This window comes from Moorena sp., assembly GCF_982860115.1.
On record NZ_CEYLVT010000001.1, the window covers coordinates 68031 to 123948 of the forward strand.

The 55918-nt window shown below is 42.7% G+C and carries 50 protein-coding genes, 2 tRNA genes and 3 pseudogenes (1 of these 55 running past the window's edge); 23 read left to right on the forward strand and 32 right to left on the reverse strand.

What is annotated here, in order from left to right; genetic code table 11:
* A protein-coding gene (gene rpoD / locus AC4II3_RS00265; RefSeq protein ID WP_070390974.1) for an RNA polymerase sigma factor RpoD crosses the window boundary here: on the forward strand, positions 1–734 show its 3' portion. Its footprint begins 388 nt before the window's first position; 734 of the gene's 1122 nt are visible here — the last part of the coding sequence; its start codon lies off the left edge, out of view; it ends in the stop codon at positions 732–734.
* A 427-nt stretch (positions 735–1161) separates the two neighbouring features.
* Here the strand turns inward: rpoD and AC4II3_RS00270 are convergent.
* Positions 1162–1320 (reverse strand): annotated as a pseudogene (locus AC4II3_RS00270) (chlorophyll a/b-binding protein); the annotation flags it as partial.
* A gap of 163 nt (positions 1321–1483) precedes the next feature.
* On the opposite strand from AC4II3_RS00270, the gene AC4II3_RS00275 reads away from it, so the two are divergent.
* The gene (locus tag AC4II3_RS00275) at positions 1484–2071 is read left to right on the forward strand and encodes a peroxiredoxin (protein ID WP_488013092.1); all 588 of its coding nucleotides are present in this window, start codon (positions 1484–1486) and stop codon (positions 2069–2071) included.
* Between the two features lie 131 nt (positions 2072–2202).
* Here the strand turns inward: AC4II3_RS00275 and AC4II3_RS00280 are convergent, their stop codons facing one another.
* Positions 2203–2988, reverse strand: coding sequence for a hypothetical protein (locus AC4II3_RS00280; RefSeq protein WP_488013090.1), 786 nt, complete (start codon positions 2986–2988; stop codon positions 2203–2205).
* 431 nt (positions 2989–3419) lie between these two features.
* Positions 3420–4463, reverse strand: a complete 1044-nt coding sequence (lpxD, locus tag AC4II3_RS00285) for a UDP-3-O-(3-hydroxymyristoyl)glucosamine N-acyltransferase (RefSeq protein WP_488013106.1) — start codon at positions 4461–4463, stop codon at positions 3420–3422.
* Positions 4464–5639: 1176 nt separating this feature from the next.
* On the opposite strand from lpxD, the gene clpP reads away from it, so the two are divergent.
* Both clpP and AC4II3_RS00295 read left to right on the forward strand, forming a co-directional pair.
* The gene (gene clpP, locus AC4II3_RS00290) at positions 5640–6242 is read left to right on the forward strand and encodes an ATP-dependent Clp endopeptidase proteolytic subunit ClpP (protein WP_008182028.1); all 603 of its coding nucleotides are present in this window, start codon (positions 5640–5642) and stop codon (positions 6240–6242) included.
* 575 nt (positions 6243–6817) lie between these two features.
* Positions 6818–7282, forward strand: a complete 465-nt coding sequence (locus AC4II3_RS00295) for an NUDIX domain-containing protein (protein WP_488014183.1) — start codon at positions 6818–6820, stop codon at positions 7280–7282.
* Between the two features lie 48 nt (positions 7283–7330).
* On the opposite strand, the pseudogene AC4II3_RS00300 reads toward AC4II3_RS00295, so the two are convergent.
* From AC4II3_RS00300 to AC4II3_RS00320, 5 genes and pseudogenes are all read right to left on the reverse strand, one after another.
* Positions 7331–7555, reverse strand: a pseudogene (locus AC4II3_RS00300) (2-amino-4-hydroxy-6-hydroxymethyldihydropteridine diphosphokinase); the annotation flags it as partial.
* Positions 7556–7613: 58 nt separating this feature from the next.
* A pseudogene (locus tag AC4II3_RS00305) lies at positions 7614–8776 on the reverse strand (IS4 family transposase); the annotation flags it as partial.
* Between the two features lie 255 nt (positions 8777–9031).
* The gene (locus tag AC4II3_RS00310; RefSeq protein WP_488014185.1) at positions 9032–9862 is read right to left on the reverse strand and encodes an ABC transporter permease; all 831 of its coding nucleotides are present in this window, start codon (positions 9860–9862) and stop codon (positions 9032–9034) included.
* 99 nt (positions 9863–9961) lie between these two features.
* On the reverse strand, positions 9962–10720 hold the full coding sequence (locus AC4II3_RS00315; protein WP_488014187.1) for an ABC transporter ATP-binding protein: 759 nt from the start codon (positions 10718–10720) through the stop codon (positions 9962–9964).
* Between the two features lie 328 nt (positions 10721–11048).
* Positions 11049–12101 (reverse strand): ABC transporter substrate-binding protein, encoded by a 1053-nt coding sequence (locus AC4II3_RS00320; protein WP_488014188.1) that lies wholly within the window; start codon positions 12099–12101, stop codon positions 11049–11051.
* Positions 12102–12599: 498 nt separating this feature from the next.
* Here AC4II3_RS00320 and AC4II3_RS00325 point away from each other — a divergent pair, with 498 nt between their 5' ends.
* The 3 genes from AC4II3_RS00325 to AC4II3_RS00335 all read left to right on the forward strand — a co-directional run bounded on the left by AC4II3_RS00325 (position 12600) and on the right by AC4II3_RS00335 (position 15016).
* A complete protein-coding gene (locus AC4II3_RS00325; RefSeq protein ID WP_044492584.1) occupies positions 12600–12722 on the forward strand; it encodes a DUF8629 family protein in 123 nt (40 codons plus the stop codon).
* A 487-nt stretch (positions 12723–13209) separates the two neighbouring features.
* The gene (locus AC4II3_RS00330; RefSeq protein WP_287247583.1) at positions 13210–13371 is read left to right on the forward strand and encodes a hypothetical protein; all 162 of its coding nucleotides are present in this window, start codon (positions 13210–13212) and stop codon (positions 13369–13371) included.
* A 10-nt stretch (positions 13372–13381) separates the two neighbouring features.
* Complete coding sequence (locus AC4II3_RS00335) at positions 13382–15016, forward strand: MBL fold metallo-hydrolase (RefSeq protein WP_488014191.1); 1635 nt, start codon at positions 13382–13384, stop codon at positions 15014–15016.
* Between the two features lie 79 nt (positions 15017–15095).
* Here AC4II3_RS00335 and AC4II3_RS00340 read toward each other — a convergent pair whose 3' ends face one another.
* Complete coding sequence (locus AC4II3_RS00340; RefSeq protein WP_070390959.1) at positions 15096–15407, reverse strand: DUF6679 family protein; 312 nt, start codon at positions 15405–15407, stop codon at positions 15096–15098.
* 34 nt (positions 15408–15441) lie between these two features.
* Positions 15442–15681, reverse strand: coding sequence for a hypothetical protein (locus tag AC4II3_RS00345; RefSeq protein WP_488014193.1), 240 nt, complete (start codon positions 15679–15681; stop codon positions 15442–15444).
* 1001 nt (positions 15682–16682) lie between these two features.
* Here AC4II3_RS00345 and AC4II3_RS00350 point away from each other — a divergent pair.
* From AC4II3_RS00350 to fba, 3 genes are all read left to right on the forward strand, one after another.
* Positions 16683–17552 carry an aldose epimerase family protein gene (locus AC4II3_RS00350; RefSeq protein WP_488029091.1) on the forward strand — a complete coding sequence of 290 codons (870 nt, stop codon included), beginning with the start codon at positions 16683–16685 and terminating at the stop codon, positions 17550–17552.
* Positions 17553–17618: 66 nt separating this feature from the next.
* Positions 17619–17690 (forward strand) — tRNA-Lys (locus AC4II3_RS00355).
* Between the two features lie 604 nt (positions 17691–18294).
* Positions 18295–19374 carry a class II fructose-bisphosphate aldolase gene (gene fba / locus AC4II3_RS00360; RefSeq protein ID WP_070390956.1) on the forward strand — a complete coding sequence of 360 codons (1080 nt, stop codon included), beginning with the start codon at positions 18295–18297 and terminating at the stop codon, positions 19372–19374.
* Between the two features lie 136 nt (positions 19375–19510).
* Here the strand turns inward: fba and AC4II3_RS00365 are convergent, their stop codons facing one another.
* A complete protein-coding gene (locus tag AC4II3_RS00365) occupies positions 19511–19825 on the reverse strand; it encodes a DUF3181 family protein (RefSeq protein WP_488017123.1) in 315 nt (104 codons plus the stop codon).
* Positions 19826–20077: 252 nt separating this feature from the next.
* On the reverse strand, positions 20078–20356 hold the full coding sequence (locus AC4II3_RS00370) for a 2TM domain-containing protein (protein WP_008182041.1): 279 nt from the start codon (positions 20354–20356) through the stop codon (positions 20078–20080).
* A gap of 92 nt (positions 20357–20448) precedes the next feature.
* On the opposite strand from AC4II3_RS00370, the gene moaB reads away from it, so the two are divergent.
* Entirely contained in the window at positions 20449–20970 is a 522-nt protein-coding gene (gene moaB, locus AC4II3_RS00375) for a molybdenum cofactor biosynthesis protein B (protein WP_488016663.1), read from the forward strand.
* Between the two features lie 103 nt (positions 20971–21073).
* On the opposite strand, the gene moaC is transcribed toward moaB, so the two are convergent.
* Complete coding sequence (moaC, locus tag AC4II3_RS00380) at positions 21074–21568, reverse strand: cyclic pyranopterin monophosphate synthase MoaC (protein WP_488016665.1); 495 nt, start codon at positions 21566–21568, stop codon at positions 21074–21076.
* Positions 21569–21643: 75 nt separating this feature from the next.
* Here moaC and AC4II3_RS00385 point away from each other — a divergent pair.
* A tRNA-Arg gene (locus AC4II3_RS00385) sits at positions 21644–21717 on the forward strand.
* A 9-nt stretch (positions 21718–21726) separates the two neighbouring features.
* On the opposite strand, the gene AC4II3_RS00390 is transcribed toward AC4II3_RS00385, so the two are convergent.
* The 3 genes from AC4II3_RS00390 to AC4II3_RS00400 all read right to left on the reverse strand — a co-directional run bounded on the left by AC4II3_RS00390 (position 21727) and on the right by AC4II3_RS00400 (position 25740).
* The gene (locus tag AC4II3_RS00390) at positions 21727–23031 is read right to left on the reverse strand and encodes an MFS transporter (protein WP_488016667.1); all 1305 of its coding nucleotides are present in this window, start codon (positions 23029–23031) and stop codon (positions 21727–21729) included.
* Positions 23032–23619: 588 nt separating this feature from the next.
* Positions 23620–23964, reverse strand: coding sequence for a hypothetical protein (locus tag AC4II3_RS00395; protein WP_293073756.1), 345 nt, complete (start codon positions 23962–23964; stop codon positions 23620–23622).
* A gap of 591 nt (positions 23965–24555) precedes the next feature.
* Positions 24556–25740: an NAD(P)H-quinone oxidoreductase subunit H gene (locus AC4II3_RS00400; RefSeq protein ID WP_070390949.1), complete on the reverse strand. Its 1185-nt coding sequence runs from the start codon at positions 25738–25740 to the stop codon at positions 24556–24558.
* 284 nt (positions 25741–26024) lie between these two features.
* Here AC4II3_RS00400 and AC4II3_RS00405 point away from each other — a divergent pair, with 284 nt between their 5' ends.
* Positions 26025–27773: a sensor histidine kinase gene (locus AC4II3_RS00405; protein WP_488008924.1), complete on the forward strand. Its 1749-nt coding sequence runs from the start codon at positions 26025–26027 to the stop codon at positions 27771–27773.
* Between the two features lie 19 nt (positions 27774–27792).
* On the opposite strand, the gene AC4II3_RS00410 is transcribed toward AC4II3_RS00405, so the two are convergent.
* The 3 genes from AC4II3_RS00410 to AC4II3_RS00420 all read right to left on the reverse strand — a co-directional run bounded on the left by AC4II3_RS00410 (position 27793) and on the right by AC4II3_RS00420 (position 31227).
* Positions 27793–29229 carry a DICT sensory domain-containing protein gene (locus AC4II3_RS00410; protein WP_488008926.1) on the reverse strand — a complete coding sequence of 479 codons (1437 nt, stop codon included), beginning with the start codon at positions 29227–29229 and terminating at the stop codon, positions 27793–27795.
* A 104-nt stretch (positions 29230–29333) separates the two neighbouring features.
* Positions 29334–30854 carry a UDP-N-acetylmuramoyl-L-alanyl-D-glutamate--2,6-diaminopimelate ligase gene (locus AC4II3_RS00415; protein WP_488008928.1) on the reverse strand — a complete coding sequence of 507 codons (1521 nt, stop codon included), beginning with the start codon at positions 30852–30854 and terminating at the stop codon, positions 29334–29336.
* A gap of 100 nt (positions 30855–30954) precedes the next feature.
* On the reverse strand, positions 30955–31227 hold the full coding sequence (locus AC4II3_RS00420) for a glutaredoxin family protein (protein WP_488008930.1): 273 nt from the start codon (positions 31225–31227) through the stop codon (positions 30955–30957).
* Between the two features lie 140 nt (positions 31228–31367).
* On the opposite strand from AC4II3_RS00420, the gene fghA reads away from it, so the two are divergent.
* The 3 genes from fghA to clpB all read left to right on the forward strand — a co-directional run bounded on the left by fghA (position 31368) and on the right by clpB (position 36423).
* On the forward strand, positions 31368–32219 hold the full coding sequence (fghA, locus tag AC4II3_RS00425) for an S-formylglutathione hydrolase (protein WP_488008932.1): 852 nt from the start codon (positions 31368–31370) through the stop codon (positions 32217–32219).
* Between the two features lie 352 nt (positions 32220–32571).
* The gene (locus tag AC4II3_RS00430; protein ID WP_488008934.1) at positions 32572–33318 is read left to right on the forward strand and encodes a rubredoxin-like domain-containing protein; all 747 of its coding nucleotides are present in this window, start codon (positions 32572–32574) and stop codon (positions 33316–33318) included.
* A 477-nt stretch (positions 33319–33795) separates the two neighbouring features.
* Positions 33796–36423, forward strand: coding sequence for an ATP-dependent chaperone ClpB (gene clpB, locus AC4II3_RS00435; protein WP_488008936.1), 2628 nt, complete (start codon positions 33796–33798; stop codon positions 36421–36423).
* Between the two features lie 87 nt (positions 36424–36510).
* Here clpB and AC4II3_RS00440 read toward each other — a convergent pair whose 3' ends face one another.
* The 5 genes from AC4II3_RS00440 to AC4II3_RS00460 all read right to left on the reverse strand — a co-directional run bounded on the left by AC4II3_RS00440 (position 36511) and on the right by AC4II3_RS00460 (position 41287).
* Positions 36511–37101, reverse strand: coding sequence for a hypothetical protein (locus tag AC4II3_RS00440; protein ID WP_488008938.1), 591 nt, complete (start codon positions 37099–37101; stop codon positions 36511–36513).
* Between the two features lie 97 nt (positions 37102–37198).
* Complete coding sequence (locus tag AC4II3_RS00445; RefSeq protein WP_488008940.1) at positions 37199–39355, reverse strand: AAA family ATPase; 2157 nt, start codon at positions 39353–39355, stop codon at positions 37199–37201.
* A gap of 191 nt (positions 39356–39546) precedes the next feature.
* Positions 39547–39762, reverse strand: coding sequence for a hypothetical protein (locus tag AC4II3_RS00450; protein WP_488008942.1), 216 nt, complete (start codon positions 39760–39762; stop codon positions 39547–39549).
* A 270-nt stretch (positions 39763–40032) separates the two neighbouring features.
* The gene (locus AC4II3_RS00455) at positions 40033–40221 is read right to left on the reverse strand and encodes a hypothetical protein (protein WP_075896118.1); all 189 of its coding nucleotides are present in this window, start codon (positions 40219–40221) and stop codon (positions 40033–40035) included.
* Positions 40222–40489: 268 nt separating this feature from the next.
* Positions 40490–41287, reverse strand: a complete 798-nt coding sequence (locus AC4II3_RS00460) for a PD-(D/E)XK nuclease family protein (protein ID WP_488008944.1) — start codon at positions 41285–41287, stop codon at positions 40490–40492.
* A gap of 766 nt (positions 41288–42053) precedes the next feature.
* On the opposite strand from AC4II3_RS00460, the gene AC4II3_RS00465 reads away from it, so the two are divergent.
* The 4 genes from AC4II3_RS00465 to AC4II3_RS00480 all read left to right on the forward strand — a co-directional run bounded on the left by AC4II3_RS00465 (position 42054) and on the right by AC4II3_RS00480 (position 45102).
* Positions 42054–42416: a Nif11-like leader peptide family natural product precursor gene (locus AC4II3_RS00465; RefSeq protein WP_488008946.1), complete on the forward strand. Its 363-nt coding sequence runs from the start codon at positions 42054–42056 to the stop codon at positions 42414–42416.
* Positions 42417–42846: 430 nt separating this feature from the next.
* Entirely contained in the window at positions 42847–44118 is a 1272-nt protein-coding gene (locus AC4II3_RS00470) for a nif11-class peptide radical SAM maturase 3 (protein ID WP_488008948.1), read from the forward strand.
* Between the two features lie 152 nt (positions 44119–44270).
* The gene (locus AC4II3_RS00475) at positions 44271–44516 is read left to right on the forward strand and encodes a hypothetical protein (RefSeq protein ID WP_488008950.1); all 246 of its coding nucleotides are present in this window, start codon (positions 44271–44273) and stop codon (positions 44514–44516) included.
* 439 nt (positions 44517–44955) lie between these two features.
* Positions 44956–45102 carry a hypothetical protein gene (locus tag AC4II3_RS00480; protein WP_488008952.1) on the forward strand — a complete coding sequence of 49 codons (147 nt, stop codon included), beginning with the start codon at positions 44956–44958 and terminating at the stop codon, positions 45100–45102.
* Between the two features lie 229 nt (positions 45103–45331).
* On the opposite strand, the gene AC4II3_RS00485 is transcribed toward AC4II3_RS00480, so the two are convergent.
* Positions 45332–46087, reverse strand: a complete 756-nt coding sequence (locus AC4II3_RS00485; RefSeq protein ID WP_488008954.1) for a peptidylprolyl isomerase — start codon at positions 46085–46087, stop codon at positions 45332–45334.
* An 81-nt stretch (positions 46088–46168) separates the two neighbouring features.
* On the opposite strand from AC4II3_RS00485, the gene AC4II3_RS00490 reads away from it, so the two are divergent.
* The gene (locus tag AC4II3_RS00490; RefSeq protein WP_488008956.1) at positions 46169–46306 is read left to right on the forward strand and encodes a hypothetical protein; all 138 of its coding nucleotides are present in this window, start codon (positions 46169–46171) and stop codon (positions 46304–46306) included.
* A gap of 56 nt (positions 46307–46362) precedes the next feature.
* Here the strand turns inward: AC4II3_RS00490 and AC4II3_RS00495 are convergent, their stop codons facing one another.
* Genes AC4II3_RS00495 through AC4II3_RS00505 form a run of 3 tightly spaced genes read right to left on the reverse strand, consistent with a single transcriptional unit; the run spans position 46363 to position 48474 of the window.
* A complete protein-coding gene (locus AC4II3_RS00495) occupies positions 46363–47934 on the reverse strand; it encodes a beta-barrel domain-containing protein (RefSeq protein WP_488008958.1) in 1572 nt (523 codons plus the stop codon).
* A 24-nt stretch (positions 47935–47958) separates the two neighbouring features.
* The gene (locus AC4II3_RS00500) at positions 47959–48090 is read right to left on the reverse strand and encodes a hypothetical protein (RefSeq protein ID WP_488029090.1); all 132 of its coding nucleotides are present in this window, start codon (positions 48088–48090) and stop codon (positions 47959–47961) included.
* A gap of 24 nt (positions 48091–48114) precedes the next feature.
* A complete protein-coding gene (locus tag AC4II3_RS00505) occupies positions 48115–48474 on the reverse strand; it encodes a four helix bundle protein (protein WP_488008962.1) in 360 nt (119 codons plus the stop codon).
* A 38-nt stretch (positions 48475–48512) separates the two neighbouring features.
* Between AC4II3_RS00505 and AC4II3_RS00510 the strand changes: the two genes are divergently transcribed.
* Positions 48513–48632: an alpha/beta hydrolase gene (locus tag AC4II3_RS00510; protein WP_488008964.1), complete on the forward strand. Its 120-nt coding sequence runs from the start codon at positions 48513–48515 to the stop codon at positions 48630–48632.
* On the opposite strand, the gene AC4II3_RS00515 is transcribed toward AC4II3_RS00510, so the two are convergent.
* Entirely contained in the window at positions 48622–51342 is a 2721-nt protein-coding gene (locus AC4II3_RS00515) for an ABC transporter transmembrane domain-containing protein (RefSeq protein ID WP_488008972.1), read from the reverse strand. The genes AC4II3_RS00510 and AC4II3_RS00515 overlap by 11 nt on opposite strands.
* On the reverse strand, positions 51236–52057 hold the full coding sequence (locus AC4II3_RS00520) for a helix-turn-helix domain-containing protein (RefSeq protein WP_488008966.1): 822 nt from the start codon (positions 52055–52057) through the stop codon (positions 51236–51238). The genes AC4II3_RS00515 and AC4II3_RS00520 overlap by 107 nt, the downstream gene beginning before the upstream one ends.
* 1068 nt (positions 52058–53125) lie before the next feature.
* Here AC4II3_RS00520 and AC4II3_RS00525 point away from each other — a divergent pair.
* A complete protein-coding gene (locus AC4II3_RS00525; RefSeq protein ID WP_488016102.1) occupies positions 53126–53359 on the forward strand; it encodes a hypothetical protein in 234 nt (77 codons plus the stop codon).
* Positions 53360–53440: 81 nt separating this feature from the next.
* Here AC4II3_RS00525 and AC4II3_RS00530 read toward each other — a convergent pair whose 3' ends face one another.
* Both AC4II3_RS00530 and AC4II3_RS00535 read right to left on the reverse strand, forming a co-directional pair.
* Positions 53441–54211, reverse strand: coding sequence for a peptidylprolyl isomerase (locus AC4II3_RS00530; protein ID WP_490722755.1), 771 nt, complete (start codon positions 54209–54211; stop codon positions 53441–53443).
* A gap of 98 nt (positions 54212–54309) precedes the next feature.
* Entirely contained in the window at positions 54310–55830 is a 1521-nt protein-coding gene (locus tag AC4II3_RS00535; protein WP_488016105.1) for a beta-barrel domain-containing protein, read from the reverse strand.
* Positions 55831–55918: the final 88 nt, after the last annotated feature.

The window sequence follows — 55918 nt, forward strand, 5'->3', positions numbered from 1 at the left end:
GCTTACACGTCGGTCGGCGGGCTAAGGAAAAAATGGTGCAGTCTAACCTCCGTTTGGTGGTTTCCATCGCCAAGAAATACATGAATCGAGGACTCTCATTCCAAGACTTGATTCAAGAAGGTTCTCTAGGTTTAATCCGGGCTGCGGAAAAATTTGACCACGAAAAAGGCTACAAGTTTTCCACCTATGCTACCTGGTGGATTCGTCAAGCTATTACTCGTGCTATTGCTGACCAGTCCCGGACTATCCGCTTACCCGTTCACCTTTATGAAACCATCTCGCGGATCAAGAAAACTACTAAACTCCTTTCTCAAGAAATGGGTCGCAAGCCCACAGAAGAGGAAATTGCAGATCGGATGGAAATGACGATCGAGAAGTTGCGATTCATTGCCAAATCAGCTCAACTTCCCATCTCCTTAGAAACACCTATTGGTAAAGAAGAAGACTCCCGCTTGGGAGACTTTATTGAAGCCGATGGTGAAACCCCAGAAGATCAGGTTTCCAAAAATCTACTCCGGGAAGATCTAGAAAGTGTCCTTGATACCCTGAGTCCCCGGGAACGTGACGTACTGCGTCTACGCTATGGATTAGATGATGGACGGATGAAGACTTTGGAAGAAATTGGCCAAATCTTTAACGTGACGCGGGAACGGATTCGACAAATTGAAGCTAAAGCCCTTCGCAAACTACGCCATCCAAATCGCAATAGCATTCTCAAGGAATATATCCGATAGAAAACCCTGCTTGCTGCTTGATAGCAATCAGGGTTTTCTGTTATCGCTGTATCTACTGGGTGGGGAATAGGGAGTCACTATGAAGTCTGGTTAATCACATATAATACGGTTGGTGCCATGCATGTTAATTGTCAATTGACACCTAACAACTTTTAATTTTCAATTTTCACTTGGCTATCAACCAAACATGATAAGTATTCAAACAGGCATTGTATCACATTCCTTACCCCAATTCCTATCCAGAAATCAGTTCCGGTGCGCTTGACCTTTGAAGAATTAAATTACGGGGTCGCACCGTTTTGATATTTTAGCTGACATTCCGTAGAACAAACTATGGAATCAGCTAAAAACACATAAGAAAGCTGGAGTTCTAGTGTTGAACTCCAGCTATTTATTGAGATTGACAAATTTAACTAACTATTGGGAACTACATTAAGCCCAAAAAGTGTAGTACACCTTGACCAGTAATATATTCTGTGACTAAAGCAGCGATGAAACCGATCATAGCTAGACGACCATTTAAGTTTTCTGCTTTAGAGGTGAAACCGAATTTGGCTTCGTTAGACTCTTGATTGGACATTGTTCTTTGCTCCGCGAATTTACTCTGTGTAGCCCGTTTATATTAAAAAATGTAACAAATTATTGGCTAAATGTCAATTATCTGCATAGCCAACCGGGATGAATTGTTTATAAAGTCTTAGTTCATCAATGATGTAAACTTATGTGAAGAATAATTTCCTGTTTTCATCATGATCTCTCGTCGCGCATTTCTCAGCAGTCTGTTGGCTAGCTTTATCGTTTTGCTAGCTTGGATAAATTTTCCCAACCCTGCCCATGCTCTCGGTGGCAAACAACCTCCTCTCGATAAACCCGCACCCGAGTTCACCCTACCAACCAATACTGGTAAGGGTCAGGTGTCCCTCTCGGATTATAAAGGTAAGTGGGTGGTACTCTATTTCTATCCCAAAGACTTTACTAGTGGTTGCACCTTGGAAGCTCAGCGATTTCAGCAAGATTTGGGCAAATATATAAAGAGAAATGTGCAGATCCTAGGGGTGAGCGTGGATGATGTCGATTCTCACGCCGAGTTTTGTGACTCAGAGGGTTTAAAGTTCCCACTTTTAGCTGACACCGATGGCTCTGTCAGCAAGGCTTATGGTTCTTGGTTAGGTATTATGTCCCTACGCCATACCTATATCATTGATCCAGAAGGCATTCTACGGAAAAAATTCCTTGGTGTAAGACCAGCAATTCATAGCACCGAAGTACTGGCTAGCCTGGATGAGTTAATTTCTACTCCTTGGTGGGTTGATTTCCCACTAAGGATTAAGCTTTAACAAGATTTATGCATTGATCAGGTCTAATCTCTGGTCTAATATCTCTGGTCTAATATCTATAGATAGAGTTTAAGCAAATCAACTCATTTCTAGATATAGCTCTACATATAGCTTGAGTGCCTAAGTCCTATTTAAGCTTCCTTAAAGGAGGCTACTGAAAGCAAGCTGAGTAGCGAAGCCGGATCATCAACAGTAGCGCTGGTTAGCTGAACATTGTCAATGATTAGTCCAGACTGAGTTTGATTACTCAATTCATTCACAAGACCAAAGCCTAGGCTGTAGGTTCCAGGTGTAGTGAAGGTATGAGTAAATGTTTGAAATCCGGTTTGGTGGTAAAAGTTGTTCGGTGCTTGACTAAAAACTCCTAGGATGGGGTTAGCTAATTCATAGACAATTTGGGACTTGGGAGAACTAAGGCAAACGAAAGCGAAGTCGGCAACAATAGCCTCATCTCCCACGTCTTCATTGGTGAGAAAATTCCAATCAAAGGTTAAGGTATCACCAAGACCAGGGGTAATAATTTGTTGGATAGCAGCACCTCTGACTACCTTGCTAGAAGTACCACATATGCCAACGGTGTCTAAAATTTTCTGGGCAATACAATCGAGAGTTCCTGTGGACAGGTATAAAAACTCTTCCAGTTTAGAGGCTGATGGGGCTTTTGGCTGACCTGTTCTGGTGACTTCGGTATTGCTAGTTCTGAGTAAAAGTTGCTTTTCTCCCTCTGTTGGAGTAATGCCAAAACTAGCTCTTTTGATCCCACCTGGTCCTAGCTTTTGCCACCCTTTGAGTCCTTCTTCAAAGCCACCATTAACTAGTTTAACTGGTTGCTCAGTACTAGAAAAACTAGACGAATCAACCAGATAGTTGATTTCTTTTCTCAAGGTGGACTGTTTTGGCATTTGAGACGTGGACATAAAATTAATTTTTCTAGAACGCTAAAAGTTGAAACGACGATGATTCCAGAAAAATCAGAGGCAATCTTAAATTTTGACATGAGCACCAACCGTATTAACACCCTGATTAATCTGATCAGTTTGATGATCGTCTAATGAATCATCAACGTATTGTGTAAATTTTTACACGGTTGTTTCATTAAAAGTCAATGTATCTAGGTGATCTTTACAAACTATTTATATTTGGATATTTATTCATTAAGTTTCCGAGAAGAAACGATTAACTATAACCTTGACAAATTCAGGTTTTTATCTCTCCCTAAGCTAATCTCCAATATGAAGATTTTGGAAAGGGGTCTGTTCAAGTCAGCTTAATTACTTACTATTCCGAAATCAGAGCAAAAGGAATAGCAAAGATTGGTCAGTTTTTTGACTTTTATTATTTATTTTTTCTATTTGAGGTTTCGTTGAAGTTGCTTCAATATTTTATACATTTCTGGAAGCCGATTGTAGATGGCAGATATTTTTAGCCAGAGTTTGTTGGAAATAGCAGGATAGCCAGACACTACACTTCCGGGTTCTACATCTTTGTGGATTCCGGATTTAGCGGTCACAATTGCTCCATCCCCAACTTTCACTTGATTCGCAATTCCTACCTGACCTGCCAGCAGCACTTGATTACCCACTTTCACTCCTCCAGATAATCCGACTTGGGCTGCCAAGGCACAGTTTTGTCCCACCTCGGAGCCGTGACCAATATGTACCAAATTATCTAATTTAGTGTTGCGTCCAATCCGAGTTTCCCCAACCGCTGGACGGTCAATAGTGCTGTTACAGCCAACTTCCACCCCATCTTCTAAGACCGTGTAGCCAGACTGTTGCATTTTATACCACCCTTGGGGGGTTGGCACAAAGCCAAACCCTTCAGCACCAATGACTGCACCACTATGAATTACACAATCGTTACCAATGCGGCTCCGTTCATGAATAGTGCAGTTGGCATGTAAGACAGTGCGATCGCCTATGTCTACTTCAGGATATAGTACTACATTAGGATGGATACAAACCTGATTGCCAATCTTTACCCCTGCTAAAATTACGACGTTGGGTCCAATATAGACATCTGTTCCTAACTGAGCATCTGGGTCAATCACTGCACTGGGGTGGATGACTGGTGCTGGTTGAAAGGCTTGATAGAAACATGCGATCGCATGAGCAAATAGTAATCTCGGTTCAGATGTCCCTACCCAAGCTATACCTCTTTCTGTCGCTTTTGCCTGTAATGCTTCATCCAGGGACAAAATTAAGGCACTCGCCTGGGTTTTTTCTACCATGTGGGCAAACTTGGGTCCCTCAATATAACTGAGAGTGCCTGGGGTTGCTTTATCGATGGGAGCAACTCCGGTAATTTCAGGGTTAAGCTCTGTAGCGCTATTCAGGCTATGGCACAAAGACCCTGTACTACCCAGGTGTTCTATTAAAAGACTAAATTTCATGGCTCGGCAATGGGTGGGTGTGGAATTTGACATCTGGAATCATAAGACAAATTGGTGACTAACCGCCATTGCTCCGCGAGTTAGTTACATGGGATTCCAAGCGTGAGATTGGGTTGTCCTGGGGATTAACTTATTCAATGACTCCGATTGCCCTTTAATGATTGAGTCATTAGTATACAAGTTTCTTAGTTCCATCCATAGATGGAACTAATTAAGACCTCGAAAGTTTAATGACTAATGACTAATCAATCATGTCTGGTGGTGCTATAGTAAACTTGATAAAACTTTTGGGGTTTCCTGTAAATGTGGTACACCATCAGACTGTTGAGGATCTGGTGGACTAATATAGACTAGTAAGTTGAGCAATATTGTAATAGTAAGCGCCTGAAAAACTTTCTTAAACACGAGCCACACTCCTCATTCCTGATATATAGTCTTGGTGAAACAATCGAAAGCGATGCAGCGCCGCCAAAGGGGGTTTCCCCCATGAGCGACTGCATCAAGACAGCGATGCTACTTGACTGAGATACGAACTTTCTAAAAATTGATACACCCGTGAAGCTAATTAACTCTACCAGTTTATTTAAGCAACCATATAAGTGCCAAGTTATATGTTCCGCCTCAGTGACTGGCACAGTGCAAAGGGTTGCTCCTAAATCATTCTGTGTAATTTAATAGATTAGGGGTAGCCGAGATTAGAATCAAAGCAAGAGTTTGGTAGTCGCTACAATGTAAAGAAAAACCAATCTAGCAGCCACCTTGGGTCAGCACCCCACTCTTGCCTAGACAGGACTCCCTAGCCTAGTCATGGAAGATAGCTGAGCACCCTAAGACCTGCTGTATGTTATGGGAAGTCTACGTTATCGGCAAGGGTGAAAGTTCCTACCTTAGGATGGGATGCCAGTCCGAAGCTGATTAACCAGATCGTTAAACAGTCCTACAAGGGGTAAAACAGTGCCATTCTTTATTCTGACAGGATAGTACCTACTGATAACAAGCCGCGAGGCAAACATGAGGTTCTGCTTCGATAGGCGTTTGAAGGCTGTTAACAGGAACGGGTATGAACTGCATCTGTTCTCCCCACATTGATCCAAGACGGTTTTAACCGCCCTTTTCCTTTGTTTTTCCTCCCCAGTCGCCCATACACGGGGTTTACAAATTTCACGCTTATTTTTTATGATTCCTACAGTTATCGAGCAATCCGGTCGTGGCGAACGTGCCTTTGACATTTACTCTCGTTTGTTGCGAGAGCGCATTGTATTCCTCGGACAACAGGTTGATTCTGACTTAGCTAACTTAGTGGTTGCCCAATTACTCTTTCTAGAAGCCGATGACCAGGAAAAAGATATTTACCTGTACATCAACTCTCCCGGCGGTTCAGTGACTGCGGGCATGGGCATTTTCGATACGATGAATCAAGTTGCTCCGGACGTATGCACTATCTGTGTTGGACTAGCAGCTAGTATGGGGGCTTTCTTACTCAGTGCTGGTGCTAAGGGTAAACGCATGAGCTTGCCTCACTCCCGGATTATGATTCATCAGCCACTGGGAGGAGCACAGGGACAGGCAAGCGATATAGAAATCCAAGCAAAAGAAATCCTGTACCACAAGCAGCAGCTAAACAATTATTTAGCAGAACATACCGGTCAGCCACTGGAAAAGATTCAGGAGGATACCGAGCGGGATTTCTTTATGTCAGCGACTGAGGCTAAGGACTATGGTTTAATCGACCAGGTCATTGAGCGACGTCCCATAGCAACCCCTCTCCCAACAAACTAATGTTTTAGTTGACACTCCCTGCTCGCCCATAGACGGGGAGTGTCAACTAAGACGTTAGTTTAGGGAGATGCTAAAGCGATCGCTAACCAAGTCCGGAGTATTACTGAAGTGACTCCCGAAATTAACAATCGGCAGTTAATCACCTACCGTAAGCGCTTATGTTGTCAGGGATTTCTGTTATTTCCCTAGTAGTTGGCGGTATTGGTGTGATGGATATGATCTTAACCTGAGTTCGATGACAGAAATTCAGAAGTTTTGACTCCAATCCATGAGACAGTAGTCAGGAGTCAGGATAAGAATTCATAATTATTGGTTAGAATACAGAATTTAACGTCGTTAAATAGCTTATTATATTATCCTAAAAAATTGATTTTATTAATGATAATGACTCATGGCTTATGGATCGAAGCTCCTTAAAGCTACCGACACCTGAGTTCGATAGAACTCAAGTTGAACAGTTAAAAGTATGAGACAATTTTAGCCATAAGCAATCGTGGTTTTCTGGTAATAGGAAACTAATTTAAAATCTATCGATGTGTTACATAAGACTGGGGAAGGATCAGCTAAGCAAAGCAATGCCCAATAAAACCACACCAAATAAAACCACAATCAAACCAGTATCCGTGCAGAAACAGTTTCCCTTGACTACTGTAGGGGCACTTGTTGTGAATCCTAGTAGAAGAGTCTTAATTGTAAAAACTACTAAGTGGAAGGGTTTATGGGGTGTACCGGGAGGTAAAGTAGAATGGGGCGAAACCCTAGAATCGGCACTTCTAAGGGAGTTTCGAGAAGAAGTTGGTCTAGAGTTAACCCAAGTGAGCTTTGCGTTGTTACAAGAAGCGGTGCTAGACTCTAACTTTGTCCGAGAAGCCCATTTCATTATGGTCAACTACTATGCATTCTCTGCTAGCGAAACGATAACGCCCAACGAAGAAATTGAGGAATGGGTATGGGTTACTCCCCAACAGGCAATGGAGTATCCCCTCAATACCTATACTCGCGTGTTGATTGAGGATTATCTGCAAAGGCAAATTGATTAAGTCTGCCACATATAGAATTTTTATTTGGCAATATTGCCTCAATTAATCCTAGATAGATTTTACTGATTTTTGTAGGTTTCTCAGAGCAGCAATTACTTGGTAATACCTACTAGCGAAGTATTCAGACAACAACTTAAGTCCAGAACAGTCTAGCTTTTGAAGGAGTTGGAAAATACTCTGTTCGGAGACTGGTTCTACCCAATCAGGAGCAATTTCTACCAATGGAACTAGCACAAAAGCTCTCTGTATCATACGCGGGTGAGGGATTTGGAGCTGGGAAAAATAGGTCTGTCCTATAAGGCTTTTGATAGCTTATGCAATTGTATTTTCGCTGGAGGGGCGACATGAGAGCTAAAAAGTAGACTCTATAAGCTTCATAGCTCTCATACCTCGTAAATAATTATCGAGCTTATGGCGACTTAAGCGCATCAAATCATAAACTAATTCCCAACATTTATCAAAAAAGTTAATCCAATTTTGAGCATATAGTCCAATATAAAAACTGCTATGTCTTTTAGTTGAACGCCCATATTCTTTGACTCTAGCTACATATTTTTGAACTCCTTGTTTAGTAATTTTTTCTCCTTGTATTGTGGAAGCAAGATAAGCGAAAGATATTATAATAACTAAAGATATAAAGCGTTTTCCGATCACATTGCTGCCTTCCATATTATATCCACCGCTCTTATAATCTCGGAACATCTCTTCAATATTAAAACGTTTTTTATAGGCAGAAATTGCTTCCGGAGCACTGCTCATATTTGTTAGAATAAACCAACCTTCTTTGGTCACGGATTTTCGATAACTTTTTTTCCATTTACAGGCGATACTAAATCCAGTAATTTGTTTAGTTTTGGTAACTTTGACATTTTCAAAAAATAATGAAGTTCCTGGTTTTAATCCACAATTTTTTAAGGAAGTCCAACCCGAATTTTTAAGTTGAATTTGTTCCGATTTTTTTAGTCTTAAACAAAAGATAAAGCCTTGTGTATCTAACCATTTAGCCAATTTGACGGAACAAAATTCTCGGTCTCCCAAAATTATAACTTGATAGCCATTAAATAGCTCTATAATATTTGATATAATTTTTGTTTGTTCTGAAAAATTACTTGAGCCAAGTTTTGAAATAAGTTCAAAATAAACTGGAATTGCTCGGTTATTATAAATCAGACTAATCATAAATAAATTTTTATATTTCCAATTAGTTCTATCGATAGCTAAATAGATTTTTGACTCTTTAGTAAATGTTTGTTCCAGCCATTTTTCAAGAATTGGAAACCACAATAATTTGAGCTCAAATATTGGTAATGATAAAAATCTCTGTAGTTTTTTACGTCTTGAATTTACCTGAATAGGTAAAGGTAATGACTCGGCAATTTTTTCTAGTTTAATATTTTTGATATCTTGTATAATAATTAGTACAATAGAAAAAAACAATAATTGAGATTCAGAAAGTAGATTTTTTAGATGTTTTTGATATAATTCTGGTATCATTTTCAATTGGTAGGTCGTATTGACAATTTATGACCTATCTTTTTTTACCATAATTCGCTCAATTTAATATATATCAAGGGTTACAGGCCGCTTGTCGCCCCCCCAGGTATTTTCGGCTTGGTATGCTGGAATGATAATGCTGACTAGGGGTTTATTTTTCTCAGGCATAGTTCTCTGACTCTATCGAAATCGAATCACTGAAAAGATTAAGGTTTATAGCTGGTTCCTTATTAATTATCACTATTAATTATCATATCAATTATCTCTTGTCAGAGAACTTTCATGCCATTGCCCAAGAACCAAGTTGGATAAGGTGGTCAAGAGTACAAAAATCAAGATACCTAGACTACTAATCATAAACAAAGCAGCAAACATTCGGGGAATTTCGAGATTGTAGCCAGCAATTAGCATTTGATAAGCAATTCCTGAATTAACACCGCCTGTACCGGCAACAAACTCAGCTACTATTGCTCCGATTAAGGCTAATCCACCACTGATACGTAATGCAGCTAAAAAATAGGGTAAAGCACTTGGTAGTCGCAGATACAGCATTGTCTGCCAGCGAGATGCTTTGTAAAGCCGGAACAGGTCACTTAAGTTGGAATCGATGCTATTTAAACCAAACGTCGTATTAGAAATAATCGGGAAGAATGCTACAATCCAAGCACAAATTACCAAAGCAGCGAAGGTATTGTTCCTCAGCCAAATAATAATTAAAGGCGCGATCGCAGCAATAGGCATTGTTTGCAGAACGACTGCATAGGGATATAAGCTTTTTTCAATCCACTTACTCTGAGCCATTAACATGGCAATTAGCAATCCTGAAACTGCTGCTATTATAAAAGCAGCTACAGTGATTTTTATGGTGATCAGCAATGGCTGAAATAAACTGTTCCAGTCCCTAATTAATACCTTGATAATCAGCAAAGGACCTGGTAATATATAGGAGGGCGTACTAGTCACTCGAACAGAGATATCCCACACCATCAACACCAGGATTCCCACTACCACAGGGGCTATAATATCGATAGATACCAAACGTTTCAATTTTAGCTTTGCCAGAACGAAGGCTTGATTTTTTGTCATAAAATTATTAGATACCGTTTAATATAGCTGTCAAATTTATAGTCATATTTTTGATAATGATAATTGATCAGTTATGTCTAAATAATAATTTATAAATTATCACTCATAATTCATCCCTTTTGACAACTGCTCAGCCACCTTCTGACAATATTTGGTATAAACTAAGGATGTACGAAACTGTTCGTTACGTGGTGATGGTTCATCAATAGTTATATCCGCCACTACTCGACCTGGACGAGCCGCCATTACTACCACCCGATTGGATAGATATACGGCTTCATAAATATTGTGAGTCACAAAAACCACAGTCCAGTGTTTTTTACTCCACAAATCAAGTAACTCCAGGTTAAGCTTAGTACGAGTGATATCATCCAAGGCTCCAAACGGCTCATCCATCAGCAATACCTTGGGAGAAGTAACAAGAGCTCTGGCAATAGAGACTCGCATTTTCATGCCACCGGATAGTTGACGGGGATAGGATTGGGCAAAACTTTCCAGTCCAACTAATTGGAGCGCTTCTTTAATAGCATTATCAGCCACTTTTTTAGAGACCCTAGCCAATTTAAGAGGCAATCGCACATTTCCCATTACCGTTGCCCAAGGCATTAGTGCTGCTTCTTGGAAGACAAAAGCTATCTCCTTTTGGTGGGCGCGATCGCTCCATTCTATGTTTCCCGAACTCATAGTGCTTAGTCCAGCAATGATGCGTAGCAGGGTACTCTTACCACATCCCGATGGTCCAACCAGACTGATGAATTCAGAGTTATTGATGTTGAGATTTAGATCTTTTAGGGCTACAGTACCATTGTCAAAAGTTTTATTGACATGGGTAAGAGAAATAGCTGGTTTTTGGTTCATCTATTGTCAGTTATTAGCAATAGACTTCTTGCAGAAGTCGGAAGTAACAGGTAACAGCGGAAAAAAAATTTATAAAAACAGTATCATAAAACTACTTTTGCAAGAGGTCTAATCAGTGATTAGCAATCCGTTAATAGTTTAAATTATTTATCAATCTGACTTGGCAAGACTAGATATAAATTAATGTCTAATAACAATAGTTAATAACTTTGATGTTAATATGTCTATAAAGAATCTCTTATATTCGGCATTTTACTTTTTTTTATAAGCTGTTATTTCGGGACTTAATTAAAGCAAATAATAAGTAACTAATAAACTAAAATTTTAACTAACTTTTGGTATTAAAATTTACTCCTTTACTGACAAATGCCAAGGTGTAGGCTTGTTTGTAATCAGTCTTGGCATCAACTACCCCAACGGTAACTAACTCATTGAACAAACTTTCCCAGCGTTCATCGGTCATTGCCCCAATGCCAAGTTTTTCAGCATCACCAGAGATGATAATACCATACTCTTTAAGCTTATCCAGACCATAGGCAATTAGGTCATCACTCATCTCTGGATTATCTTTTTTGATCAGCTCATTGGCTGGTTCGGGATTCTCTAGATAGCTATACCATCCTTTGATTGAGGCATCAACAAATCGCTGAACCAGGTCGGGGTTAGTTTCAACGAGTTTCTTCGTGGTTTCAATGGTGAAACTATAGGGATTATAACCAGCATCTGCTAAGGGTAATATATTGGGCTTAAAGCCTCCTTGTGTTTCTATAATGTAAGGTTCAGAGGTCAAAATTCCCTGTTGGGCTGAATTTTTATCTACTAAGAAAGGGCTAACATTAAAGTTATAGGGGCGTTTCTGGTCATCTGTAAAACCGTATTTTGCCTTGAGTAGGGGCCAATAGGTTGTGATGGCTCCAGGAGCAATAAAAATCGGTTTACCTTTTAATTGTGCCAGAGAGTCATTGCCTACCCCTGGATGAGCCAATAGAATTCGTATTCCTTTTTGGAAGATACTTGCTACAGTAATTTTGGGAATACCTTGTTGCACTGCTTTAATAGCATCAACAGCCTGTCCCATAATTAAATCAACTACTCCTCCCATTAATAATTGGGTGGTATTGCTCTGAGGACCTGTTGGTTGTATAGTAACATCTAGGTTATAATTTTGATAAATGCCAGTAGCAACAGCCTGATAAAAACCACCGTACTCTGCTTCAGCTTTCCAGCCCAGAGCAAATTTTATTTTATCTAATGTACCTTTTTTTTCTGTAGTTAATGCTGTAGAGGTTTGATTAGTACAAGCTGCCAAAACACTACTACCAAGAGTTATCGAGCTAAGTTTAAGTAATTGGCGACGCTTAATTTTATAGATTTCTTTCATATAAAACTTCAACCGGCTAGAGCAGTAATTGAGATGATCTGGTTGTGGTGGTTTGAAATGGTGGGGCTTTAGGCCAACTAGAACGCTCTGTAGGGAAAAAGCTTGAGTTTGGTATAGGTTCGTGATTAGCAGCTTCTAAGATAGTGCGTAATTTACCTAAGTTACTACCGATAGCGATCGCACTAAGCTGGTACTCCCTATGCTGTACTACCTATGCTGGTACTTTGTACTTGCCATTTTTTCTAAGCTGACTATTATTTTGGCGTTTAAACCCCAACAAACACACCGATAGAAATAATACCATACTCGCTCTATATAATTAAAAGATAATTATATAGTAATATAATGCTATTAAACTAGTAATGGCTTTTAAGCTAACACGCATCTAAATTGAATCTGTTCATCTTAGGCAGGGGATTGAGGCAGGTTCTGGACGAAAGAGGGAGTTACAATGAACGTGACGGTTTTTTCTCACAGCCATGAGGAGTTATTAAGAAAATGGAAGTAAAACTGGTTTTAGTGGTACTAACAATTGCTTTTACTGCTTTGTGCTTGTTTTTTGGGACTAAGAACGGATTTTATGATTCAGACGATTATCACGGCAACGGCTCTGCACACTAAGCTTCCAGTATTTACTTTAGTTGTCAGCTGCTGAGCTTTCAAAAAGCCTTCATGGTTTAGCCTTGGAAAAACCCAGGCATCTGCTATTACAGCAGATGCCAAAGGCTAGAAGCTGACCGATCGCGAAGCGTGGCCAAAGGCCTTAGAGCGGGGAGTGTAAGGGGGCTCACGGGGGTTTTCCCAAGCCCCTGCCTTCTAGGCATGGGGAGTGTCAAAAAATAAAAATCCTCACTTAGAGGGACTTCGCCAGTCCATCCCTACTTAACTCCCTACTGTGGTGATGTTGTTGACAGCCGTATCCCCTCTTGACTCTGACCTCGAAAGAAGGGAAACTAGTTGAGAACTCGCCACACCCACCCTTAGGGGTAGGGTGTGGGATTTTCATAGACTCCAGAGTGACCTATAGGGTATATCCAGCATACAAACCACTCTAAATTGGTACGGAGTGACAACTCTACCACGTTTGTTTTGACTGGGGAAGAATCCGTTGAATTTTCCGTTCAAGGAAGATGCAGCCTTAGTAAAAATAGTTCCACCTTATTTTCCGTTGGCGATCGCCGATTCTGTCTGCCTCTTCCAAGGCTTAATCATTCACCCTTCCCTGATTAGTAAGACGTGGGTTAACGGAGCCGGATTAGCTAAAATTTAAGTTGAAGCTCATGAGCAATCAACGCCCAGTAGCATCCTCTGATCAGGATGACCGATTAACCTGCTTTCCTTACGGTGTTGGTCATGGTGCAGAAGGGGTTTGTTTGTTGGTGCAGATGGGGCCACACCGCATTCTCCTTGATTGTGGATTAGAAGACATTTCCCCCCTACAGATCGATGGGATACCACCAGCAGATTTAGTCCTGTGTAGCCACGCTCACTCAGACCATAGTCAGGGATTGCTGGCTCTTCACCAAACTTTTCCACAATTACCAATCTACGCCAGTGAGGTAACGACTCAACTATTACTACTCAACTGGCCGGAACTGCCTCCTGAGGATATTCTCCCATTTTGTCAAGCTCTTCCGTGGGTTACCCCTGTAGAATTCTGTGAGGGACTCACTGCTCAATTGTTCCCAGCTGGACACTTGCCAGGAGCAGCAGCATTTTTACTCACTTACACAAGTCGCCATCGAACTTACCGACTGCTTTACACTGGTGACTTTTTCCTGTCTAACTCACGGCTGGTGGAGGGATTATCCCTTGAATCCCTCAGGGGGACACAGCCGGATGTGGTAATTGTAGAAGGCAGTTATGGCACTGCTCGACATCCCCATCGGCGGCAACAAGAAAATCAACTAGTAGAGCGTATTGAGCACGCCATTGCTACCAATAACTCAGTTGTGTTGCCAGTGCCTACCTTAGGCTTAGGTCAAGAAATCCTGATGCTCCTGCGCTCTCATCACAACTTTACAGGACGCGACCTTGATATTTGGGTCAATGGAAACGTGGCTGCTGGTTGTAATGCTTACTTAGAACTGCTGTCTCACTTTCCCAGCTCAGTACAAAATTTTGCCCGACATCAAGCCTTGTTTTGGGATGAGCGGGTACGTCCTCGGGTGCGGCGGTTAGATCCCCAGCAGCGAGATGCTATCGGTAAATCTCCCTGTATTATCCTCACTGACTTAAACATGGATTGGAGGGAGTACTCGCAGCAAGAGAACCGTTCTTGGGTTGTCCTGCAACCGGAACATCTTAAATCTTTGGAGGATCTAACGGATGACTACGGATGGCTTAAGGTTGAAACTTATCTGCTGGCTCAACATGGGGATTGTCTGGGCACCACCCAGTTGATTCATAATCTTCGACCTCAACATGTGATTTTTGTTCACGGTTCTCCTACCTACCTAGCTGATCTTGCTGGTTTGGAAGAGTTACAAAATCGATATCACCTCCATACGCCAGCAGCAGGAACACTGGTAGAACTTCCCATTGGTGAGACCTTTATCAGACCAGCTCTACCAACGGAAACAAACTATGAAGGAGAGTTGCATGAATTAGATACACTTGTCTATATCACTCTTTCAAGAGCGATCGCAACGGATCCTCGTTGGCAAAATTTCGCTGATACTGGTTTAGTAGAAGCCCGCTGGCAAGGAGAAGAACTGGTCTTGCGGGGATTGTCACAACGAGAACTACTCAAACAAGGGGGCAGAGCCAAGATACCAATTAATATCGAGTGTTGTGGTAATTGTCTGTACCAAAGAGGGCAGCGCTGCTGGAATCCAGCCTCAGCTCTCTATGGTTTTAAAGTAACACTGGAGGGGTACTGTCCAGTTTTTGAACGGATAGAACCCCTTGAGTAACGAATAGTTAAGGGAAAATTGCTAGCTAGTTGTTAGTTATCAATTTTCCCTTAACAGTTGTCCATTAACAATGAACAATCTAGTCCTGATTTAAGTCTTGGGAGCGGGGGTGAATTTGTTCAGCCTCCGGACAATCATCAGAGACTATCGGATCAACATTACCTCGGAAAACAGAAGCTAGCTTGTGACTCACAGAGCCTATGCTTTCCAAGCGGACCATTTCTTCCCAGGAACTGATCTCATCCTCTTCGTCTGTTTCATAACGAATTGTGACTAAATCTCCCTCGATATCAACAATGCGGGCCTGTTCAATCCAACGTTGCTGATCCCGCAAGAAAACGCAGACCTCACGACCATCGCAGCAGAGTTGATAAATCTTGCGGTGTAGCATATTCGGCTTCTCCTGTTGCAGATAACTCTTGGTTTTACTGGTGAAGTAAGCGGTTGGGTTTCTCTAGAAACAACTTTATTTTGACATACTTCCCACGAATATAATTGGCGGGTTTCTCTCCATCCGGAACGATGATGAGATACAATCTAAGGCTAAAATAAACCTGAGCCACCAGAGTAGGAATACTCCAGATCCTTTTTTTGTTGGCTCTGGCGACTAAAATACCATTTACTTGAGTAGTCAAGCCGCCATCAGCAGCAAAAATAGATTCCAAGATTTTAAAGGATTAGCAATAATTGTAGCTCACTCCTCGTATCCCCAGCCCTAAAGGGTAGGGGTTGGCTTGAAATCATTTTTGGTTAACTTAACATGGAATCAAGCGGGTTTGTCTATTCCTTGTTAAATATTAAATTAGCTTAATAGTCTTTTATGTTCATTGCTTGAGAGTAAGGCATGTATTAAAAGCGAGCTTGAGTTTGAGTTGATCAACGCTGCTCGTGTGATTGATTACTTTTTTTATGCATTGTTTTTATGCATTGTCTTGATGCAGAACGCGAATTTGGGAAACCCCGTCAGGTCGGCCCTACATCCCTTAATTGATTTAATTCAGTATCCTATATCTCCCTAACCCATTTCTCCTGCTTGCCAGCAATGGTGCTGTAGTCTTTCAGAGATGGTGTTTGGGGGTATGGTTACTCTATAGTTATTTGTAAACTTAGATTCCACTAGTATTGCTATCGACGGCAATGGAGTAAGAATCCGAAAACTCCCCGAAGTTAAAAATAGGGGATTGTGAGCGAATGTTGCTCATGGGGTTAAAAACCGGGTACTAGCAACGTTGACAGTAGGATTTTACTCACACGCTTTGTGGCGCTTTAAACACACTACTAACGAATTTGGCTCAAAAAGAGCTGTTCCGTTCCCCTTAGTCTTCTTAGCTGTCAGTTTTGTCACCGACTTGGCTATTTATAGGATACAGCAGGAGAGACCCTACTGCTTAGTATAAACGTCGGCGTGGCTAAAGCCTTCTGGTTCAAGAAGCAAGCATTTTGGTAGGTAGGTGTCTACAGGTTCCACATACCCATCATTGTGACATACTAATCCCTGTACGTGCTTGGCACTAAGCATGAATTTGGGAAAAAAAACTGCCAACCTGCCAACCTGCCATCGGTCGCAGTCAGAGTAACTCAAAAATAGGCTCTTGCTGTTACCAAAAGTGGTAAGACACTCAATAAACTGATAAAGCTGATTTTAAATCGTAAGGGAGAAAAGCCAGTGTTTGAGATCCTACGCACTCAAGACCAATACGAAACTTACATTCTCACTGACCACAATGCCCAGTCTCGATTAGAAGTGGTTCCTGAACGGGGTGGCATTGTCACTCGGTGGAATATCCAAGGTCAGGAGATTTTTTATCTTGATGCGGAACGCTTTAAAGATCCCAATCTGAGTGTACGGGGTGGCATTCCCATCCTCTTCCCCATCTGTGGAAACTTAGTTAATGATACTTATACATACCTTGGCCAAGACTATACTCTCAAACAACACGGCTTTGCCCGTAATTTGCCTTGGCAGGTGACTGATAGTGCAACGAGTGACATGGCAGTGTTGACTCTCACCCTCAAGAGTAATGATCAAACTCGCTCTGTCTATCCGTTCGAGTTTGAAGTTACCTTTACCTATCGATTAAAGGGCAACACCCTAGACATTGATCAGCGCTATACTAATCATTCTGCTGAACCGATGCCCTTTTCCACAGGTTTCCATCCCTACTTCTTGACGTCTGACAAAACTAAACTGGAGTTTGATATTCCTGGATCGGAGTATCAGGAGAAGCAAACTCAAGCAGTACATCCTTTCACTGGCAGTTTTGATTTTAGCTGTGATGAAATTGATGTAGCGTTTGGGCAACTGAGTAATAATACTGCCAGTGTTACTGATCCCGAACGGGGATTAGCGATCGCATTGACCTACACTGACGCTTACTCGACCTTGGTATTTTGGACAGTTAAAGGCAAGGACTTTTATTGCCTTGAACCTTGGAGTGCTCCCCGTAACGCTCTTAACACTGGGGAAAATTTAACTCACTTAGCTCCCGGAGAGAGTAGTGAGACATCGGTGAGGCTAACGGCGAAATTTTTCTAAATTTCCCTAGACATTTCCTTATCAATGTGATATTCTTAGTAAAGGTATGTTTGAAAGAAGCTTACCGGGTCGCTAACTCAATGGTAGAGTACTCGGCTTTTAACCGATTAGTTCCGGGTTCGAGTCCCGGGCGACCCATTTTTAGCTAACTTTTAGTTAGCCACATGTGTCTATCGATACGAATTTTAGGTAATAGGTAAGTATTATGTACTAGGTATAAGATGAACAGTTGACCACCTCTGTGCTTTAAAAGGTATACTGCCTGGGCTTGCTAGACCCCGCTCGCGCCAACAAACATTAAATTATTGGTCCAATGAGAAAGGTTAGGAGCTGTTCTCAAAACTTTTAGGAAAACTACCTATACTTTACTGTTTATCCAGATTTTTCCCTGGGGTAGTTGGGTATTATTTTATAGATTTGGTAAGTTTTGTCAAGTTTTATAGACTCAGCTTTGTCTAGATGATCTAATTAAGAAATTTGAATAAAAGCTGCAAAATATCTTAAGATTATCTAAAGAATTAACCTGTCTTGATGCAGTCGCTCATGGGGGTTCCCCCCATGACCGCACTGGTAGTGGCTCATGGGGGGAACCCCAAGACCGCGCTACCTCGCTGCATCGCTGTCTAGAAGCAACTAGATTGACATGTCTGGACTGGCGATTCTGTTCACGAGTCACTAGGGAGTGTCAGACGTGAGGCTTCTCGCCGGAATAGCTAACAAACAAAGTTAGGAGGAATATAATATGGCACTTGTACCCATGCGGCTACTGTTGGATCACGCAGCTGAGAACGGCTACGGGATTCCAGCATACAACGTTAACAACATGGAACAAATCCTGTCTATCATGCAGGCTGCTGAAGAAGCGGATAGTCCGGTAATCTTACAAGCTTCTCGTGGTGCCCGCAAATATGCAGGTGAGAACTTCCTCCGCCATCTGGTCACAGCAGCGGTGGAATCCTACCCTCATATTCCCATTGCCATGCACCAAGACCATGGCAATAGCCCAGCCACCTGCTATTCGGCAATTCGTAACGGCTTCACCAGTGTGATGATGGATGGCTCCTTGGAAGCTGATGCTAAGACTCCAGCCAGCTTCGATTACAACGTCAGTGTTACTGCCGAAGTAGTAAAAGTTGCCCATGCTATCGGTGTTAGTGTTGAAGGGGAACTGGGTTGCCTAGGTTCACTGGAAACCGGTAAAGGTGACAAAGAAGATGGTCACGGATTTGAAGGAACTCTGAGTCGCGACCAACTATTGACCGACCCCGACGAAGCAGTTGAATTTGTTGAGCGCACCCAAGTTGATGCTCTAGCTGTGGCTATTGGTACTAGCCACGGTGCTTATAAGTTCACCCGCAAGCCGACTGGAGAAATTCTTGCCATTAGTCGCATTGAAGAAATTCATAAGCGTCTGCCTAACACTCACTTAGTGATGCACGGTTCTTCCTCTGTGCCTCAAGAGTGGCTTGACATGATCAACCAGTACGGTGGTTCTATTCCTGAAACCTATGGTGTACCCCTTGAAGAAATTCAAAAGGGTATTAAGAGCGGTGTCCGTAAGGTTAACATCGACACCGACAACCGCTTAGCTATCACTGCTGCTATCCGAGAAGCTGCTGCCAAAGATCCTTCTAACTTTGACCCCCGTCACTTCCTCAAGCCTTCTATCAAATATATGAAGCAGGTTTGCTTGAAGCGTTACGAAGCCTTTGGTACTGCTGGTAATGCTAGCAAGATCAAGCAAGCGACTATCGATGTTTTTGCAACTAAGTATGCCAACGGTGAGTTAAGTGCTGTGGCGAAAAAAGCTGTAACTGCCTAGTTTTTAACGCTTCACAGGAAAACCTTTGCTGTTTTGGTGAACCAAGAACAAGCAGAATTATTTGGGTAGCTGTTAAAGTTACCCAATTTTTTGTTATTAGTGATTAGTTATTTGAAAATTGCCTATTTTCAGATACTTAAAGCTGTCTTTGATACTCTTCGAGAATATCGATTAGATCCATCTGACACTGCATGGGTAGCAAATCTGCTAGGGGAACTTGCCGTTTACCACCACCTAGCTTCACAGAAATGCTTTGCAGGATTGGCATCATCTGGTCTTCTGTGATTGTATTAGTGTTATCGATTAGTAGGGGATAAAATTGTTCAGCCAAAGTGGTATGTAGATGGGCATCCCTGAGGTAAAGATGCCATTTGGCTACATCAATATATACTTTGTCGCCAATTTCAGCAGCGAGAGTTTCGATTGCTTCTGTAGAAGTTGGATTAGCCATGGTAATTAGCTGTTTCTAATTAATTACATGTTGGGATATCTAAGGAATATTTAAAGTTAAAGGTTTAAAGTTAAAGGGTTAGAATTGAAGGTGTAAAGTTTAACCTTTACCTCAAAACAGTTTGCTCATCACCTTGAATTAAAAGAGCCGAGTTTATTTGCTGGCTTTCTGTTAACCGTCAACAGTTAACCGTCAACAGTTAACCGTCAACAGTCAACAAAAAATCAATTACTACAATTATCTTGGGTGATTTCATCCCTGAGGGGATTCGGTTGGAGGTTCTTGAGTAGGCAGGGGGGTATAGTTTGCGATCGCAAATATATAAACCCCATGCCCTACTAAAATCAATCCCCACAGACCAGTAAACCAGTATGCCCAAGTCCATTGAGCATACTGTATAGTTTTGAAGAACCACACTCCGGAATTACAAGCAGCAAAAATTGCCACATGTACAGCAAAGTTCATGCGGTCATCTAGACGACGGTAGGCTGGATCACGTCGATCAGGTTTACGAGGCCAACGAGGAGGCATAGATATTTGTCAGTTTTGAGTTGTTTAGGGGCTTGGTCTGATACCAACCCTAGTCAGTTAATTTTATTTTAGAACCTAATGTTGGATTGAACATGATCCTAACCAAACAGTTTGTTCCTTTAAATATTGCAGTGATGACGGTGTCCGATTCCCGTACCGAAGCCACGGATAAGTCCGGTAAGCTGCTGGTTGAGAGTTTAACCCAGGCGGGGCATCACTTAGCGGAAAAGGTTCTTGTTCCAGACAACATCTACAAAATCCGTGAGGTGGTTTCCCGATGGATTGCTGATGAATCGGTACAGGTAGTGTTGACTACAGGAGGAACTGGTGTTACAGGTCGAGATGGTACACCAGAAGCGATTCAACCTCTGCTGGATAAGGAAATCCAGGGCTTTGGTGAAATTTTCCGCATGATTTCCTACCAAGAGATTAAGACTTCTACTATCCAATCTCGTGCCCTGGCTGGTGTGGCTAACGGAACATACATCTTTTGTCTGCCTGGGTCTTCTGGAGCTTGTCGGACAGGTTGGGAGCAGATTATCAAAGACCAGCTCGATTTGGGCAATTCCCCCTGTAATCTCGTGGAACTGATGCCACGTTTGCGAGAAATCTAATCTTAGCCATAGATTTCCTGTTCAAACGGTAATTGGCAACTGAGTGCCGAGCGTGGATCAGTGCTAAGTGCTGACCCAACTTGACTTGAGCTGATTCCTTAACTTAGCAATCGCCTGAGATTTGGTAATCCCCCGATTTACCTCCGGTCTTACTCAACAGGCGAATCGATTCAATCGCGATAGACTTTTCCAACGCTTTGGCCATATCGTAAAGGGTCAAAGCCGCAACAGAAACTGCTGTTAGTGCTTCCATTTCGACACCAGTTTCAGCTTTAGTAGTCACAGATGCCTGAATCTGGTATCCCGGTAGTTGGGGGTCAGGTTCCACTTGAACTTCGATCTTGTGTAGGGGCAAGGGATGACACAGAGGAATCAGTTGGGAAGTTTGCTTTGCTGCCATAATCCCAGCCAGCCTAGCGGTTCCTAAGACATCACCCTTGGGGGCATTACCAGCTTGGATGGTGTTGAAGGTTGCGGTTTTCATCCGTACCTGAGCAGCGGCTACTGCCTGACGTTTGGTAAGCTTTTTGCCAGAAACATCGACCATCTGAGCTTGACCTTGACTATCGAGATGGGATAGCGAGCGATTGATTTCCACAAGAGTGTTGCAAAATTTTTGATCTATGTGTTATGATAAATAACTGTTGACCCACAGAAAAGTGGCAGCAGTTAAGGGCTTGTAGCTCAGTGGACTAGAGCACGTGGCTACGGACCACGGTGTCGGGGGTTCGAATCCCTCCTAGCCCGTTTGTTAAGCTAAGGCATTCTAGTGTCTATAGCATATAAATCCCGTTCACGACCGATGGCAAATCTGAGGGAACGGGATAAATTTTTGTTGGACTGGGTCATAAAGATAATCAGTGCCAAAAATGCTATACCAGCACCACAGGAGAAAATTCCTCGATATCCTAACAGGTCGGCGAAATAACCAAAGATCGGCCCAGCTAGGCCAATCCCTAAATCAAACCCACTAATGCAGACAGCGAATACCTGACCCCGTTCGTCAGCAGAGGAGCGGTCAGTCATCAAAGCAGTCATCATCGGTATGAATAGTCCAGCGCCAACTCCTTCTAATAAACCAGCTAGTAAAAATCCGACTCCCGTTACAGCCTGGGAAATCATCAACATTGAGATGATATAGCAAACCACACTAGCGGTGATAAAAACTCCTCGTCCATACCGATCAGATGCCTGACCAGTTAATGCACGAATCACAAAACTAGCGATCGCAGCAGCTGTGAAAAACAATCCTGGATTGAGATTAATACCAGTCTCTCGAATAAACAGAGAGACAAAGCTAACTTTTGTTCCAAATACTATACCGAACAACAGCATTACCAAAGCTGGAATTCCAAGAGGAGGGCTGGTTAACAACTGCCATAGTTTGACCAATAGCTGCCAAATCGAGTTTAACCAAGATTCTGATTGTTCCTGCTCAGGTCTAGCATGCCTGATTGGTTCACGAATCTGACTCCCTAAGAGCACACCCAGCCCACCTAGAGCTGCAGACACTAAGAATAAAACGGTGTAGCTAACCTCTTGTTGTAGAAAACCCCCCAGCGCTGGTCCGAGACCTAAACCAATCGGTGTTGCCAAACTCATGTAACCAATTAACTCACCCCGCTTGTCAACAGGGGACAAATCGGTGACTAGAGCCAAATAACCGATGGTAAAGGCTGCAATACTGATGCCATGAAACATTCGCACCAGCATCAACAGGCTAATCGACTGGGTAAATAGATAGCCCAAAGGTGCTAGAGCTACAGCGCTAGTACCAATAATTACTACCAACTTGCGACTGCGCAGGTCTGCCATACGCCCCAGTGGGTTTCTAAACAGCAACAGACCAATGGCAAAGCAACCCATTACTAGCCCGACCTGTTGCTTAGTCCCACCCAAGTCTTCAATATATTGCGGCAGGGTTGGCAACAAAGACGTTAAGCTTGACCAAAATAGCAGAGCAACAGTAAATAAAATCAGCAAACTTTGGCGTTGCTGCCGTTCCAGCGTCTGAAAAACTTTCACGCGCTCTATAATCCTGAGAAAACTGGCACTTGAGATAGTTAGATAAAATCCGGTTGACTAATCATCATAGTCCTGATCGGGTAATGACTATTTGCGCTTTGGCTTACAGGTAATTGACAATTACCCATCAGCCAAAGCGCGAACAGCCAAAAATCCGGGGATTATTTAGGAAGTAATTAACTGGACTTTATACTACTTCTCTAGTTTACTCTTCTTAACATTTTGCCCAGAGGCTTAGACAGGGTGATCGGGTGATGGTGTGATCAAGGTTGAGGGAAGAATCTCACGACCTATTATTCTTCACAAATTAATTAGGATTGCGATGCGCGAGGATTGAGCCGCTAAGCGATTGGCCGTAGGCCACGCTAAAAGCGATTGACATGCAGGCCACGCTACGCGAACGCAGCAACAACTAAGGTCAAGCTTGGCTACTGGTAGCGCATAATGGAGCGCTCAGTATTATCAGAAAAGTATATTATCAGAAAAGTATTCCCGAAAGCGTTTGTAGAAGGGATAGGCGTCTTACTGTGATTAACTTTACAGGTTTTACTTTATCAGAGATATTTTTAATAAAGCCTGTGGCTTACCGGAATCGTCACTATTTTCACTGTTTTATTTAACGGTTCACGAGCCTCTAATAATCGATTTTCTAGCCCAGTCTTTAGTATTCTCCAGGTAAGTCACCAACATTTTCCATTCCCTAGCTTCTTTTATCAAATCCTTAACATTGCTCAGATAGACTAGAGTAATGCGGCGCTCTTCGTTATCAGAACAAACCTCCAGAATGGTTTTGTATAGCTTTTGCCAATGCTCTAACCAGTTATCTTCAATGGGATCAAAAATTGCCTCGAACAAATTACTCCATAATAACTCAATAGTTTTAATAGTTTTGAGATTTTCCTCGGTAGGCTTATCCCAGCCTACATGGCGCTGACGTAATACTTTAATAGGTGGGGGATTTTCACTCATAGACAGCAAATTTACTCTTCAGTCTTTGGAGCTACATTCCTAGAATTCCGTGACATACTCCCACACTGAACCTGTAAGGTCAGTATGGGCTTCTTGCCAACTCCACCCAACGGTTCGGATACTCGGCAAGCTTTATTGACGACACGGGATGCCCCTCCGCGCCGGAACAATACAAAAATTCGATTTTTCCGCTAGTTAAATAGCTGACAAACCAGCATTTAAGGCCTTTGGCCACGCTTCGCGAACGGCTTTGTTTATCAGTACATATATTATAGCAATTCCATACATACTCTGTGCAAAATTTATCCCACACCTATGCTGCGAATTAGGTGTGGGATGAATTTTGCCGGACAGCTAAATGCTGTCTTAACATCACAGTCTTACAACAGGTGTGAGCTGTGGCGAATTTAATTCTTAATGGTAAGAGCGCACCTAAAATCAAAAATTCCTCCTACCTTAGCAAAGAATAGGAGGAATACTCGATTAGTTGAGAGCTTCCGTGTTTGAGGCGGAGCTAATCAACGTTGCCAAAACCCGCTTAGTCTAAAACCTAGAGCCATTGAGCCTATTACCTAGAACCATTAACCTACTTTAACGGTCTACTGACCCCATAATGATGTCAATACTACCGAGAATGGCCATAATATCGGCAACTTTGACTCCTGTGAGGATATGGGGCAGAATCTGTAAGTTATTGAAATCGGCTGGACGAATCTTCCAACGCCAAGGAAAGACATTATCATCACCAATAATGAAAATTCCTAGTTCTCCTTTACCAGACTCAAGACGGACATAGTGTTCGCCCTTGGGAATCTTGAAAGTAGGGGCAATTTTCTTGCCCATGAACTGATAATCGAAGTCGTTCCACTGGGATTTGCGACCCTCTGCCATCCGCTTGGCTTCTAGGTTTTCGTAAGGACCACCAGGAAGTCCTTTTAAGGCTTGACGGATAATCTTAACGGACTCCCGCATTTCCCTAATCCGCACCACATAGCGGGCAAAGCAATCACCCCCGGTTTCCCAGTGTACTTCCCAATCGAAGTCGTCGTAGCATTCGTAGTGGTCAACTTTGCGTAAGTCCCACTTGACTCCAGAACCTCGTAGCATCGGGCCAGAAAGTCCCCAGTTAATCGCTTCTTCCCGACTAATGGTACCGATACCTTCAACTCGGCGGCGGAAGATAGGGTTGTTGGTGATTAACCGTTCGTACTCATCAACTTTAGGGTCAAAGTAGTCACAGAAGTCTTCGCACTTATCTATCCATCCATAGGGTAGGTCAACAGCAACTCCACCAATACGGAAGTAGTTGTTGTTAATTAACCGTTGTCCACTGGCAGCTTCCCATAGGTCATAAATCATCTCCCGTTCTCGGAAGATGTAGAAGAATGGGGTTTGGGCACCCACATCTGCTAGGAATGGTCCAAGCCACAGCAGGTGATTCGCAATCCGATTCAACTCCAGCATAATCACGCGGATGTAGCTGGCACGTTTGGGTACCGGAATATCTGCTAATTTCTCTGGGGCATTGACTGTAATTGCCTCGTTGAACATCCCTGCTGCATAGTCCCATCGGCTCACGTAAGGGACATACATAATGTTAGTGCGATTCTCAGCAATTTTCTCCATGCCTCGGTGCAGGTAGCCAATCACCGGCTCGCAATCTATCACATCCTCCCCATCCAGGGTGACAATTAAGCGGAGAACGCCATGCATGGAGGGATGGTGGGGACCCATGTTGATCACCATGGGTTCGGTTCTGGTCTCGATCTTTGCCATATTTTGATTAATTGCCCCAACTGTTAGCTGCTAGCTGTTAGCCGCTAGCTATTAGCTTACCAAAACAGAGGCAGATAGGTAGTGTATCTTGTTAACTCTAACAATGCCAGAAAAATTTGATATTCTTAATTCAAACTGTTAATTTCTGTTTAAGCTCCTTGTTTCCAATGGCTAGGTTAACGGGAATTTCTACGTAGAAGTTCGGTTCTACGATCTTTAAACTATCAGCAATCACATTACCATCTTTATTAAAGGAGTTGATAGTTTGAATTACTGCACTAGCTGTGCATCGGGGGTGGATTGTGGTGCAATGGCGGTTATTACCAAGTATACGTGAAATTTTATCCCAAAAGGAACTAATTGGAAGCGATGACAAGGTGGCTGTTTCAGTAGAGCAAGCAACTGTGATTGAAAGTTGTTCAATAGGTGCTAGCAGTCACAGGACAAGAGAAGGTGCTAGCCCTAAGCATAGGGCAGCAGCAGCTAAAGCTCAACGGGAATGGCAAAGTGCGATCGCTACCTTGGAACAGTTGCTGTTGCCAGGGGTTTCAGACAACCCGTCAACAAGCCATAATCTCGAACACTCCTCGAAGCAAGGATTAATTCTAGCTGGTCCTGCTCCAGTCTTAAGTGATCAAGAGCTACTGGCAAGTTTCGAGACTGGGATTTTTACGAACGACGCCTTGAATCCCTGGGCTTTTATGCCCTTCCAGCTACCTCCGGCTCAACCTGAGACTACTCCATTTGTAGAAAATACGACGCACAGGTTACCCCTGTTTCCAGGAGACCCCTTAGCTAACGAGCAGTTTTGTTTAGTTTTTACCAAAGACTTTAGCTTAGTCATGGTCTCTGGGGAAGACCACTTTGGCGTTCCAGGCTTTCAATTCTCCTTTGACCCAGAGGATATCCAACTTGTTTGGGCATCACTGCGCCGTAGACTATTACTGAGCAGTTCTCATCATCTAAAGCAGTTGGAAGCTTTAATGGAAAAATTTGTGCCAAAACCCCCCGATTACCGCATTGTAATGAACTTTGGTCGTGGGCTTCTGAAAAATTTACCAGAACTGCCTTCAGTAGAACTGAGCCAGACTATACCGGTGACAATATCGGAGTCAACAATGGTTCAGCCAAGACAACATCAGGATCACAGGGATACGGTCAAAACTGGTAGTAACTCACAAAATGGGTCTTCTAGTACACCCAATGCCCTGAAACACAAAGGAAGCGAGCCTAACTGGCAAAGATTGGTGAAAAATGAAGCGCGAGGCTTTCCTAGAATCTCTGCTGTTAACCCAAAAGAAAATTCTGAAGCTACACCTGACCTTGAGCTGCTCCGAGCTCTGACCCATGAAATCCGGACACCCCTAACTACAATTCACACGCTGACTAAACTACTGCTTAGACGTCGTGACTTACCTCCAGAAGTCATGCGGCGTATAGAAATTATTGACCATGAGTGTAGCGAACAAATCAACCGTATGGAGTTGATTTTCCGGGCAGTAGAATTAGAAACCACCGCAGCCAAGCAAACCCCTGTTAGCCTGACCTCTATATCTTTGGCTAGAGTTTTTCACAACAGCATACCCCGCTGGCAAAAACAAGCACAGCGACGTAATTTAACCCTAGATGTAGTCTTACCGCAACAGTTGCCAACAGTGGTCAGTCATCCCGCCTTGCTAGATCAGGTGCTAACTGGCTTGATGGAAAATTTCACCCGGTCTATTCCAACAGGGGGTCATATCCAGTTACAGGTTACACCTGCTGGAAACCAGCTGAAGTTACAATTCCAGTCTCAGAGTGATCACGAAACAATCGGTGACGACCCTTGCCCGACATTGAAGTCCCTTGGTCAGCTGCTGACATTCCAGCCAGAAACCGGTAGTATCAGTTTGAATTTGAATGTGACCAAAAATCTATTCCAGGCGTTGGGGGGCAAACTAATTGTTAAGCAACGACCCCAACAGGGTGAGGTTATGACAGTATTTTTACCGTTAGCTGACCTGGCTAAGACACCCTTGCCTGGGATTGGTTAACCATTACCTCGACGATTTTTTAGGTTTCAGAGGCAATTGGTAGCAAGACTTTAAATTGGGAGCCTTGCCCGAATCGACTAACTACTGAAATCGAACCACCACCCCGTTGTAATAATTGTTGCACAATGGTTAAACCTATGCCTGCACCAAGGTCTTCCCTAGGTGTTGACCTACCCCGATAAAAACTGTCAAAAATCTTAGGTATGTCACTTTCAGCAATGCCAATACCTGTATCACTAAATATCAGCTGAACATACTTTCCCTTACGAGTTGCCTGTACTCTAACCTTACCGCCAGCGGTCGTAAACTTTAAACTATTGTGCAACAGATTAATCACGATATGCCTCAATCCCACCTCTGAAAACAAGACTGAGGGGAGATTGGCGGGAATTGTGTAGCCGAGCTGGATGTCTTTTTCTTGGGCAAGGGGTTGATAGGTGCTGACAATACCAGGAACAATCTCTGCTAGCTGCAACGGCAAGGTTTGATCGCTTTGGGGGTCACCCTCTAGCTGAACTAGTTCTAGTAATCCAGCAACTAAGGAATTTAAGCGATCGCATTCTTTATAAAGAAGCCCAATATAGCGTTGGCGTTGGGCGAGCTTCATTTGTGAGGCATCGAGCAGCTTCAGGGCAGTTTTCATGTTCGTTATGGGTGTCCGTAATTCCTGAGCCACTCGCTGGAGTATCTCATCACTCATATAAGGCTCCACCCTTGATAAGGAATTTTTCCCTACCACAACCGACTCAGGAACTGCTGGGGATGATGGGGGTGATGAGTTAGTCTCCCCGATTGGCTGTGTTGCCAGGGTATCCTGAACAATTTCTTCTGTACGTTGTACTTGTTTAACCAACAACTGGGTTAATAGTGTATTATTAGGTGTTTGAGGGGTAGCTAAAAGGGTTTCCCAATGGCTGCGTTGCTCTTCTGTCGTGCTTCCAATAACTGTACTTAACCCCTCTAAAAACTGCCGAATTACTGATTGCTCAAGGGTAAAAACAGCTAACAATGGTTGACTGAGTTCACTATCAGCTAAATTTTCTGATTCCGATAGCTCAGGTTGGCAAGCCACAATTAAACTACTATAGTTCTCACAGAGAATGAGTAAGAAATACTCATGTTTTAGTTGAGTTTCAGTCTCCAATGGTAGGGAAAACAGTTGAGAATCTCTGTTGAGGTTAACGACCTCTTCCCACCCATCTTCTAAACCGTGGCACAGATAAATCGTTTTGGGTAAATCAACATGTTGTTGATACCGTTGTATTTCTCTGTGCCAGCCCTCACCCTGTGGCTTGACCCAAATTGTGGCTGAGATGTTTTGAGAAATTAGCAGGTCAAAGGTTGCTCTGACTAGGGATTTCAGGGTGACAGGAGTGATTGTTATAGACTCGGGAGAGGCAGGAGTCTGTAAAACCAGCTGGTAGAGAGACAATTCTGGATTAGGTGGCAGGTTCATTTAGGCTTAGAGGTGGTTTAGTTAAAGGTGGTTTGGTTCAAGATTAAAGGTTTAGCTTCAATGTGATAATCTACAACCTGCCCGCTGAAATAGCTTTCAACTTGCTAACCTAGAACCTGTAGCCTACTCATCAAAGCATCTCGGGCTTGCTCTCGGTCATCGAAGTGGATTTTTTCAGTACCCAGAATTTGATAATCTTCGTGACCCTTACCAGCAATTAAAACTCCATCCCCCGGTTTTGCTTGCAAGATGGCAGTCCGAATGGCGGTAGCGCGATCGCAAATTACCATTGGTTCCACTGATTGAGGAATCCCCTCTAAAACATCCTCTAAGATGCTTTCTGGGTTTTCGGTGCGAGGGTTATCCGAAGTTACTACAGCAACATCAGCTAACTCAGCCGCTATTTTCCCCATCTTAGGACGCTTGGTGCGATCGCGATCACCACCACAGCCAAATACACAAATCATCTTGCCCTCAATAAAGGGTCGTGATGCCCTGAGTAAGTTTTCTAAACTATCTGGGGTGTGGGCATAATCGACAATCACACTAATATCCTGTTCCGGTTGAATTTGCACCCGTTCCATCCGCCCTGGCACTCCTGGAAATTGAGCCAAGGCTACTGCTACTGATTCTAAATCCAAACCCAGCTCTAACACTGTTCCTACTGCTGCGAGCAAGTTAGACAGATTGTATTGACCCACTAGGGGTGAATTGAAGCTAACCTCTCCTACGGGAGTATGCATAATTCCTCTAACCCCTGTTGGCTCATAGCTTAAGTCTCTCGAAAAGAAGTCAGCCGATGGGTTTTGGATACTATAGCTCCAGACTTGCTCAGTTGGTAACTGTTGGATTAACCGCTCTCCATAGGAGTCATCAGCATTAATAATTGCCCTGCCTTTGAGATAGTCGGAACTAAAGAGCTTAGCTTTAGCGCTGAAGTAATCATCCATGTTCTGGTGGTAGTCCAAATGGTCTTGGGTGAGATTGGTAAACACCGCCACCTCAAACGGACAGCCCTGGATTCGACCTTGGGCTAAGGCGTGAGAACTAACTTCCATCACTGCCATTTGGGCTCCTGCTTTGACCGCTAAGTGGAGCTGTTGTTGCAATTCTACTGCAAATGGTGTAGTGTAGCTTGCTGTTTGCTCAAAACCTGGCCAACGGGCATAGAGGGTACCCAAAAGTGCTGTGGGGATAGGACTAGAGCTATGAGCGAGCAGAAATTCAATCAGATGGGTAGTGGTAGTTTTGCCATTGGTACCCGTGACTCCAATCAGCCTGAGCTGCTGTGCTGGGTAGTCGTAGAAGGCTGCTGCGGTTTGAGCAGACACGGTGGTCATGTCATCGGCAGCAATTACACAAACTCCTGTTTCCGGTGAAAGTTCCTGGGGGGGATGTTTGGCAGCCGCTTGGGGAGAAATTATCGCTGCTACTGCCCCAGATGCGATCGCACTTTCCCAGAACTCTCCACCATCTACCCTAGTGCCTGGCATTCCGATAAATAAATCCCCCGATTGACAGGCGTGGGAATTGGTACAGATGCCTGTAACCGTTACATCAAGACCCTCGGGGCTAGGCATTTCGACAATATTGGCAATTTTCCCTAATAATTCCCTTAGCTTCATAGTCTATTGCACCAAACGACACTATAATATCTACCGAATCATCACAGCCACCAGTCAACCGTCAACCGTCAAACCGTCAACGGTCAATCTGATGTATCGCCTATTTTGGCTCACTAACAGGGAAATATTTCCGTAACATTCGCTGCAATTGTGCAACGCTAGCACGAGGAGAGGGGCGAGGCAGGAGCTTTTCCTGACCAAAGTAGTTGATACATAGTACTGGCACCTCATACTGATAGGATTGGAACCAATCGTCTCGACTGGTAATGTCTCGAACCTCTAGTTGAAAGGTTAACCCTTCAATCATCTCTAGCTTTTCAAGCAATCCCTCACAAAGATGACAACCGGGTTTACTGTAAAGAATTAATTCCATCAGGCAAGTTAGTTGAAAATTGTTTATTTAGAAGGTAGTTTAGTAAAGTTAAGTGCAGCTTCGGCAAACACACCTGAAGAAACGTTAAAATGCTGGACAGCTACATTCGCCTTCATGGTACGTCCATTTGAACCAGCCCCATGTCCACAGACCTTCGCCTCGTCTCAGAAAACCGTTGCTTCGGCGGTACAGTAGGTTTTTACACTCATCACTCTCAGACTTGTAGGAGCGAGATGGGGTTTTCCGTATACCAACCCCCTCAGGCGAAAGTCCAATCCGTTCCAGTTCTATATTACCTGTCAGGTCTGACTTGTACAGAAGAGAACTTTATGGTAAAATCAGGTGCTCAGCGATTTGCTGCCAAGCATGGATTGATGCTGGTCGCTCCAGATACCAGCCCTCGGAATACAGGAATTGCAGGTGAGGACGATGAGTGGGACTTGGGCTCTGGTGCCGGTTTTTACGTAGATGCCACCCTTGAACCTTGGTCAGCTCACTATCAAATGTATAGCTACGTTGTCCACGAGTTACCGGAGGTAATTGCCCAAAATTTCCCCGCGCAAGTGGAGAAACAAGGTATATTTGGTCATTCTATGGGCGGTCATGGTGCGTTGATTTGTGCTTTAAGGAATCCCAAGCAGTACCTATCCGTTTCTGCCTTTGCTCCCATTGCTGCTCCCATGCGCAGCCCCTGGGGTCAGAAGGCATTCACCAATTACCTCGGGACAGACCAAGAGCAATGGCGAGCTTACGATGCCAGCGAACTGGTGCTGACAGCCAACTATAACCATACAATTTTGATTGACCAAGGCACCGCTGACCCCTTTTACGAGAAGCAGCAGTTGCTCCCTGAGGTGTTTGAGAAGGCTTGTGAAAAAGCAGATCAGCCCCTGACTTTCCGTCTCCAGGTCGGCTATAACCATGGTTACTATTTTATCGCCACCTTTATAAAAGACCATATCAGCCATCATGCTGAGGCTTTGTTGGATTGAACAGAATTCAGACAATCTCTTGATGCAGCGCGGTCATGGGAGTTTCCCCCATGACCGCGCTGCATCGCTCCCAAGGTTGCTGAAAAAGTCGAGGTTGGAAGTTTGAACAATACTTTCAAGCATAAGTGTGGACAACACTTATGCTATTCAGGTTCATCAAAAACTCTAAAAAAACTGGTAATTTATCACTATTAAACCCAGTTTTATTTAAGCATAAACTATAATAATATACAGATTTGATAATAATCTGTTGTCAAAAAAATCATCATTAACTAAGCGCATAAATAATAGTGTAAATACTAGTAAAATAAAAAAAAATTAATGTCAACATCAGTACATTGAGGTTCTGAATATGGCTAATGAAGGTGAAATGTTGGCTTCAACTGTGAACCATCAGCAATGGGTTTGTACCGTTTGTGGCTATAACATGATTGGTGAAATGCCTGATGTCTGTCCGTTGTGTAGAGCACGCCATGACAAATTCGTTACTTGGGATGAGGCAGAGCAAACCTATCGAGTGACCCCACACCAGATAAATAACTACGTTACACAATTGATTTCTGTGCCTCGTCTTGGTATGGAGCATGCTGCTTATCGCATTGAAACCGATAGTGGTGCGGTCTGGATTGATTGTCCATCAGCATTCAATCGAGACTTGGAGCCAGTAGAAGCTATTTACTTTACCCATAAGGATTTTATGGGTGCATCCAACCAGTATCGTGATTTATGGGATGCTAAAGTTTATCTCCACGTTAACGATGCTGAGCATCCACTTGCCGAGCAATTTCCGATTGACAACAAAATTTATGGTGACTTCACCGAGCATGGCATTGAAGCTTTCTATATTGGTGGGCATACACCGGGCTTCATGATATATATCTATGACAAGGTCTTGTTTATTTGTGACTACACCTTCCCTCCAGGGTCTAATATGCAATTAAACCCCTTTGGACCAAAAGACAAAACCCGTAAACGTGCATCACGGATACTAGATCTTGTTTCCGAGAGATCCCTTGAGGTTGTATGTGGCTTCAACTTTTTTACTGACTTCGATAGCTGGCGTGAGGATTTCAAGCACCTACTTGATACAGCTAGATAAATTCAATAAGTGGCGTTGCTTAATCATTCCATTATTAAGCAACGCCGAAATTAAAACCATTAACTATCTAGGATTAATAGCAGCAATTATCGATTTTTATCTGTTATTACACATTGGAAACAGCATGTTGTAACTAGCAACTTGGGTTATTAAGCTGTTGCGCATTTAAATTGGTTATTATTCAGTCTCTTGATGCAATAGCGAGTGGGGTTTCCCCCAAGACCGTAATGGTGCGTTTTCCGTAGGCGAATTAAATTCGCTACGGGTCGCACCTCTGCATCGCTTTGAAAAAAAACCGTCAAACCCTCTCCCCTCCTGTCCTGCTCCCCTGCTGTCAAAACAATAGAATTTAAATGAAAACCAGCTTAGCTGGCTTTGAGGACGGCAATATCCCAAACAGAAGACGTGAAGACCGATCTATGGGATCCCACTGGGTTTTTTAGAATTGTGAATAGTTAGAGGAATGAGTGATTAGAGATGCAACCAAGTAACCCTAACCAGTTTACCGAAAAAGCCTGGGAAGCGATCGCACACACCCAAGATGTTGCTAAAACCGCACGCCAACAACAAATCGAAACGGAACACTTGATGAAGGCGATGCTGGATCAAGATCGACTCGCTACCAGTATTCTTAACAAAGCGGAAGTGTCTGTGCCAGGGGTAAGGGAAGCAACGGAATCTTTTATCAAAAAACAACCTCAGGTTTCTGGTAATAGCGACTCCGTTTACCTAGGACGCAGCATGAATAGCTTGCTAGACCGAGCAGAATCCTATCGTAAAGAATACCAAGACGATTATATCTCCATTGAGCATCTGATCCTCGCTTATCTGAAAGATGACCGCTTTGGTAAGTCATTATTCCAGAAGTTTAAACTAGATGAAAATAGGCTTAAACTTACCATTGCTGACATTCGAGGGAATCAGAAAGTGACCGACCAAAATCCAGAGGGCAAATACCAAGCACTGGAAAAATATGGACGTGATCTGACAGAGGCGGCGCGGGAGGGAAAGCTTGACCCAGTTATTGGGCGAGATGATGAAATTCGGCGCACAATTCAAATTCTCTCGCGCCGTACTAAAAATAACCCAGTGCTGATGGGGGAGCCTGGTGTTGGGAAAACTGCTATTGCTGAAGGCTTGGCACAACGGATTATAGCTGGTGATGTGCCTCAATCCCTCAAAGACCGACAATTGATTGCTCTGGATATGGGCGCATTGATTGCTGGGGCTAAGTTTCGGGGAGAGTTTGAAGAACGCCTGAAAGCAGTACTAAAAGAAGTTACCGATTCCCAAGGCAAAATTATCCTGTTCATTGATGAAATCCATACCGTTGTCGGTGCTGGTGCTTCTCAAGGAGCAATGGATGCGGGAAATTTGCTCAAGCCAATGTTATCACGGGGTGAATTGCGCTGTATCGGTGCTACTACTCTCGATGAGTACCGCAAGTACATTGAAAAAGATGCAGCACTCGAAAGACGCTTCCAGCAGGTCTATGTTGACCAGCCTAGTGTAGCTGATACTATCTCGATTCTACGAGGTCTTAAAGAACGGTATGAAGTTCACCATGGGGTTAAAATTGCCGATAGTGCTTTAGTGGCAGCAGCTACTTTGTCTACTCGGTATATTAGCGATCGCTTTTTACCAGACAAAGCCATTGACTTAATGGATGAAGCGGCAGCACGGCTAAAAATGGAAATTACTTCCAAGCCAGAAGAACTCGATGAAATTGACCGCAAAATTATCCAGCTGGAAATGGAACGGTTGTCTTTACAAAAAGAAACTGATCTCGCCTCCATCGAAAGGCTCGAAAGACTGGAAAAAGAACTGGCTGATCTAAAAGAAGAACAGCGTACGTTGAATGCCCAGTGGCAATCAGAAAAAGATGTGATTGACCGGATTCAGGGGATTAAGGAAGAGATTGATCGAGTTAACGTAGAAATTCAACAAGCAGAACGGGATTATGACCTCAACCGAGCCGCTAAGTTAAAATACGGCAAGTTAGCCGAATTGCAAAAATCCCTGGAAACCGTTGAGCAACAGCTAGCCGAGAACCAAACCAGTAGTAAATCCCTGCTGCGGGAAGAAGTTACAGAAGCTGATATTGCGGAAATTATCTCTAAGTGGACTGGAATTCCAATTAGTAAGCTGGTTGAGTCTCAGAAAGAGAAGCTACTGCACCTGGAAGAAGAACTACACAAGCGGGTGATTGGCCAAGAGGAAGCCGTTACTGCTGTTGCCGATGCTATTCAGCGATCGCGTGCTGGATTAGCTGACCCAAATCGTCCCACCGCTAGCTTTATTTTCCTCGGTCCTACCGGTGTCGGTAAGACAGAATTGGCAAAAGCCTTAGCAGCCTATCTGTTTGACACCGAGGAGGCTATGGTGCGCATCGATATGTCTGAGTATATGGAAAAGCATACCGTTTCCCGACTGATTGGTGCTCCTCCAGGCTATGTGGGTTACGAAGAAGGAGGTCAGTTAACCGAAGCTATCCGTAGACGTCCCTATGCGGTAATTCTATTTGACGAAATCGAAAAAGCACACCCGGATGTCTTTAATGTCATGCTGCAAATCCTTGATGATGGTCGAGTTACTGATGCTCAAGGGCATACCGTAGATTTCAAGAATAGCGTTATTATCATGACCAGCAATATTGGCTCCCAGTATATTCTGGATGTAGCTGGGGATGACTCCAAGTATGAGGAAATGCGGAGTCGGGTCATGGAAGCAATGCGCTCTAGTTTCCGCCCTGAATTCCTCAATCGGATTGATGAAGTGATTATTTTCCATACCTTGCAAAAACATCAGTTGCGCAATATTGTCCAGCTGCAAACCCTGCGCTTAGAGCAACGGTTAGCAGAGCGCAAGATGTCCCTAAAACTCTCCGATGCAGCTCTTGACTTTTTGGCAGAATTAGGGTACGATCCAGTGTTCGGAGCACGACCCCTGAAGCGAGCTATTCAGCGGGAGTTGGAAACTCCTATTGCTAAGGGAATTCTCAGGAGTGAATTTAATGATGGGGACACTATCTTTGTGGATGTGAACAATGAACGGCTTTCCTTTCAGCGATTGCCTGCTCAGTTGTTGCTCAGTGAGTCCAATTGAAGGGTAGAAAGGTTGAAGGCTATTGTGTGCTACACCCCTAAGGATTCAGCTATAAGCTGAATCCTTAGGAAAAAAAATACCCTAACCCTAAAACCTATTCCCTGCCCGCAGTGCCATACCACTTTCTTTTGGTACTACTTTTAGTTTCTCCCTATCCAAATACTTATCCAAATCAGTGAGAACGTCCTGAGCTGGAATATCTAATACTCTAGCGCCATAGTCATTTACAACCCTAGAGAATATCTGATTCACCTGATCTTGCAGTTTCGGCATTGCCCTTACTGAGGTTTGTAGTCTCCCTACAGGATGATTACCTGCCTTAATTCCCTTGGCTTTGGCGATAATCCAATTTGACAATAACTCTAATCTCAAAACTGCAAAAATAGGTTCATATCCTTCTCTCGCTTTTTTCTTCAGGCCATCCACATCCTTCTGTCCTAGTGTCACCGTATGTTTAATGGTGGTCTTCACTTCAATGGAAAGATTAGGAAAGTAGGGGTGATTCCAACTATCGATATCTACACCTTGAGAGGAATAATTTTCTACCTGAAAACCCAAGCGACAGAAGGTAATCGCTAGGAAAATCTGGGAAGTTTTGCCAAACCCATTATCTTTTCTAGAGCGACTATTCAAGTGTTGTTGAATCTTCGTTAAATGATTGAATGTTGATGCATCCATATGAAGAATTAAGAATTAAGAATTAAGAATTAAGAATTAAGAATTAAGAAGGCAGAATGGTCAATTCTAAATTCTACATTCTTAATTCTACATTCTATTACCCATTACCCTCGATAGTTGGTCCACGAGTTGGTGTCCACTGTCCCAATCGGTAGAGTTGGTTGGGCTTAGTTAGCTTGAAACTCAGCTGCTCGACGAAATCATCTTCTGAAGTGGCAATAATCAATTGCTTTTTATCCAATACCTGATCCAAAACCTCAGCCAAGCGTTCTTTATGGACTGGGTCTAGATTTTGCGACGGGTCATCTAGCACCATGAAACCGATATTATGAGTCAATTGCTCTGAAGTTGCTAGGGCTAGAAATATACTCAAAGCAGCACAATTAATATCACCCTTATTCAACAGTCGTAAGGCAACTTCTGACTCTCCATATCCCACCGCCATCACTTCATATTTGTCTGGGTCAATCTCAATATCTGGAAAGTCACTGCGATGGGCAAGCTGACGATATATACTAGAAATTGCTGCTCTGGTAGCATCGATTTTCTCTTTAGCTGAGTTTCCTAGCACGTCCTGTACAGCTTCACCAATAGTCAACAATCGGTCACAAAAAGCTTCCAAGTCAGCTTTTGCTGCTTCAACTTCTTTATATTCAGGGGAATCTTGAATGGAAAACAAATTATCTACCTCTTGGCGATAACGCAGGACAGTAATAATCCGTTTAATATTTTCCAAGTCTTGATCAATGCTATCGATACGCTGATTACTTTGCTCAACTGCAGTGCGAATCCTGGCTAATTCCTGATCTACTTCAGTAATGGCTTGATTGAGCAGAGCCAGAGCGTGAGCAGAGTCATTAATTTCTGTTTCTAAAGCTACTGCGATCGCATTTTTTGCTTGTTGTAATCTCTTATCCTTATCTAACCGTTCCCGTTGCAACCGCTCCCAGGTTTTAATCAGTCTCTGGAACTCCTCTACTGCTGTTTCTAATTCCCGAATCTCCTTCTGAATCGGTTTTAGCTGTAACTTCATGTCTTGCTGCCAGGATTCTAATTCCTGACGCAACTTAACTGGATTAATTGGTGTAGAGCAAACGGGACAATTCTGGGCTTGATCTGGCTGTACTGACTTCAGAAATTTCAGGGTTTCGATAATGATACCGGCACGATTGTTGATAGTGTTTATACTCCCTTGCTTTGCCGGTAACTCTTCTTGTTCAATTTGATTTTTTTTTGCCAAAATTTCTGGTAGCGTGCCGTATTGATCTTCCAGTTGCTGAATCTCGTTTTCTTTTTGATTCAGTTCCCTCACCTTGGTCTCAACATTAGCTTTCAAACGATTTAATTCACTTTGCTGATTCAGCAATTCTTTCTGCCGTTCCCAGTCGGGCTGCGCATTACGTAATTCCTTAATCGCCTCCTTACCACCATCTACAAATCGTTCCAAATCATCAGTAGTTTGGTATTTTGGTAAAGACGGCACCAGCAATCCATAGTCTTTGGCAAAATTCTCAACTGCATTTTCAACCCCTTGGCAAATCGCTTTTGCTCCATTGAGGGATAGTTTGCTCAGGGGAATATCATGAAAAATGGCTTCTTCTTCTGCTAGACCTAAGTCATTTTCCTTAATCGCTTTTGCCGTCTCAATTTTGCTGATAATCTGACTAAACTCTTGATCAATTTTCTTAAATTCTTCCTGGGCTTTAGCTCGCTTAATTCCATCCAATAGATTGCGCCAATCCGTCAAACCCATGAGGCGATCCAGAGCATTTTTGCGCTCTTTTGGTTCCTGAATCAGTAGCGCACTGATAGTTTCTTGATGTAGGTACACACAACTCATGTAGTCAGACAATTCTACACCCAGTAGCACCCGCAAATCAGCTTCCTTTACCTGATACTCGCCATTATTAATCTGATAGTAAAATTTGGGATTATCACCACGTTTGCGGTCACTCCGATATACCTTTAGGATTTCCTCATTCCCTTCAAAGATAACTTCGACAGTAGTCTCCTTTGAGGATTGATTTTTCACTAACCAATTCTTGCGCTCTTCAATTTTAGTAGCACTTTTATTAGCGACATCTTTGCCAAATAGGCACCACTCAATGGCATTCAGGGTACTACTTTTGCCTCCCCCCTGAGCTCCTACAATTAATGTGCAGGCTTGATCAAAGCGAAATTCCCGTTCTCCGGCTTGTTCAGGAAAGCCTCGAAACCCCTTGATTTTGACTGATACCAGTCGATAGTTTTCCATAGACACTCTTCATATAGCCTTGACAAAGGAATTGTTAAAATATCTTATATTACAGTTTTTTATATTCCCAAAAATTCCTATACAATGATTGATTAACTATTGCCTCTTGCCTTCCCCTCCTGGGAGGGGTTAGGGGTGGGTTCCTCTTGCCTTTCCCAAGCGCTAGTATTTTCACAACTCAAAGGTAAATGCTATAGACCAATGGTAGCCATCAGTTTTGTGTAAGCTTTTTTGTAAGCACTTCGATGTTTTTCCAAGCGATAACGAGCCATATCAGTGACCGCTTGTGATGAACCGCTATCAAACTCTTTGAGCAATTCTTCACCAAGGGCTGTCAACCCTTGCTCATGGTCTGAATCAATGGCTTGATTCTTCAGTTCTTCAAATAATTTAGAATCGTCTTTCATTATTGTCTTTTATTAGCGTTCGCGTAGCGGCTCGTACCGAGCATCGCGTAGCGTGGCCTACGGCCAATCGCATTAATTATTCCTGTAACCATATGCGCTACGCCCATAGGCTGATAGCTGAACGCGCACGCGTGCGCGTAGCGCATATGCTTAGGGTATGACCCTCAGGAAGAGCAGCCCTCTGATAATAGACTATGAGCTGGTTACAAATAACTCAGCACTTAGTACTTACCATTCCGCATTCAGCACTATTCAACCTATATCAGCCGATTAACTCTTTTTCTGCTTAGGGGATGAAGCAGGTTTATTTTCCTCTATCCATTCTTCGATTAACTCCAATAATATATGATTCATGGTGACTCCCTTGAGAGCGCACATAGATTTGAATTTTGCCCGTAAGGATTCAGGCAAAAATAGTTTGTAGCTAACTTGTTTTTCTTCTGACACATCTTTTGACAACTTTGACCTCCCAATTATCCTACTAAGGGGTAAACAACTCAATAGGTATTTTAAGTTTTTTGTGTTATTTAGAGATTTTGTGTTATTATAACCTTAGGAAACACAAAGAAGCCAGCGGCACTCAGTCTGATCAAATCCATTTCGACCAGACTTTGTAGCCTATGGGCTGGTTAGCGCACTAGCTACAGCAGAGGTTCCCCAGGGATCTCTGCTTAACTCTTTTGAACTCTTACTGGTGCTACAGACAAACCCAGTCAGGGCTAGTAGCTCACAGGGAAACTTCCTCGATATCAGCTAAATTTGGTAGTAATTCTGTACTATCGTTCCTCAACCTATTCCCATAACGCTGACAACGCACAGCAAAGGTACAATCACGACATCGACCAAGGGATGCTGCTACTTGAGGAAAAGCTAAACCTTGATCTTGGTACCCTTGTAGCCACCCAGCCAAGCGGGTCAACAACTGAGTCAAATCCTCCCTAGTTTTCTGGTGTTGTGCGCTATTGTAAGTAAATTTAAGACTCTGGGCAGAGGGTTGGGATTTGACAAACCAGTAACTCATGGAAATTTGTTCTGGCCAATAATCGCTAGTTTCCGCTAGGATGTAGAGATACAGGCGTGTTTGCCAGTCTTGGGCTAACCAATCCCGATTTTTCGGTTGAGGATAGGTCTTCCAATCAAGAATTTGGGCTGAGTCTTCCCCTGCAATCAATAAGTCATAGATAACTGTAAGTAGATAACCTTGGAAATACAGGGTTCGGCAATGTTCCGCTTCCCGGAAACTTTCAGATTCTGGGTGGGAAAGTTCTGGTGCGGCATTGACTAAACCAGTCAGCCAGTAGTCGAGTTGGCTATCCTCTTCTACTAAAGATGTCACTGGTAACCCAAGTTCCCGCTGTTGCATTAATAGGTGAAAGCGGCTTCCCCAAGTAAGACGCTCTTGTTGTTCAGGAGACACGGGTGTTCCCAGTTGGTCAAAGTAAATGTGTTGGAACTTACGGGGACAGGTTTCTAATACGTTCAGCTGTCCTTGGGATAGACGAGTCAGAGGTGCAGGAGGAGACACTGGTCAATGATAAGGGAGTTTGTATCTGGGTTGTAAACACACGAATTGCTGAAAAAGGCAAGAGGCAATAGGCAATAGGCAATAGGGCAAAGATATACGGAGTTTTCTTGAACAATAAAAAAAGACTTCCTAGGTTTAGATTTCATTTAGAAACGCTATATTAGCTAGTTTAGCGGAAGAGGTGGAAGTTTCCACACAGATATCCAATGCGATTGGCCTTGGCCTATTGGCCACGCGGGGCGCGTTTGGCCACGCTACGCGAACGCTTCCCCCTGAGGCTAAGGAGCCAATCGAAAATTTGATTGCCACAGATGTTAGTGACATAATTGTTTTAGTTATATCTCGAAATTTAGTTGTTTTTATTTTCAGATCCTCTCCGTAGAATTACCCTTAATAGGAATTTGACCCATATCCTCATCTGCATCTGTAGTCCTACTTTTACTAATTGGTATTATTACTTATTGGCTTGATGACGCAGTTGTGGGTAAGTCCTGATCACTATCGTCATGTGTTGCTGCCATAGTAATGATGGTGCTATCCTCCCCCTAACGAAATAATTTTATTATCCCATACAGCCAAGTTTGCGACATAATTTTAAAGTTTTGTCGCAACAAAATTTTAAAAGCTTACTTAATTATTTTTTTTATTGAATAAAATTTTATTATCGATGAAAACTTCATCGATTTCAGAAACTACTGCCCTAGCTACGGTACTGTTTTTTTTACCGATGCTATGAACAGTATTTCAGTAATTTCAGGAAAAAACTATGTCTTTAGAAAATGTTAAAGCCTTCTACGAAAGGCTAGGCACTGATCAAGAATTTCGTGCCCAAATTCAAGGAGTAAACAGTAAAGATGAATGTCGCCAAATCGTGCAAAGCGCTGGCTATGACTTCACCCAAGAGGAGCTTGAAGACTATACTGGCCAATTGTTGGAGTCAAATGCTGCTGAGGATGGTCTGAGGGATCTTGATCAACAAGAACTAGAAGCTGTTTTTGGTGGAGCTACTACAGGTATGATGGGCATAAAACCACCTATTTTTCAGCCACTGTATGGAGTGGTTTTTTGGCCGCCTAAAGATTGGTGGCCTCAGCCTATGTATGGCGTTGTCATAGACGATACTATCTAAGGAAGTTTGAGCAATAAGCTCAGGTTGATTCCGACAGACACAGATCATACCATTTCAGTTTATGGATGCTACAGATAGTTAGTCGGTAAGGGAGTAGCCAAAAAAACACCAGTTTTTAGATCGTCCGGTGGGCAAAAAAAATTTTGATTATTTTGAATAGTCTAAATTAGATCTAAATTAGATTACTTTGCCCACCCTACTTGAATTGATATCTTTAATTGGTAGTTTTTTGACACCCAAGTCACTAATTTGTGATTGGCTTACTATAGGGTTTTATATACTTATGAGGTACACAGGATTTTTTCCCTATTCCCTATTCCCTATTCCCTGTTCCCTAAAACCCAGGACTCTGTACCTCACCCCATTGAAAACTGCTATATCAGCTGATGTCTGTCCCTCTTTCGAGATAACTTAACATGGGAGAATTGTGATGACCTATCGCAGAATTAGTTATGCCGTCTGGGAAATCACCCTTAAGTGCAATTTAGCCTGTCAACACTGTGGTTCTCGGGCTGGTCATACCAGGGCTAAAGAACTTTCCACTACAGAAGCCCTAGACATGGTCAGACAACTGGCCGACGTTGGGATTACAGAAGTCACCTTAATTGGAGGTGAAGCCTTTCTACGTCCTGACTGGCTCGATATTGCCAAAGCGATTACCTCCGCTGGAATGGTCTGTGGCATGACCACTGGAGGGTTTGGGATTAGCTTAGATACAGCCCGCCGGATGAAAGATGCTGGGATTCGAGTAGTTTCTGTGTCCGTGGATGGTTTAGAAGCCACACACGACCGGTTGCGGGGTAGGAAAGGTTCTTGGCAATGGGCGTTTAAGACCATGAGCCATCTCAAAGAGGCCGGTATCCCCTTTGGTTGTAACACTCAAATAAATCGGCTCAGTGCACCAGAGTTTCCCCAGATTTACGAGCGTATCCGGGATGCAGGAGTCTTCGCTTGGCAAATTCAGTTGACTGTACCCATGGGGAATGCGGCGGATAATAGTGAGATTCTGCTGCAACCCTATGAGTTGCTAGATGTGTACCCAATGATAGCGCGGGTGGCCCGTCGGGCTTTTCGGGAAGGGGTAAAGGTTCAAGCTGGTAATAATATTGGTTACTATGGTCCCTATGAACGACTGCTGCGGGGACGGGGAGAGGATAATCCTTGGGCATTTTGGCAGGGGTGCAATGCTGGACTATCTACCTTAGGCATCGAAGCCGATGGTGCTATCAAAGGTTGTCCCTCATTGCCGACTTCCGCCTACACTGGAGGTAATATCCGAGACCACTCCCTACGTGAAATTATTGAAGAGACCGAGGAGTTGCGGTTTAATCTAGGGGCTGATACTCCTAAAGGTACAGAGCATCTGTGGGGTTTCTGCAAGAGTTGTGAATTTGCTCAACTGTGTCGTGGTGGCTGCAGTTGGACTGCTCATGTTTTCTTTGACCGCAGAGGGAATAATCCTTACTGTCACCACCGCGCTCTTACTCAGGAGAAACAGGGTATTCGGGAGCGAGTTGAAATCAAGCATCGCGCCGAAGGTAACCCTTTTGATAATGGCGAATTTGTTCTGATCGAGGAACCAACAGATGCTCCTTGGCCAGACAATGATCCACTTCACTTTAGTGCTGATCGTATACTTTGGCCAAAAGGTTGGCAGGAACAAGAGGAGTTGGTGCCATCTTTAGCTAGTAGTAGCAGTTAATTTAAGATCTTGCACTATTGTGATTAATCGTAGGTGGGCAGTGGCTACCAAAGCTATGGCCAGCACATGAATCTCGATCAAGCACTGCCCACCCTACATCAAGCGACATCAAGCGAAATCAAGCTAATTATCCCTTTGAGCAAGCCATTCCTATGACTAATATCTCCACTAATTCAATAGCGCTAGATAATACTCCACTTTCCGATCACAAGACTAGTAATTTGAAAACTAGTAATTTAGATTCATCAATGGATAACTCTCAGACTGATGTAGAGTCTCCCTTGCCCCTGTTACCACGCTCAGCTTGGAGTAGTCAGGTGGCATTATTGAGAGTTATTTTTAGAGCCAAGAAGGCTTTAGACCGAATCGAGCAGGAAGCTGGTGTATTGAGAGGTTAATAGTGATTCCAAATTCGGCTTAAAACTTAGAACTTAAAAACTCCCTTGAAAATCCAGTCCGCCCAGGCGGGCTTTTTTTTTTGGACGCGCGACCTAAGCCTGGTCTGGGCTAAAGGGAGGTGATCAAACGTTTTCATTCCCTGTTTACTGCCTGAAGCGCTATAGCTTTTTATTACTGTTTTTTTTTGAATGAATTGACTAGCCTTAAAAAGACATAACTGTTTAGATTATGTGCTTAATAATGATTGTTTCTACAGTTTTGATAAAAAACCGAGCATGATTTGTAATAGATAAGTCTAAATAATGCATATTTTTGGGCGACTTTATAGTGATCTAAACCTTGAAAAATTTCAAACAATAGATAATATAAATACTATAAATCAATGAAAGATATCATCACAACTGGAACCAGTTTCATTAGTAACGAGTAAATTAAAAAATGGCTAACATTACAAAACAAACTGCTAAAATCACAATTGCAGATATTGCTCCATCCAAAGAATCTGAAAACTTTATAAAAGATGTAAACGATAATGAACTGAATTTAACTCATGGCGGAATAATACTTAGATATCTTACGTATTGATCATGCATAATTTAAATAACAAATACAGTCTCAATCCAGAGAACTTAAATTAGAAATATAAATCATAAAAAATGCCCTCTGATACTGCTCAGGTGGCAATTAATTTCAGGAGCTTAAAGACCAAGATTAGAATGTAGACTTATTAAGTCTAAATTCTACATTCTAAATTCTAAATTCTACATTCTAAATTCTACATTCTACATTCTGCATTCTACATTCCACTCAAGACCTAGGCAGCTTGGTAATCTAAGTCAAGTTTTTTGGTAACTTCAAATTGCTCAATCTGTTGCTTAGTCCATTCAGAAAATAAATTTAAGAGGATTTTAGAGCGCAGCTTATCATCCAATTGTGCTTCAATAATCTCCTCCACTAAAATCAAGTGTACTCCTTTAGAGGTCACAATGGGTTTGAGAACCTCCGGTGGCTTAGCCCCAAAGACAGCAGCAGAAATCTCCGGCTTGATCTGCTCACGACTTACTACTCCTTGATATCCCCCGGATCGACGTAATTCTATATCCTGGATATACTGATGAGCAACATCATAGAAACTCATCTCCCCTTCCTGAATTCCATAAAAAAGTTCCATAGCTAAATCTTCATCATCTATGATTACCTCATACATCACTACACCAGCATAATCTAGCTGATTTTCAAAGAAATAGGCTTCAACTTTATCAGCAAATAAATGGTTAGCTAACTTTTCATAAATAGCGCCATTGTATACCATGGCTTCAAACTCGTCTAAGGTCATAGCATGTTTTTCCAGCCATGCCCAAGTTTGCTCAGCACTCCCGAGTTGGCTAACTATCCTGAATTGATCTGCTGCGTCTTGAAGTTCTTCTGTCTCTACTTGGATACCCGCCTCAGCGGCAGCAGCTGCGATTAACTTGCGGGTAGTAATTGCTTCGATAATCTCAGGAATTTTACCAGATTGCTTGACTTCTTCAAGAATATCGTCTTTGGTAATTGTGATAGCTGGTGACATCGTGTTTATCCTAGTAATTTAAACTGTGAAAGTTATAGCGCTGGGCGCAGGGAATAGGGAATAGGGAATAGGGAATAGGGGATGAAAAAGCATGTTGTTATAAATGTTTTAGCAATTCCTGTTGATGTAGTCGATAATCGGTTAAACTCCCTGATCAAGGCGCTGTATCGCTGCTCCCTACTCCGTAAAACCCAGGATGAAAGTATCTCAATGAATTGAGAACTGCACTAATTGATAATGCCCTGAATTGACTAATATGACATCCCGGAAATCACCTATAATTTCAAACCTCCTTGCTGCAACTTCTTAAACGGATCGAGAATAAAATCAATAATGCGACGCTGACGTACAATCACCTCAGCTGTTGCTGTATCTCCAGGACGGAATCCAATACACTCGTTACCTGTGGGAAGACAATCTTGATTTAAAGCAATTTCTATGTTATAGGCTGCTACCTTTCCATCCGGGGTTTCCAGCTCAGAGGTAGTTGGAGAAATTTCCACTAACTCTCCTGCCATCACCCCATACTCTTGAAACGGATAGGCATCAAATTTCAGTTTTACTGGCATTCCTTTCTTTAAAGAACCACTTTCAGTGGTTGCCATCTGGGCTCGAATAATTAATGATGAATCCTCTGGGGCAATTTCTGCTACCATAGTTCCCTGCTGCACTACAGCACCAGGTCTTTGAATCGGTAACTGAAATACCATTCCACTTACCGGTGCGTCTAATACTCGTTGCTTTAACTGAAGCTGTAACGACTCAATCTGACGCTTACTCTGAGCAATTTCTGAATTTAGGGTAGTAATTTCGGTCTCTATATTATTCAGTTGTTCTTCTATTTGAAGTACTGATAAATTACCGGAATAAATCAAACTCTGATAACTCCTTTCCTGTTCTTTTAATCGTAGTTTTGCTTGCTTCATATCTGCTTGTGCTTGACGCATTGTCCGTTCATAACTACTTTTTTCTTCCACAATCCGTAACTTAGCATGTTCAATATCAGACTTAGTTTGCTCATACAATCTTCGCCTTTCTTGTACCACATCATCTTTATCTAATACATCAATTTCTGGCACAACTCCTTGTTGCCAAAGTTGACGGTAGCGTTGCACCTCTCGCTGGGCATTAGCTAAACGAATTTCTATTAATTTATAGGCTGTTTGACTAAGTTCAAGATTTTGCCTGGCCTGATTAACTTGAGCTAATTTTTCGTCTTTTTGTAAGTTATAGGAATTCCTAAGATCAGTTATAGTCTGTCGCGCTTGGTCAATTTGAGCTTGCTTTTCCAAGGCTTGGGCTTGATTTTGTTGCTGCTGAGTTGTCAAGACTACCACTAACTGATTTTTTAGTAATTCTAACTGCGATCGCCTACTGACTTGCCCCTTTAATTTATCGTTAACTTCCTGCAATTCAGTACGAACTAACCCGGATTTCAAAATCACTAAATTTTGTCCAGCCTCAACCTTTTCCCCCTCTTTAACCTTAATTTCATCCACGGTACCGGCTACAGCAGCATCCAGCCTCACGGTCTTACCCTTTGGTTCAAGTCGTCCTCTAGCTGTACCCGTTTCATCTACTTTATAGAGCATCGACCAGGGTAAAATAATGGACACAAATACTACTAGAAAGTACAGTAATCCCCTAGTCCAAACCTGAGGCAAACTATCGAGTAATTCTTTAGTAGCGTAAGACCACTCATCAGTAAACTTAGCTAAGTCTGGGGCGTTTAAATTATCTTGATCATGATTAGTGTCTTGTAGCTGAGTTGGACGATGTCCATTTAAGTGTCCATTTAAGTGTCCATTTAAGTGTTCATTTAAGTGTCCATTTAATGTATTGGGCATAATTTTAGTTCTGAGTTATTGGGATTAGTGATAGGTAAAGTCTAGGCAAAAGGCAATAGGCAATAGGCAATAGGCAATAGGCAAGAGGTAAGAGGTAAGAGGCAATAGGCATGCTAGCAATAGGCAAGAGCCAAAAGGCAATAGGCATGCTAGCAATAGGCAATAGTCAATAGTCCTAAGCTAGGATAGTTTATTGATAAGAGAGGCAATCATTTTACTTTCTTCTTTAAGAGTTTGTAAAATAAATTCTATGTCTTTTGGCGTACCTAAACCAACTCTAACAGCTAGGATCAGAAAAGTTTGTAACTCATTAACTGAACCTTGAGCAATGTTTAAAAAGCGTTTATAGTCCCCGGCAGCTCTTCTTCCATAGCCCTCTGATATATTGGCTGGGATAGATGATGAAGCTCTTCTTATTTGTTGAGTCATCCCATATAGTTCTTCTTTTGGAATTTTTTTAGTTATAAAAAAGCATTTCTCAGCTATTAGCATACCTTTTTGCCAAATTATCAAATCTTTAAAGTCTTTTATTTGTGACATTTTTCAATCCTCAAAAACTAAAATAAAAAAATTGCCTATTGCCTATTGCCTCTTACCTATTGCCTATTGCCTATTGCCTATTGCCTATTGCCTCTTACCTCTTACCTCTTACCTCTTACCTCTTACCTATTGCCTATTGCCTATTGCCTATTGCCTAAATTGCTGGTGATTAAGATAATAATAATGGCCACGTTGTGCCATCAATTCCTGATGGGTTCCACTTTCAATCAATACTCCTCTATCCATCACTAAAATTAAATCTGCATTCCGCACTGTAGACAACCGATGAGCAATGACGAATGTTGTTCTATCTTTGAGAATTTGATTTAAGTTCTGCTGAATAATTCGCTCTGATTCGGCATCTAAATGGGAGGTAGCCTCATCTAAGACTAATAACTTAGGATTGCCTAACAAAGCCCGTGCGATCGCAATCCGTTGCCGTTGTCCACCAGACAATGTCCCTCCCCCTTCTCCTATCTGGGTTTCATAGCCCATGGGCAACTGTTTAATAAACTCATCAGCGCCTGCCAATCGTGCTGCTTCTATAATCTCGTCTAAACTAGCAGCGGGATGACCTAAGCTAATATTTTCCCGAATCGTTCCACCAAACAAAAACGTATCTTGGTCTACTACTCCCACTTGCGATCGCAAAGACCCTAAGGACAAACTGGTAATATCAAGGCCATCAATCAATACTTTCCCATCTGTGGGTGGATACAATCCCAACACCAATTTAGAAATCGTGGTTTTGCCTGAACCACTGCGTCCCACTAGGGCTACCATTTGTCCTGGTTTCACTTGAAATGATAGATTTTCCAGTACATTTAAATCACTTTCTGGGTGATAGCGAAAGGTGACATTATCAAAGGCAATGTGACCCTGAATTGATGGTAACGATTGACGGGCTTGATTCAGTAAATCCTCCTCTGGTTCGGAATCCAACACATCATTAATCCGTTCCATCGCAATTACTACTTCCTGGAATTGATTCCATAACACGGTTAACCGCTGGAAAGGAGTAATAATATTTCCCAGCAGCATATTGAATGCCACTAATTGTCCAATGGTTAACTGATTCTGAATCACTAACCACGCTCCATACCACAGAAGGCTTGTGGTTACTACGGCTTCAATAGCATTACTGAAAATTTGCAGCCGATTGCTGATAACTTGCCCATCAAAACTTGTCTTAATTTCCTTATTTAATAACTCCTCCCAATGCCAACGTACGGTTTGTTCTACTGCTGTGGATTTAACGGTACTTACACCGGAAAGCGCTTCAATTAGATAACTATTTTCTTTAGCCGTCGATTGAAATATTTCCCGGGAAATCCTCCGTAAAAACGGTGTCGCAATCAACGCTAGCAATAAGAATGGCGGCACAATCACTAAGGCCAATAACGCCATTTTCCAGCTGTACCAAACCATCAATCCTACATAGATAAATACTGTTAGTAAATCCAGCAGAATTGATAATGCCTCACCGGTAAGGAAACGCTCAATCTTGCGGTTTTCCTGAACCCGTGATATAATGTCACCAACATAGCGGGACTCAAAAAACGAAAGAGGCAACCGCAGTGTATGGCGAATAAATCCTACAATCAGTGCTGCATCTACTTTATTAGCCGTATGGTCTAGTAGGTATTGCCGCAAGCCCATCATTGCCACTCGAAACAGGCTAAATATCAGCAGCCCTAAGCCCACCGCCATTAAGGTTAGCCCAGAGCGCTGCACCACCACTCGGTCTAAAATTAGCTGGGTGAATAGAGGTGTAATTAATCCAAATATCTGGATAAATAAGGAAGCAAGAAATACCTCTAACACTACTAACCCATGGGGTTTGATTAATTCAAAGAATTGCCAGAAGGGAGTAGTCGTTTCTTTAGCATCCTTGAGTAATGCTGTTGGTTGTAGCAGCAGGGCATAACCGGTCCAATCGGCGTTAAACTCTCGATGGGTGAGACTACGTTGACCAATGGCGGGGTCACACACAATCACTCGTTTCCGAGTAATTTCATAAACGACAATATAGTGTTTACCTTCCCAATGGACTATAGCTGGCAATTTTTGCTTAGCTAGCTGGTCAAGACTGGCTTTAACCGGACGAGTAGAAAAGCCAATACTTTCTGCTGCTGCTGATAGTCCTCGCAATGATGCGCCATTGCGGTCAACATTAGCGATATCCCGCAAACGATTCACACTAAACCGTTTACCCCAATAGCTAGATACCATTACCAAACAGGCGGCACCACAGTCAGAACCACTCTGCTGGGCAAAAAACGGATAGCGTCGGATTACCCGTTGCCATAAATGCCCTGCTTGCTGGGTTGGGTTAGGAAAGTAAGCTTTGCTAACTTTTTTCTGGGATTTCTGGGACTTGGCTTCCCCAGACCGAGACTGGGAGATGGTCAGATGGGGGGATGGGGATATGGGGGGATGGTCAGATGGAGCGATAGGGGGAGTAGGGGAGCTAACTAGTAGGGCATTACGAGCTTGCGCCTGACTCCAAAAATGCTCTCGGATTTCGGGATACTTATTGATCAGGGGAAACAACACTTCCCCCGGTACAAAGCATAGCTTTAGCTTCAGGGAAGCTCTAGCGCTATAGCTTTCTAAGTCTGCTGAGGGAAACAAGGTCAATTCCCCAAATGATTCCCCTGTTTCTAAGCTGGCAATTAAGTCACCGGCCTGATTCAGCAACCTTACTTTTCCAGCAATAATAATGTAGATACCAGCTGATGCCTGACTCCCTTGCCAAAATTTACCTACCTTGGGCTCTATTAATGTCAAGTGTTTGAGAAAGCGCTGGCATTCCTGTAGCGGGAGAGCTGTACCGAGAGTCTGGCTGAGTTGTTGAGGGGAAATCAACGGAGTAGATGCACTTTGAACCATGGATGTCTAAATCTGATCTAGAGAGAGTAGTGGATAACAATTCTCGAGAATCAGCACTAGAAGCTGATTGCAGGTCACGAATGATAATGCGATTGGCCGTAGGCCACGCTACGCCATGCTCGGTACGAGCCGCTACGCGAACGCTACTAGTATTTGAAGCTTTATCATTCGACGGTGTATCGTTCTCAGTGGTTTTAGACTCGGGATTACGGGGTTTGCCTTTGGTAGACAATCCCATTTGTTTTAGCAACCGACTAATATGGCGATCGCTGACTTCAATGCCAAATTCCTGAGCTAAATGCTTACTCAACCAGTTAGCTGTCCAGCGCCGAAATGGATAGCCAAACTCCTTTGGACTCTGGCTTACCAGTTCCTTCAATCGCTCTAGATGTTCCTGATTTACTGCCTTAGGGCGACCAATGGGGTTATTCTGCCAGTTGTGCGCCATCCCAGTCCGGGCCATCAATATCCAATGTCTGGCTGTAGCTGGACAACATCCCAAGGTTTGACAAATTTCAATTTGAGAGTTACCGTCATCCGCTAGCAACATAATTTCAATGCGCTGACGATAATGCTGGGGTAAATCGGCTCGTAGACTTTTTTGTAGTAGTTTGCGCTGAAACGCTGTTAAATATTTACCTGTACTAGTACATGCACCCTCAAGATCAGATTTCGACTGATGTCCTGACATATTTGTAACTAAAAAGTCTTTAACTCATTGTTTTGATGATCGAGGGTGGATGTTGGCTTTTATGTTGGTTTTAATAGTCAAATTTACCTAGTATTGTGGATTTTTTGGATGATTTTGGCCAATTTTTGGCTTATTTTGTCGTTTTTTTGGATGATTTTTATCTAATTTTAGATTTTGGTAAAATTTTATGTTGTTTGTGTAAAGTTTGATTGAATTTTTGGATGAAAATAATCAGGCACTAGGGATTAGGTGCTTTTAGGGAGAAGTGGGAGGAGTGGGGGGATGAGGAGTCAGAACAATACTAATGGGGCAAGGTGTAGGGAATAAGAATGCGATTGACCGATGGTCACGCTTGTGGCCTTCGGCCTCCGCTGCGCGAATGCGATTGACCGTAGGTCACGCTACGCGAACGCTTTTGATTCCCAAGCAATGATACCTAATGTCAATTAACTCAACTCCATCCCTGGAACTCTATAGCACTACCTATTAAGGTGTTTGAGATTTATACAATCAGCAAAAGCTGTTGTAGTAAACTGTTGCCTGTTGCCTTTTGCCTCTTGCCTTGCCCATAGCGCTATACTACTGATTCTGATTCCACCCAAGATTTATCTTGAGTGGAATTGTTTTATGAGGTTTTCTCAGCTCTAGCTTTCAAGGGAGCGACGCACAAGCAACAAAAATATAACTAATTGAATTTAGTTTCTCAAAACTTAGATATTTGGTCAAGTTTACTTGATACTTGTTATGACTTGACCCACTAGTAGGGTTATTTTTCAAATCAACCAAGACATCACTGAATTACTTTTGTCACTTTTTTCATTGATTACCCCCTTGAAATCCTGGAATAAATCCCAGATTATAGTCATGGGATAAGGCAATAAAACCTCTAAATATCCTAGTATATATATTCTGACAATCAACCAAGATATAACTGAATTACTTTTGTCACTTTTTTCCTTGATTAATCCCTTGCTGTTCTGAAATAAATCCCAGATTATAGTAATGTAATTAGGCAATTAAAAGTCTAATTTTAAACAATAATAATTACTGTAAATAGGACATTTACGAATGGCTAGAATTACAATCTCAGATCTAAATTCGGCTGAACTAGATGAAAATTCTATGTTAACTGAATTATCAGCCGAAGAAATGGCTGTTATCCTTGGAGGTGGCTTTCTAGGAAAACTAATTGGAGGTATTGTAGGAGGTATCGCAGGAGGCTTGCTCGGTGGGCCTGCTGGCATTTTTTCCGGAATCAGTGCTGGTAGTACCCTGGGAGACGCTATTGAAGAGCTGTTCTGATCAAATACCTAATTAGGTATTAAATAATCCTCTGGTATCTATCAGAGGATTATTCGATTAATTCAGAAATATCTACTAAATTTAGTCCTCTGACGTTGTAGTCGATAATTCCAGATTTTTCACCACCTCAATTTTCTCAATTTGTTGCTTCAGCCATGCACTAAATAAATCCGAGATAATTTGATACCGCATCTGCTCATCCAATTCCCCTTGAACAATCTCCTCCACCAAAAGCAAATGCACTCCCTGAGCAGTCACAATCGGCTTAAGCACCTCTGGGGGATTAGCAGCAAAAACAGCAGCCGAAATCTCGGGCTTCAAATCGTTACGGTACATTATGCCCCGATAGCCAACTTTTCGACGTAACTCCTGGTCCTGAATATACTCGTGAGCCACATCATAAAAACTCACATCCCCTTCCTGAATTTCATAGAAAAGTTCCAGAGCCAAATCCTGATCATCTAATACCACTTCATACATCACCACACCCGCATAATCCAACTGATTTTCATAAAAATAAGACTCAACGTTATCCCCAAATAAATGAGCAGATAACTTTCCAGAGCTAACCGTATCATAGACAACTTCTTCAAAATCATCTAGAGACATACCACGTTGTTCTAACCAAGCCCAAGTTTCATCAGCACTACTGAGGTTGTTCATTAATCGCATTTGGTCAGCTACTTTCTGAAGTTCTTCAACCTCAATAGTTATCCCCGCTTCATCTACAGCATCCTTGATCACCTGACGAGTAAGAATCTCCTCAACTAGATCAGGAATATTACCCGATAGCTTAACTTGATGCCAAATATCTTCCTTAGTAATAGTCATCTTTGGGTGGGAATTAACCATAACTTGTGAGCTAATTTATCTCTTGATTAGTTGTTCTATAATTATCAGTGTTACATATCAATTTCATCTGGCCATCTGACCATCGCCCGATTAGACATCTACAATTTCAACCCTCCCTGCTGTAACTTCTTAAAGGGATCGAGGATAAAATCAATAATCCGACGCTGGCGCACAATCACCTCAGCCATGGCCGTATCTCCAGGACGCAAGGCAATACACTTATCAGCGGAAGGTATACAATCCTGCTTCAGTTCAATTTCTAAATCATAAACCGCCCTCTTGCCATTAGGAGTATCCACCTCAGAGGTAGTAGGAGAAATATCTACTAACTCTCCTGCTACGACTCCATAATCCTGAAACGGATAGGCATCAAACTTCAACTTCACTGGCATTCCTGTCTCTAAAGAACCACTTTCAGTCGTTGCCATCTGCCCTCGAATTACCAACACCGAACCTGAGGGTGCAATTTCCGCCACCATAGTTCCTGACTGCACTACCGCTCCAGCCGCTTGAATCGGTAATTCAAACACCGTACCACTGACCGGTGCCTTTAACACTCGTTGCTTTAACTGAAGCTGCAACGAGTTAATCTCACCCTTACTTTGAGAAATTTCTGAATTGAGGGTAGTTATTTGTGTATCCAAATTCTTCAATTGTTCCTCCACCCTCAGCAGCGCTAATTTACCCGAGTGGCTCAGAGTCTGATAACTTCTTTCTTGTTCCTTTAGTCGTAACTGTGCCTGTTCAATCTCTGCTCGCGCTTGTCTAAGGGTTCGTTCATAACTACTCTGTTGTTCAGTTAGACGTAACTTACTCTGCTCAATCTCTGACTTGGTTTGTTCATACAACCGTTGCCTCTCCTGTAGCAAATCTTCCCGGTCTACTACTTGGATTTCCGAAACAATCCCTTCCTGATAGGCATCCTTGTAACGGTTCACTTCCCGCTCAGCATTATCCAAACGATTCTCAATTATATTAAAAGACTTTTGACTAAGTTTAAAGGTCTGATGCGCTTGATTAACTTGAGCTAACTTTTCTTCTTTTTGTAAATCATAGGAATTATTCAGAGCCTCCAGATTCTGTAGCGCTTGGTCTACTTGTGTTTGTTTTTCCAACACTTGAGCTTGATTTTGTTGCTGCTGAGTTGCCAATGCTACCACTAATTGATTTTTCAGCAATTCTAACTGAGACAAGCGATTTAATTGACCTTTTAACTTATCTTGTACTTGCCTTAGCTCTGAATTAACTAACTCAGATTCTAATACTAATAACTGTTGTCCAGCGTCTACTTTATCTCCCTTTTTTACCTTAATATCTGCTACGGTTCCCGCCACAGCTGCATCCAGCCTCACCGTTTTTCCTTTCGGTTCTAGTCGTCCCCTAGCGGTACCGGTTTCATCTACTTGAGATAGTATAGCCCAGGGCAAACTGATGCCAACAAATGCGATTAGAAAGTACATCAGTCCCCTTGTCCAAACTTGGGGTAAACTATCGAGGAGTTCTTGAGTGGCATCAGACCAATCATCCCGAGATGGAGCTGGTGTTGGAGAAGTCAAGGTTTCTTGGTGTTGTTGGGGGGCACGATCTCCGTTTAGTTGTCTGTTTAATGTATTTGGCATAGGGTTTGCGTGATTAGTGATTAGTGATTTAGCAAAGGGAGTAGGGAGTAGGGAGTAGGGAGTAGGGAGTAGGGACTAGGGACTAGGG

Coding starts and splice junctions, on each gene's coding strand:
- AC4II3_RS00275 (WP_488013092.1), top strand. CDS start 1,484: ATGATCTCTCGTCGCGCATTTCTCAGCAGTCTGTTGGCTAGCTTTATC.
- AC4II3_RS00280 (WP_488013090.1), bottom strand. CDS start 2,988: ATGTCCACGTCTCAAATGCCAAAACAGTCCACCTTGAGAAAAGAAATC.
- lpxD (WP_488013106.1), bottom strand. CDS start 4,463: ATGAAATTTAGTCTTTTAATAGAACACCTGGGTAGTACAGGGTCTTTG.
- clpP (WP_008182028.1), top strand. CDS start 5,640: ATGATTCCTACAGTTATCGAGCAATCCGGTCGTGGCGAACGTGCCTTT.
- AC4II3_RS00295 (WP_488014183.1), top strand. CDS start 6,818: ATGCCCAATAAAACCACACCAAATAAAACCACAATCAAACCAGTATCC.
- AC4II3_RS00310 (WP_488014185.1), bottom strand. CDS start 9,862: ATGACAAAAAATCAAGCCTTCGTTCTGGCAAAGCTAAAATTGAAACGT.
- AC4II3_RS00315 (WP_488014187.1), bottom strand. CDS start 10,720: ATGAACCAAAAACCAGCTATTTCTCTTACCCATGTCAATAAAACTTTT.
- AC4II3_RS00320 (WP_488014188.1), bottom strand. CDS start 12,101: ATGAAAGAAATCTATAAAATTAAGCGTCGCCAATTACTTAAACTTAGC.
- AC4II3_RS00325 (WP_044492584.1), top strand. CDS start 12,600: ATGGAAGTAAAACTGGTTTTAGTGGTACTAACAATTGCTTTTACTGCT.
- AC4II3_RS00335 (WP_488014191.1), top strand. CDS start 13,382: ATGAGCAATCAACGCCCAGTAGCATCCTCTGATCAGGATGACCGATTA.
- AC4II3_RS00340 (WP_070390959.1), bottom strand. CDS start 15,407: ATGCTACACCGCAAGATTTATCAACTCTGCTGCGATGGTCGTGAGGTC.
- fba (WP_070390956.1), top strand. CDS start 18,295: ATGGCACTTGTACCCATGCGGCTACTGTTGGATCACGCAGCTGAGAAC.
- AC4II3_RS00365 (WP_488017123.1), bottom strand. CDS start 19,825: ATGGCTAATCCAACTTCTACAGAAGCAATCGAAACTCTCGCTGCTGAA.
- AC4II3_RS00370 (WP_008182041.1), bottom strand. CDS start 20,356: ATGCCTCCTCGTTGGCCTCGTAAACCTGATCGACGTGATCCAGCCTAC.
- moaB (WP_488016663.1), top strand. CDS start 20,449: ATGATCCTAACCAAACAGTTTGTTCCTTTAAATATTGCAGTGATGACG.
- AC4II3_RS00395 (WP_293073756.1), bottom strand. CDS start 23,964: ATGAGTGAAAATCCCCCACCTATTAAAGTATTACGTCAGCGCCATGTA.
- AC4II3_RS00400 (WP_070390949.1), bottom strand. CDS start 25,740: ATGGCAAAGATCGAGACCAGAACCGAACCCATGGTGATCAACATGGGT.
- AC4II3_RS00410 (WP_488008926.1), bottom strand. CDS start 29,229: ATGAACCTGCCACCTAATCCAGAATTGTCTCTCTACCAGCTGGTTTTA.
- AC4II3_RS00415 (WP_488008928.1), bottom strand. CDS start 30,854: ATGAAGCTAAGGGAATTATTAGGGAAAATTGCCAATATTGTCGAAATG.
- AC4II3_RS00420 (WP_488008930.1), bottom strand. CDS start 31,227: ATGGAATTAATTCTTTACAGTAAACCCGGTTGTCATCTTTGTGAGGGA.
- fghA (WP_488008932.1), top strand. CDS start 31,368: ATGTCCACAGACCTTCGCCTCGTCTCAGAAAACCGTTGCTTCGGCGGT.
- AC4II3_RS00430 (WP_488008934.1), top strand. CDS start 32,572: ATGGCTAATGAAGGTGAAATGTTGGCTTCAACTGTGAACCATCAGCAA.
- clpB (WP_488008936.1), top strand. CDS start 33,796: ATGCAACCAAGTAACCCTAACCAGTTTACCGAAAAAGCCTGGGAAGCG.
- AC4II3_RS00440 (WP_488008938.1), bottom strand. CDS start 37,101: ATGGATGCATCAACATTCAATCATTTAACGAAGATTCAACAACACTTG.
- AC4II3_RS00445 (WP_488008940.1), bottom strand. CDS start 39,355: ATGGAAAACTATCGACTGGTATCAGTCAAAATCAAGGGGTTTCGAGGC.
- AC4II3_RS00450 (WP_488008942.1), bottom strand. CDS start 39,762: ATGAAAGACGATTCTAAATTATTTGAAGAACTGAAGAATCAAGCCATT.
- AC4II3_RS00465 (WP_488008946.1), top strand. CDS start 42,054: ATGTCTTTAGAAAATGTTAAAGCCTTCTACGAAAGGCTAGGCACTGAT.
- AC4II3_RS00470 (WP_488008948.1), top strand. CDS start 42,847: ATGACCTATCGCAGAATTAGTTATGCCGTCTGGGAAATCACCCTTAAG.
- AC4II3_RS00475 (WP_488008950.1), top strand. CDS start 44,271: ATGACTAATATCTCCACTAATTCAATAGCGCTAGATAATACTCCACTT.
- AC4II3_RS00480 (WP_488008952.1), top strand. CDS start 44,956: ATGGCTAACATTACAAAACAAACTGCTAAAATCACAATTGCAGATATT.
- AC4II3_RS00485 (WP_488008954.1), bottom strand. CDS start 46,087: ATGTCACCAGCTATCACAATTACCAAAGACGATATTCTTGAAGAAGTC.
- AC4II3_RS00490 (WP_488008956.1), top strand. CDS start 46,169: ATGAAAAAGCATGTTGTTATAAATGTTTTAGCAATTCCTGTTGATGTA.
- AC4II3_RS00495 (WP_488008958.1), bottom strand. CDS start 47,934: ATGCCCAATACATTAAATGGACACTTAAATGAACACTTAAATGGACAC.
- AC4II3_RS00505 (WP_488008962.1), bottom strand. CDS start 48,474: ATGTCACAAATAAAAGACTTTAAAGATTTGATAATTTGGCAAAAAGGT.
- AC4II3_RS00520 (WP_488008966.1), bottom strand. CDS start 52,057: ATGTCAGGACATCAGTCGAAATCTGATCTTGAGGGTGCATGTACTAGT.
- AC4II3_RS00525 (WP_488016102.1), top strand. CDS start 53,126: ATGGCTAGAATTACAATCTCAGATCTAAATTCGGCTGAACTAGATGAA.
- AC4II3_RS00530 (WP_490722755.1), bottom strand. CDS start 54,211: ATGGTTAATTCCCACCCAAAGATGACTATTACTAAGGAAGATATTTGG.
- AC4II3_RS00535 (WP_488016105.1), bottom strand. CDS start 55,830: ATGCCAAATACATTAAACAGACAACTAAACGGAGATCGTGCCCCCCAA.